59 protein-coding genes (2 of these 59 cut by a window edge) are annotated in these 55,123 nt (G+C 70.3%); 36 read left to right on the forward strand and 23 right to left on the reverse strand.

Going from position 1 to position 55,123, the window contains the following annotated elements:
• The 3 genes in view from mpaD to mpaB are tightly spaced (each overlapping or abutting the next) and all read right to left on the reverse strand, a layout consistent with a single transcriptional unit that may run on beyond the window.
• Positions 1-1,068 carry the 5' portion of a daptide-type RiPP biosynthesis aminotransferase gene (mpaD, locus tag SK571_RS11060; RefSeq protein WP_319983941.1) on the reverse strand. 156 nt of this gene lie to the left of the window's left edge, so 1,068 of the gene's 1,224 nt are visible here — the first part of the coding sequence; the start codon lies at positions 1,066-1,068; the stop codon falls past the left edge of the window.
• A complete protein-coding gene (mpaM, locus tag SK571_RS11065; protein WP_319983942.1) occupies positions 1,068-1,841 on the reverse strand; it encodes a daptide-type RiPP biosynthesis methyltransferase in 774 nt (257 codons plus the stop codon). The genes mpaD and mpaM overlap by 1 nt, the downstream gene beginning before the upstream one ends.
• The gene (gene mpaB / locus SK571_RS11070; RefSeq protein ID WP_319983943.1) at positions 1,838-2,815 is read right to left on the reverse strand and encodes a daptide biosynthesis RiPP recognition protein; all 978 of its coding nucleotides are present in this window, start codon (positions 2,813-2,815) and stop codon (positions 1,838-1,840) included. Before mpaB ends, mpaM begins: the two co-directional genes overlap by 4 nt.
• Before the next feature lie 289 nt (positions 2,816-3,104).
• On the opposite strand from mpaB, the gene SK571_RS11075 reads away from it, so the two are divergent.
• The 6 genes from SK571_RS11075 (at position 3,105) to SK571_RS11100 (ending at position 6,579) form a co-directional block, all read left to right on the forward strand.
• Entirely contained in the window at positions 3,105-3,269 is a 165-nt protein-coding gene (locus SK571_RS11075; protein WP_177320656.1) for a hypothetical protein, read from the forward strand.
• A 44-nt stretch (positions 3,270-3,313) separates the two neighbouring features.
• On the forward strand, positions 3,314-3,469 hold the full coding sequence (locus tag SK571_RS11080; RefSeq protein ID WP_319983944.1) for a hypothetical protein: 156 nt from the start codon (positions 3,314-3,316) through the stop codon (positions 3,467-3,469).
• Positions 3,470-3,534: 65 nt separating this feature from the next.
• Positions 3,535-3,729 (forward strand): hypothetical protein, encoded by a 195-nt coding sequence (locus tag SK571_RS11085; protein ID WP_319983945.1) that lies wholly within the window; start codon positions 3,535-3,537, stop codon positions 3,727-3,729.
• Between the two features lie 15 nt (positions 3,730-3,744).
• A complete protein-coding gene (gene lxmK / locus SK571_RS11090) occupies positions 3,745-4,782 on the forward strand; it encodes a class V lanthionine synthetase subunit LxmK (RefSeq protein ID WP_319983946.1) in 1,038 nt (345 codons plus the stop codon).
• On the forward strand, positions 4,775-5,593 hold the full coding sequence (locus tag SK571_RS11095) for a T3SS effector HopA1 family protein (RefSeq protein WP_319983947.1): 819 nt from the start codon (positions 4,775-4,777) through the stop codon (positions 5,591-5,593). Before lxmK ends, SK571_RS11095 begins: the two co-directional genes overlap by 8 nt.
• On the forward strand, positions 5,590-6,579 hold the full coding sequence (locus SK571_RS11100) for an LLM class flavin-dependent oxidoreductase (protein WP_319983948.1): 990 nt from the start codon (positions 5,590-5,592) through the stop codon (positions 6,577-6,579). The genes SK571_RS11095 and SK571_RS11100 overlap by 4 nt, the downstream gene beginning before the upstream one ends.
• Before the next feature lie 705 nt (positions 6,580-7,284).
• On the opposite strand, the gene SK571_RS11105 is transcribed toward SK571_RS11100, so the two are convergent.
• From SK571_RS11105 to SK571_RS11120, 4 genes are all read right to left on the reverse strand, one after another.
• Positions 7,285-8,142, reverse strand: a complete 858-nt coding sequence (locus SK571_RS11105; RefSeq protein WP_319983949.1) for a phosphatidylinositol-specific phospholipase C/glycerophosphodiester phosphodiesterase family protein — start codon at positions 8,140-8,142, stop codon at positions 7,285-7,287.
• A gap of 321 nt (positions 8,143-8,463) precedes the next feature.
• Positions 8,464-8,907 carry an alpha/beta fold hydrolase gene (locus SK571_RS11110; RefSeq protein WP_406601963.1) on the reverse strand — a complete coding sequence of 148 codons (444 nt, stop codon included), beginning with the start codon at positions 8,905-8,907 and terminating at the stop codon, positions 8,464-8,466.
• 304 nt (positions 8,908-9,211) lie between these two features.
• Complete coding sequence (locus SK571_RS11115; protein WP_319983950.1) at positions 9,212-9,661, reverse strand: hypothetical protein; 450 nt, start codon at positions 9,659-9,661, stop codon at positions 9,212-9,214.
• Positions 9,658-12,189 carry a multicopper oxidase domain-containing protein gene (locus SK571_RS11120; RefSeq protein ID WP_319983951.1) on the reverse strand — a complete coding sequence of 844 codons (2,532 nt, stop codon included), beginning with the start codon at positions 12,187-12,189 and terminating at the stop codon, positions 9,658-9,660. The genes SK571_RS11115 and SK571_RS11120 overlap by 4 nt, the downstream gene beginning before the upstream one ends.
• A gap of 254 nt (positions 12,190-12,443) precedes the next feature.
• Here SK571_RS11120 and SK571_RS11125 point away from each other — a divergent pair, with 254 nt between their 5' ends.
• The gene (locus tag SK571_RS11125; RefSeq protein ID WP_319984029.1) at positions 12,444-13,613 is read left to right on the forward strand and encodes an MFS transporter; all 1,170 of its coding nucleotides are present in this window, start codon (positions 12,444-12,446) and stop codon (positions 13,611-13,613) included.
• 254 nt (positions 13,614-13,867) lie between these two features.
• Positions 13,868-14,203: a cupin domain-containing protein gene (locus tag SK571_RS11130; protein WP_319983952.1), complete on the forward strand. Its 336-nt coding sequence runs from the start codon at positions 13,868-13,870 to the stop codon at positions 14,201-14,203.
• A 205-nt stretch (positions 14,204-14,408) separates the two neighbouring features.
• Here SK571_RS11130 and SK571_RS11135 read toward each other — a convergent pair whose 3' ends face one another.
• Positions 14,409-14,537, reverse strand: a complete 129-nt coding sequence (locus SK571_RS11135) for a hypothetical protein (protein ID WP_319983953.1) — start codon at positions 14,535-14,537, stop codon at positions 14,409-14,411.
• Positions 14,538-14,611: 74 nt separating this feature from the next.
• Between SK571_RS11135 and SK571_RS11140 the strand changes: the two genes are divergently transcribed.
• From SK571_RS11140 to SK571_RS11175, 8 genes are all read left to right on the forward strand, one after another.
• Positions 14,612-15,100, forward strand: coding sequence for a sensor histidine kinase (locus tag SK571_RS11140; protein ID WP_319983954.1), 489 nt, complete (start codon positions 14,612-14,614; stop codon positions 15,098-15,100).
• A gap of 104 nt (positions 15,101-15,204) precedes the next feature.
• Entirely contained in the window at positions 15,205-18,927 is a 3,723-nt protein-coding gene (locus SK571_RS11145) for a nitrate reductase subunit alpha (RefSeq protein ID WP_319983955.1), read from the forward strand.
• 1 nt (position 18,928) lies between these two features.
• A complete protein-coding gene (gene narH / locus SK571_RS11150) occupies positions 18,929-20,551 on the forward strand; it encodes a nitrate reductase subunit beta (RefSeq protein ID WP_319983956.1) in 1,623 nt (540 codons plus the stop codon).
• Entirely contained in the window at positions 20,548-21,273 is a 726-nt protein-coding gene (gene narJ / locus SK571_RS11155; protein WP_319983957.1) for a nitrate reductase molybdenum cofactor assembly chaperone, read from the forward strand. The genes narH and narJ overlap by 4 nt, the downstream gene beginning before the upstream one ends.
• Positions 21,270-22,010, forward strand: coding sequence for a respiratory nitrate reductase subunit gamma (gene narI, locus SK571_RS11160; protein WP_319983958.1), 741 nt, complete (start codon positions 21,270-21,272; stop codon positions 22,008-22,010). The genes narJ and narI overlap by 4 nt, the downstream gene beginning before the upstream one ends.
• Before the next feature lie 30 nt (positions 22,011-22,040).
• Positions 22,041-22,505: a CBS domain-containing protein gene (locus SK571_RS11165; protein WP_319983959.1), complete on the forward strand. Its 465-nt coding sequence runs from the start codon at positions 22,041-22,043 to the stop codon at positions 22,503-22,505.
• Positions 22,506-23,424: 919 nt separating this feature from the next.
• The gene (locus SK571_RS11170) at positions 23,425-23,589 is read left to right on the forward strand and encodes a hypothetical protein (RefSeq protein ID WP_319983960.1); all 165 of its coding nucleotides are present in this window, start codon (positions 23,425-23,427) and stop codon (positions 23,587-23,589) included.
• 182 nt (positions 23,590-23,771) lie between these two features.
• Entirely contained in the window at positions 23,772-25,379 is a 1,608-nt protein-coding gene (locus tag SK571_RS11175; protein WP_319983961.1) for a PucR family transcriptional regulator, read from the forward strand.
• Here SK571_RS11175 and SK571_RS11180 read toward each other — a convergent pair.
• The gene (locus tag SK571_RS11180) at positions 25,300-26,193 is read right to left on the reverse strand and encodes a LysR family transcriptional regulator (RefSeq protein ID WP_319983962.1); all 894 of its coding nucleotides are present in this window, start codon (positions 26,191-26,193) and stop codon (positions 25,300-25,302) included. The genes SK571_RS11175 and SK571_RS11180 overlap by 80 nt on opposite strands.
• 69 nt (positions 26,194-26,262) lie before the next feature.
• Here SK571_RS11180 and SK571_RS11185 point away from each other — a divergent pair, with 69 nt between their 5' ends.
• The gene (locus tag SK571_RS11185; protein ID WP_319983963.1) at positions 26,263-26,853 is read left to right on the forward strand and encodes a short chain dehydrogenase; all 591 of its coding nucleotides are present in this window, start codon (positions 26,263-26,265) and stop codon (positions 26,851-26,853) included.
• Here SK571_RS11185 and SK571_RS11190 read toward each other — a convergent pair.
• Entirely contained in the window at positions 26,841-27,422 is a 582-nt protein-coding gene (locus SK571_RS11190; protein WP_319983964.1) for a TetR/AcrR family transcriptional regulator, read from the reverse strand. The two genes, SK571_RS11185 and SK571_RS11190, sit on opposite strands and share 13 nt — an antisense overlap.
• 103 nt (positions 27,423-27,525) lie before the next feature.
• Here SK571_RS11190 and SK571_RS11195 point away from each other — a divergent pair, with 103 nt between their 5' ends.
• The 4 genes from SK571_RS11195 to SK571_RS11210 all read left to right on the forward strand — a co-directional run bounded on the left by SK571_RS11195 (position 27,526) and on the right by SK571_RS11210 (position 30,012).
• Positions 27,526-29,049, forward strand: coding sequence for an MDR family MFS transporter (locus tag SK571_RS11195; RefSeq protein ID WP_319984030.1), 1,524 nt, complete (start codon positions 27,526-27,528; stop codon positions 29,047-29,049).
• A 13-nt stretch (positions 29,050-29,062) separates the two neighbouring features.
• Entirely contained in the window at positions 29,063-29,548 is a 486-nt protein-coding gene (locus tag SK571_RS11200) for a universal stress protein (RefSeq protein WP_319983965.1), read from the forward strand.
• Positions 29,549-29,627: 79 nt separating this feature from the next.
• Positions 29,628-29,870: a glycosyl hydrolase family 95 catalytic domain-containing protein gene (locus SK571_RS46350; protein ID WP_406601967.1), complete on the forward strand. Its 243-nt coding sequence runs from the start codon at positions 29,628-29,630 to the stop codon at positions 29,868-29,870.
• Entirely contained in the window at positions 29,764-30,012 is a 249-nt protein-coding gene (locus SK571_RS11210; protein ID WP_319983967.1) for a hypothetical protein, read from the forward strand. The genes SK571_RS46350 and SK571_RS11210 overlap by 107 nt, the downstream gene beginning before the upstream one ends.
• Positions 30,013-30,172: 160 nt before the next feature.
• Here SK571_RS11210 and SK571_RS11215 read toward each other — a convergent pair whose 3' ends face one another.
• On the reverse strand, positions 30,173-31,177 hold the full coding sequence (locus tag SK571_RS11215) for a LacI family DNA-binding transcriptional regulator (RefSeq protein WP_319983968.1): 1,005 nt from the start codon (positions 31,175-31,177) through the stop codon (positions 30,173-30,175).
• 99 nt (positions 31,178-31,276) lie between these two features.
• Here SK571_RS11215 and SK571_RS11220 point away from each other — a divergent pair, with 99 nt between their 5' ends.
• The 5 genes from SK571_RS11220 (at position 31,277) to SK571_RS11240 (ending at position 35,716) form a co-directional block, all read left to right on the forward strand.
• Positions 31,277-33,133: a discoidin domain-containing protein gene (locus SK571_RS11220; RefSeq protein WP_319983969.1), complete on the forward strand. Its 1,857-nt coding sequence runs from the start codon at positions 31,277-31,279 to the stop codon at positions 33,131-33,133.
• A gap of 41 nt (positions 33,134-33,174) precedes the next feature.
• The gene (locus SK571_RS11225; RefSeq protein WP_319983970.1) at positions 33,175-34,989 is read left to right on the forward strand and encodes a ricin-type beta-trefoil lectin domain protein; all 1,815 of its coding nucleotides are present in this window, start codon (positions 33,175-33,177) and stop codon (positions 34,987-34,989) included.
• A 79-nt stretch (positions 34,990-35,068) separates the two neighbouring features.
• On the forward strand, positions 35,069-35,194 hold the full coding sequence (locus SK571_RS11230) for a hypothetical protein (protein ID WP_319983971.1): 126 nt from the start codon (positions 35,069-35,071) through the stop codon (positions 35,192-35,194).
• A 43-nt stretch (positions 35,195-35,237) separates the two neighbouring features.
• Positions 35,238-35,555 (forward strand): hypothetical protein, encoded by a 318-nt coding sequence (locus SK571_RS11235; RefSeq protein WP_319983972.1) that lies wholly within the window; start codon positions 35,238-35,240, stop codon positions 35,553-35,555.
• Positions 35,552-35,716: a hypothetical protein gene (locus SK571_RS11240; protein WP_319983973.1), complete on the forward strand. Its 165-nt coding sequence runs from the start codon at positions 35,552-35,554 to the stop codon at positions 35,714-35,716. Before SK571_RS11235 ends, SK571_RS11240 begins: the two co-directional genes overlap by 4 nt.
• A gap of 8 nt (positions 35,717-35,724) precedes the next feature.
• On the opposite strand, the gene SK571_RS11245 is transcribed toward SK571_RS11240, so the two are convergent.
• On the reverse strand, positions 35,725-36,000 hold the full coding sequence (locus tag SK571_RS11245) for a hypothetical protein (RefSeq protein ID WP_319983974.1): 276 nt from the start codon (positions 35,998-36,000) through the stop codon (positions 35,725-35,727).
• A gap of 111 nt (positions 36,001-36,111) precedes the next feature.
• Positions 36,112-36,531: a DUF6292 family protein gene (locus SK571_RS11250; protein ID WP_319983975.1), complete on the reverse strand. Its 420-nt coding sequence runs from the start codon at positions 36,529-36,531 to the stop codon at positions 36,112-36,114.
• 193 nt (positions 36,532-36,724) lie between these two features.
• Here SK571_RS11250 and SK571_RS11255 point away from each other — a divergent pair, with 193 nt between their 5' ends.
• Entirely contained in the window at positions 36,725-37,126 is a 402-nt protein-coding gene (locus SK571_RS11255; RefSeq protein ID WP_319983976.1) for a hypothetical protein, read from the forward strand.
• Positions 37,123-38,055, forward strand: a complete 933-nt coding sequence (locus SK571_RS11260; protein WP_319983977.1) for a hypothetical protein — start codon at positions 37,123-37,125, stop codon at positions 38,053-38,055. Before SK571_RS11255 ends, SK571_RS11260 begins: the two co-directional genes overlap by 4 nt.
• On the opposite strand, the gene SK571_RS11265 is transcribed toward SK571_RS11260, so the two are convergent.
• A complete protein-coding gene (locus tag SK571_RS11265) occupies positions 38,040-41,066 on the reverse strand; it encodes a CHAT domain-containing protein (RefSeq protein ID WP_319983978.1) in 3,027 nt (1,008 codons plus the stop codon). The genes SK571_RS11260 and SK571_RS11265 overlap by 16 nt on opposite strands.
• A 53-nt stretch (positions 41,067-41,119) precedes the next feature.
• Between SK571_RS11265 and SK571_RS11270 the strand changes: the two genes are divergently transcribed.
• Positions 41,120-42,814 (forward strand): hypothetical protein, encoded by a 1,695-nt coding sequence (locus SK571_RS11270; RefSeq protein ID WP_319983979.1) that lies wholly within the window; start codon positions 41,120-41,122, stop codon positions 42,812-42,814.
• Here SK571_RS11270 and SK571_RS11275 read toward each other — a convergent pair.
• Together SK571_RS11275 and SK571_RS11280 are read right to left on the reverse strand one after the other, a co-directional pair.
• Positions 42,780-44,168 (reverse strand): hypothetical protein, encoded by a 1,389-nt coding sequence (locus SK571_RS11275; protein WP_319983980.1) that lies wholly within the window; start codon positions 44,166-44,168, stop codon positions 42,780-42,782. The two genes, SK571_RS11270 and SK571_RS11275, sit on opposite strands and share 35 nt — an antisense overlap.
• 12 nt (positions 44,169-44,180) lie before the next feature.
• Positions 44,181-45,296 (reverse strand): TDT family transporter, encoded by a 1,116-nt coding sequence (locus tag SK571_RS11280; RefSeq protein ID WP_406601964.1) that lies wholly within the window; start codon positions 45,294-45,296, stop codon positions 44,181-44,183.
• On the opposite strand from SK571_RS11280, the gene SK571_RS11285 reads away from it, so the two are divergent.
• Both SK571_RS11285 and SK571_RS11290 read left to right on the forward strand, forming a co-directional pair.
• Positions 45,274-46,203, forward strand: a complete 930-nt coding sequence (locus SK571_RS11285; RefSeq protein WP_319983982.1) for a LysR family transcriptional regulator — start codon at positions 45,274-45,276, stop codon at positions 46,201-46,203. The two genes, SK571_RS11280 and SK571_RS11285, sit on opposite strands and share 23 nt — an antisense overlap.
• Positions 46,187-46,570, forward strand: a complete 384-nt coding sequence (locus SK571_RS11290) for an HNH endonuclease (RefSeq protein WP_319983983.1) — start codon at positions 46,187-46,189, stop codon at positions 46,568-46,570. The genes SK571_RS11285 and SK571_RS11290 overlap by 17 nt, the downstream gene beginning before the upstream one ends.
• Here SK571_RS11290 and SK571_RS11295 read toward each other — a convergent pair.
• From SK571_RS11295 to SK571_RS11305, 3 genes are all read right to left on the reverse strand, one after another.
• Positions 46,533-47,447 carry a DUF6891 domain-containing protein gene (locus tag SK571_RS11295; RefSeq protein ID WP_319983984.1) on the reverse strand — a complete coding sequence of 305 codons (915 nt, stop codon included), beginning with the start codon at positions 47,445-47,447 and terminating at the stop codon, positions 46,533-46,535. The genes SK571_RS11290 and SK571_RS11295 overlap by 38 nt on opposite strands.
• Before the next feature lie 140 nt (positions 47,448-47,587).
• Positions 47,588-48,034 (reverse strand): hypothetical protein, encoded by a 447-nt coding sequence (locus SK571_RS11300; protein ID WP_319983985.1) that lies wholly within the window; start codon positions 48,032-48,034, stop codon positions 47,588-47,590.
• A gap of 77 nt (positions 48,035-48,111) precedes the next feature.
• A complete protein-coding gene (locus SK571_RS11305; protein WP_319983986.1) occupies positions 48,112-49,044 on the reverse strand; it encodes a COG4315 family predicted lipoprotein in 933 nt (310 codons plus the stop codon).
• 139 nt (positions 49,045-49,183) lie between these two features.
• On the opposite strand from SK571_RS11305, the gene SK571_RS11310 reads away from it, so the two are divergent.
• The 4 genes from SK571_RS11310 to SK571_RS11325 are packed head-to-tail and all read left to right on the forward strand — an operon-like array spanning position 49,184 to position 51,436.
• Positions 49,184-50,581: a protein adenylyltransferase SelO gene (locus SK571_RS11310; RefSeq protein WP_319983987.1), complete on the forward strand. Its 1,398-nt coding sequence runs from the start codon at positions 49,184-49,186 to the stop codon at positions 50,579-50,581.
• Positions 50,581-50,976, forward strand: coding sequence for a tRNA (N6-threonylcarbamoyladenosine(37)-N6)-methyltransferase TrmO (gene tsaA / locus SK571_RS11315; RefSeq protein ID WP_319983988.1), 396 nt, complete (start codon positions 50,581-50,583; stop codon positions 50,974-50,976). Before SK571_RS11310 ends, tsaA begins: the two co-directional genes overlap by 1 nt.
• A gap of 45 nt (positions 50,977-51,021) precedes the next feature.
• Positions 51,022-51,189 (forward strand): hypothetical protein, encoded by a 168-nt coding sequence (locus SK571_RS11320; RefSeq protein ID WP_319983989.1) that lies wholly within the window; start codon positions 51,022-51,024, stop codon positions 51,187-51,189.
• Between the two features lie 34 nt (positions 51,190-51,223).
• On the forward strand, positions 51,224-51,436 hold the full coding sequence (locus tag SK571_RS11325) for a DUF3040 domain-containing protein (protein ID WP_319983990.1): 213 nt from the start codon (positions 51,224-51,226) through the stop codon (positions 51,434-51,436).
• A 123-nt stretch (positions 51,437-51,559) separates the two neighbouring features.
• Here SK571_RS11325 and SK571_RS11330 read toward each other — a convergent pair whose 3' ends face one another.
• The 3 genes from SK571_RS11330 to SK571_RS11340 are packed head-to-tail and all read right to left on the reverse strand — an operon-like array spanning position 51,560 to position 53,117.
• Positions 51,560-52,114 carry a hemerythrin domain-containing protein gene (locus tag SK571_RS11330; protein WP_319983991.1) on the reverse strand — a complete coding sequence of 185 codons (555 nt, stop codon included), beginning with the start codon at positions 52,112-52,114 and terminating at the stop codon, positions 51,560-51,562.
• Between the two features lie 12 nt (positions 52,115-52,126).
• Positions 52,127-52,813 (reverse strand): hypothetical protein, encoded by a 687-nt coding sequence (locus SK571_RS11335; RefSeq protein WP_319983992.1) that lies wholly within the window; start codon positions 52,811-52,813, stop codon positions 52,127-52,129.
• Entirely contained in the window at positions 52,791-53,117 is a 327-nt protein-coding gene (locus SK571_RS11340; protein WP_319983993.1) for a plasmid stabilization protein, read from the reverse strand. Before SK571_RS11340 ends, SK571_RS11335 begins: the two co-directional genes overlap by 23 nt.
• Positions 53,118-53,198: 81 nt before the next feature.
• On the opposite strand from SK571_RS11340, the gene SK571_RS11345 reads away from it, so the two are divergent.
• Complete coding sequence (locus SK571_RS11345; protein ID WP_319983994.1) at positions 53,199-54,383, forward strand: cytochrome P450; 1,185 nt, start codon at positions 53,199-53,201, stop codon at positions 54,381-54,383.
• A 30-nt stretch (positions 54,384-54,413) separates the two neighbouring features.
• On the opposite strand, the gene SK571_RS11350 is transcribed toward SK571_RS11345, so the two are convergent.
• On the reverse strand, positions 54,414-55,123 hold the 3' portion of the coding sequence (locus tag SK571_RS11350) for an RNA-guided endonuclease InsQ/TnpB family protein (RefSeq protein WP_319983995.1). Its footprint extends 484 nt past the window's final position; 710 of the gene's 1,194 nt are visible here — the last part of the coding sequence; its start codon lies beyond the right edge, outside the window; its stop codon occupies positions 54,414-54,416.

The raw sequence follows: 55,123 nt of genomic DNA on the forward strand, positions 1-55,123 counted from the left end.
CACCTGCTGCGCCACCCCGGGTACAAGCTCCAGCGCCCGGAAACACCCGGCCCCCCGATGTCCGGTCACCAGCGGGTGCTGTGCCAGCCGCTCCAGTGCTCCGTCGAGCCGCAGGCTGTTCGCCAGCCCCAGCTCGACGGCGTTCAGCCGCTGCATCTCCCCCATGGTCGCCACGATCGCCGCGCAACTGCCGGGCGTTCCGGCTTGCGTTTCCCCGTGCACGAGCATCGAGTCCGCCGACTCGAACACCTCGCACACCTCGTGTGACACCACCAGCGCCGAAGCAGCGCATGTGCCGTTCGTCAGGCCTTTGGACGTCACAAGAACATCCGGTTGCACAGCCCAGGACGACGACGCGAAGAACGAACCGCATCGACCGAATCCCGTCGCGACCTCATCCGCGACCAGCAGAAAGCCGTGCTCTGCCCGCAAAGCGGGCAACGAGGCCAGCAACTCGGCGGGAACGGGGTACGCGCCGGACCCGAGCACCGGCTCCAACACCACCGCGGCGATCCGATGACCTTCACGCGCGAACAACGCCGTCAGCTCGGCCGCCGACCCGACGTGCCGCACGTGCCGTTGGTCGACCGAGTAGGCGTCCTGTCCGAGCCGCTCGCCGGTCAGCCCGAAGCTGCCGTAGGTGAGTCCGTGGTAACTGCCCTTCAACCCCACGACGACGCGACGCTGACCTTCGCCGCGCAGCGCCTGGTGGTGCCGCACGAGCTTCATCATCACGTCGTTCGCCGCGCCGCCGGAGGTGGAGAACAGCACCCGGCCGAATTGTTCCGGTCCGCACACCCGCAACAACGTCTCAGCCGCTCGCACAGCCGGTGCGTGGCCGCCGCGGAACAGCGTCAGGTACGACGAGTCGAGCAGCGAGCGATGCACCGCATCGGCTATCACGGGGTTGCCGTAGCCGAGGTTGACGTTCCACAACCCGCTGGTCGCACACAAGGCCGAAGTGCCGTCGGCGAACCGCACCCGCACACCTCGCGCCGACACGGCCTGCCGGTCGGCGCGCCCGTAGGCGCTCGGCACGGCCAGCGACTCCCACACCGGGTACCTCATCAGCGCCTCCCGCAGACGAGCTGGACCTGCACCTGTTCGCCGGCCGGACCACTTCGCCGTTCCAGCACCTCGAAACCCGCGGCGCCGAGCTCGCGGACCAGCTCGTCGGACCCGACCATGTTGATCTCACTGAGGTACATCGCGCGATCGGCCGTCACACCGTCCACAACGGACTCGTGCAGCACACTCGTCGTCCGAACGCCCCGGCGTCCGTCGAAGCGCTGGAACAACGACGTCACACCGCCCGGGCCGACCAGCACGCTCGTCCGCTCCACCGGCCGCGCGGCGCGCAACCGGTCGGCGAGGTCGAGCACGCTCACGTAGAAGAGGCCGTCGGCGGCGAGGTGTGCGCGCACTCGTTCGAACACCGCGGCGCGTTGGCGCGCGTCCAGCAGGCACACGGAAGTAGCGGCGAGCACCACCAGCCCGAACGTCTCGTCCAGCTCGAACGAGGTCATGTCGGCCTCGACCAGCCGTGCACCGGACACGTCCGGCAGGCGGTCCGACAGCAACCGCAGCAACGCGGCGGAGTTGTCCAGCGCCACCACGCGGTGCCCGCGCGCGAGCAGCGGCAACGTCACCCGTCCCGACCCGCAGGCCAGCTCCAGCACCGGACCACCAACGCGCTGCGCCAGCCGCAGCACATCACCGATCTCCGCACGGTCGATCTGCGCGATGTCGTCGTACACCCCGGCTCCGGCGCTGTAGAGCGGCACCGGCTCCAGCCCGTACAACGCGGCGAGCGCGCCCGCCGTGCCCGGCGGCCTGATCACGCGGCCTGCTCGAAGTGCCGGGCGACGACGCCGAGCGCGTCCGCCGCGACCGCGCCGTCCAGGTGCAGGTGTTCGCGCGCCAACGCCAGCGCCTCGTCGCCGGATCCGCTGACCATCAGCAGCTCGGTGAACCGCGCCGCGTCCGCGCCCAGCCGGAACAACCGCCCGGTGGCGGTGTCGCAGAGCAGGTGCTCGGAGTCGTTCCACAGCAGCAGCGGCGCGTCGACCGGTTCGTCGAACGCGGGCAGGGTGCCGACGAGGCGCCCGCCGAACCCGGAGACCCGGTAGCCGGCACTGCCCTGCGCCCGAAGCCCGCGCAGCACGTCCAGCGAGCGCAGGTACCGCGACAGCCAAGGACGTCCGACACGGGAAGCGTCCACAACGGACTCGTCGACGACCCCGTTCAGGCACACGTCTCCGGCACCGTGAACAGCTGCCGTCTCCAGTTCGTCCACGGTGGAGGAAACGGTACCGAGCACCGAGCCACCGGGCGACGTGCGCACCTCGCCGGACGCGCAGATGTGCAGGCGCAGCAACGCCGGTGCACCGCACAGATGCGTCGAGCCGAGCGCGCACTGGTCAGCGAGGAACACCGACGGGTTCAGAAGCTGCTCGACGAACTCGCCCCGCGACCGCGCCAGGTCCGCGTCCTCCAGGAACGCCCGGTAGTCCTCCTGGCCGGTCATCCGCACGATCGTCGGACCGGCGACGGCCAGGAACGGCGTCGACAGGTAGTCCTGCGTGTAGACGTAGAGGCCGTCGCCGACGAAGAGCTCGTCGCCGGGCTCACTGATGCCGCCCTCGAACTGTTCGGGCGTGAACACCACGTCATCCGGGCAGTCGCCCAGGCCGCGGGCGAAGTCCGCGTGCTCGGCCGACTCCGCGAAGACCACGCGGCCCCCGGTGGTGTTGATCTGACTGTTCCCGCTGGTCAGCCGAACCAGCGCAGCGAGAAGCTGCTCGTTGATGCTCACAAGATCCCCCAGATCTCCGCAACGTGTGAGTCCATGCTCAGCACACCCCGCCGAAAAAGCTATCCAACGGCGGTATCGATTTCACGTACCGCGCTGGTTGTACGCGTACTACGAAAGTCGCAGAATGCCGGTGACTCAGCCCACAAATAGTTTGATTCGATTGAAAAAACCGAACCAGTGGCGCTTAGAGTGGCGACCAGCGGGACGGCATCGACCGTTCTCGCTTCTGACTGGGGAGTCAAGAGACAAGTTCCCCTTCGCGCCGAGCGGCGGAAGGAGGTGAATCACTGTGCAGAACACGCTGCAGGAGCTCGACCTGTCCTTCCAGGAACTGGAGGTTCTGGAAGGACTCGGCAACTGCGCCGGCGTCGACCAGAAGACGTGCGACGTCCTCACCGGCACCGGCGTCAGCATGAGCGTCGCGGGCATCACGCTCACGATCGTTCTCACCTGATCGGGTCAACTGACCAGCACTGACAGGAAAGGAGGTGTACACGCATGGCCAAGCTCGACCTGTCCTTCGACGAGCTCTCCCCGATCGACCTGTCGGTCGCGGAGCTCGACCGGATCGCCACCCCCGACGCCGGTGACTTCATCACCGGTGTTTCGGCGGGTGCGGCCGTGAGCACGATCTTCATCAGTCTGTTGACGTGATGTGCACGACGCCCCTGGCGCGCGGGGGCGTCACCTATTCGGGCAGGAGCGATATGCTCTTCCGCATGTCCACAGAAAAAAACATCTCCGCCAACACGAAGTACCAGGGCGCACTCGTCGCCTTCATGGCACTGGCCGTGCTCGGCGGCGTACAGGAAACGCCATGGCTGCGCATCGCACTTCTTGTTGTCGCGATCGCGGGTCTCGCACTGTTCTCCGGACTGCTGCTGCGGGACTGGAAGCGGGCGCAGAAGAACTGATTCCACCTGGGGGAAATGGTGCACGAGATCGACTCCCTGCTGGACCGGCTCGGTCTCGGCACCTTCGACTGGCCGGCGGCGACCACCGTCATCGGCCGGAACGACAACTGGCTCGGCACGACCACGACCGGTGAGCGCGTGTTCGTGAAGCGGATCGTCGGCACGACAGCGGAGATCACCTCCGGTCTGCGCCGCACAGCCACGTTCTACCGGATCGGCGGCCCCGTGCTCACCCCCGCGTTGCTCGGTCAGGACGAGGAAGCGGCCGTGCAGGCGTTCCGCGGTCTCGACGGCGTGCGGACCGGGGAGAAAGCCGCACTCGACCGCACGTTCGGCATCGACCTCGGCGAGCAGGCGGGTGAGGCGCTCGCAGCCGTGCACGGTCTGGACCCGGCGCCGCTGGCCGAGACCGAGCGGGCGCTGCCGGAGCAACCGCACGAGGACGTCTTCGGCGGCATCAGCGCCGAGCTCTACACCGAGTCCAGCCAGGCCCAGCTCCAGGCGTGGCAGCTCGTCCAGCAGGACCCGGTGATCGTGAAGTCGCTGGCGCCGCTGGAAGATCGCAGTTCGGACGTGGTGCGCACACCGACTCACGGAGATCTGCGGCTGGACCAGTTCCTGATCGCGGACGGCGGCCTGCACCTGGCGGACTGGGAGACGTTCCGGCTCGCGGATCCCGCCCGCGACGTCGGCAGTTTCGTCGGCGAGTTCCTCTACCACGCGATCTTCCGCCATCTCACCGAGCGCACCCGCGCCTCGGCCCGCCGGGTACCGGTGCCGAACATCGTGCTCACCGAGCGCTGGAAGCCGTACCGAGAGGTTCGGCCGGTGGTGGAGGCGTTCTGGCAGGCCTATCACCGCGCCCGCCCTTGCCCGGACGTGGCGGAGCGGGCGGTGGTGTTCGTGGCGTGGCACCTGCTCGACCGGATGTTCATCGACGCGCTGGCCCGGCCGCGGCTCGACGGGGTCGGCCACACGCTGTTCCGCGTCGCACGCACGATCCTCTCCGCACCGCAACGTTTCCACGCCGTATTGGGGTTCGCTCATGCGTGACCGGCTCGCCACCGCGCTGGCGACGCTGACGGTCGATCTCACCGTCGCCGTCGACGATCTGGCCGACGGTCTGTACGCGCAGCTGCACACCGGGCACACCCGCGACCGGTTCTCGCCGAAGCGCGACCGGCAGCTGGAGGCCCTTCTCGCAGCTGCCGTGCCGCACGAGACGACCACGGTCACAGGTGTCCTCAAGGGACGGTCTGAGGGCCGTGTTCTCGTGGAGTTGGACGACGTGCTGGTCTGGTTCCCCGAGGACGCCGTCGAAGGCGAGCATGTCCGGGTTCCAGCCGTGCGGCCCGCGTTGTCGCCGGGATTCCTGTACGTGACGAGCTCGCGGCCTGCGGAGTTCACCGATGCGCTGCAACGGGTGTACGTCCACGTCACGAACGCCGACGACGCGCCTGATGTCTGGCACGCGGTGTTGACGGCGCTGGAACGGGCGAAAGTCACCTACCACGCGAAGATCCTGTCGCGCCGGGAGGAGTATCCGCGCCGGGACGCGCTGGTGGTGTACCTGCCAGGCCTCGGTGCCGATCTCGTGGCCTCCGCGGTCCTGGGCCTGCCGGGCATCGGCGTCGAGACCTCGGTGTTCGCCGACGAGCTCGCACCCGGCGTGGCGGTCGCCGAGGAACCCGACGACACGCGGCTCGGCATGTCCGGGCTCAGCTTCGGCCAGCACCGTTCTCGCGTCCTCGCCCAGGCCCTGCTGCGCGCCGGCGGCGAGCCGCGCGAGCTCGTGGTGGCCCGTGAGTTCGAGCTGGCGGGCATCGACCCGGCGAACCCGGCGCGCAACCTGGTGGCACCGTGAAGTTCTCGGTGCACGTCCCGTTCATGCCGGTGCGACCGGACCAGATCGGCCCGGTCGCGGCTCTGGTGCAGCGGGCGAACACCCGCCTGTGGCTCGGTCAGGCGCTCGCGATCGAACCGCATCAGGTCTTCGCCTACGCCGCCGGACTCGGCCACCGCATCCCGGTCGGCACGAGCGTCACGCTGATGCCGCTGCGACACCCGTACGAGGCGGCGCTGCAAGCCCGATCACTGGCCATGCTGACGGGTCAGCCGGCCGTCGCGGGCTACGGCCCCGGCCCGGTCGACTTCCAGCGGGCCACGGGCGGCAGGTACCGCAGCCCGCTCACCGCCACCCGCGAGTACCTGACTACCGTGCGCGGCCTGCTCGACGGCGAGACGATCCATCTGAACGGTGAGTACTTCCGGCTGGAGGGAACGCTCCCGCCGTTCCCGCACGAACACGTCGAGGTCGGCGTCGGCGTGCTGCGTCCGGCGATGGCCCGGCTGGCGGGCGAGGTGGCCGACGTGGCGATCACCTGGCTGTGCCCGCCCGCCTACATCCGGGACGTGCTGAAACCGGAGCTGGGCGGCCGGACCAGGGTGGTGTCGGTGGTGCACGTAGCGCAGCGCAAACCGGGCCGCGACCTGGACCGGGTGGCGTTCTCGGTGTGCGGGCGGCATCTCCAGGCGCCGCACTACGTCTCGATGCTGAACCAGGCGGGCGTCGCCGTGGATCCGACCGATCCCGAGTCGGGCGCGCGGAGACTCGTCGAGGAAGGCCTCTTCCTCACCGGCACGCTCCCCGAGATCGTGGCCGGTCTGCGCGAGTACCACGCTGCCGGAGTCGACGAGGTGGTGCTCAACCTCAGCGGGGTCGGTGCCGTACACGGCGATGCGGTCGCTGTGCGCGAGCTCGAGTTCCTGCTCGGCGAACTGGGACTGGTGACACACGAACGCGCCGCGCGAGCAGCAGTGTCTGCAGCACGAACTCCGGTGATCCGGTAGCGGCGTCGACCTCGAGCATGCTCACCGTCGCCTGCCAGGTCCCCGGCACCGGCACGACTGCCGGCCGCCCTTCAGCTGCATGTAGCGACCGTGTCGACCAGGGGACGCGGACAAGGTCCCGCCCAGAAGTTCCAGGCCACGGTGGGCTCGTTTGTCGTACACGGCCATTCGGTGTGGGGCTGCGGCTACCAGCACTGCGGAGGCCAGGGCGTCCTCTGTCCTGACCACGAGCACCTTGTCGTAGGCGCGATGCGTGCGTTGGCCAGCTGCGCCCACCTCTGATCTTGGGCACCGCCATGTCCTGTCACACCCGTCAGCATGCAGGGCGACGCCCGATCATTTCGACAAGCTCAGTGCCGAACCAGGCGGCAGATCACCCGTTGTCGCCAGGACGCCCAGTGAGAGCTCCACAGATGTGGCGACACCGAGCTGTGCGGCCTGCGTGACATCGACAGCGTGCTCGGAGACCGCACTTTGGATGAGGAACGCCGAGCCGTCATCGGTCGGAAGCAGACGCCACCTGTGGCGAATGTCCGATGTCGCGCGCTCGAGCCTGAGCGGGCTCCAGTCACGAGGTGTGTGTGGCGCGTCCGGGGCAAGACCGCCCAGTTCCGACGTTTTTCATCCCGCCGGGGCGCGTTAGCCCCACTGCCAGCGTCGCAGTGGGCAGGGCTCCGCCGGAACGGTGGCAGCCCCGTCCACGGTTCAGCCCCTGCGGCGCTCAGCCGGGTCGTACGCGAGAAGGAACTCCCGCAACCCCGCGAGGTCATCGGTGTTGATGTGGTCGACGTCGGCCGCGAGCAGCTCACGCCACACCGCGTTCCGAGCTTCACCCGCTACGTCCGGGGTGGCCCAGAACCGCACCCGGTAGCCGGCGGTGTGTGCCTGCGACACGATGCGGTGGAGCTTCTCCCGCTCGGCGACGGGCATGGCGCCGACTCCCTGCCAGGTGAAGTTCTTCGTCCAGTTGTCGCTGACGAGCGGCATGAACGTGGCGGGGGCACCACTGCCGAGATCGCTCAGCCGCCCGTCGTACCCGGCCCGCCGGATCCGCTGGGCGAGCATGTCCTCACGCGGCCGGTTCCCGCTGATGACCACCTCGACCGCGCCACGTCGTTCGTGACCGTTGACCCACTGGGTGAGCATGGGACGGAACTCGCGCAGCGCCTCGTCCACGGCCTTGTAGGTCGCCGGACCGTCGCTCTTGATGTCGACGAGCAGCTGGAAGGAACCGCGCCAGTGCGGGTAGACGCGGCCCCCGTTCGCACGCACGATCTGGGCGAGCGGTTGGAGGTAGAGACTGCGCAGCGTGCGGCCCGGCCGTGTGCCGGCCAGGTCGTGCGCCACGCGAAGTTCGCCGTCGACCAGCCACACGTCGGCCTCCACCGACGTGAACCCGCGGTCGCGGGCGTCGGCCAGCGGGCGGTCGTGCTCGTAGTCGTTGTGCGCGTGCGCACGTTCGAGCGGCTGCACTCGGCCTGGCGCGGCAACAGCACCCGGCAGCGGGCTCGCCACGACGGTCACGAGCAGTGCCAGCACAACGGACAACGTCGATCGCTTCATCGAATTCCCTTCTCTGCGTCCACACGCGAACCCGCGCCGGCGCGAGTGGTGTGCACGCACAGTGTCTAGCCGCCGCTGATGGAAAGAGTGCTTCTTCCGGGCGAACACCACTCGACGCGGCGGCAACCAGCTCGCACGCGCGTCAGAGATGAGGACCGGGACCAGTCAAGCGACCTCACGCCAGAACGGCACGCTGATCGCCGCCCGTTGTCCGCTGACCGAGGTGGCTGCGGCCATAGGGCTTTCCGAGTCCTCCGCTCGAACCGCGCTCGGAAAGATCCTCCTCGTGCCGCAGGCGGGCGAATTCACTCAAAGGTTTGCTCAGGCGAGGAACTTCCGCAGGTGGGTCAGGAGGACGTCGGGGCGCTCCTCTGGGATGAAGTGGCCGCAGTCGGGAATCTCGGTGCCTGTGACGTCATCGGCGTACCGGCGCCAGATGTCCGGGGTGGGCAGCTGCGCGGGCAGTCCGACCGAACCCCACAGGACCAGGTGGGGCATGGTCAGGCGACGGCCCGCCGCGGCGTCCTCGTCGTCGAGGGCGAGGTCGGTCTCCAGGGCGCGGTAGTCGTCGAAGCTGGCACGCAGCGCGCCGGGGCGGGAGAACGCGCGCACGTAGGCGTCGACGGCGTCGGGAGCCAACCCGTGGCGGTTGTGTGTCCAGCGTTCGAAGAAGTGCTCCAAGTAGGCGCGGATGTTGTTGCCCACCAACAGTTCGGGCAGGTCGGGCTGCAGGTGGAACAGCCAGTGCCAGTAGCCTGCGGCCATGGACGCGTCGAGGCGAACATCTCCCGCGTGGGGACGACGTCGGGCACGGCGAGCCTGTCAACCTGGCCGGGGTGGTCCAGGGCCCAGCGGTTGCGACGGCCGACCTTCGTGCGCGTGACGTAGCCGCCTTCGATCAGGTCCGTGAGGATGAGTTGAACCGCACGGCTGGTGATGCCGACCTGCCCGGCGATCACCGGCAGCGTTTGGTCGGGATCGGAGGCAAGGCACAGCAACACGTGCGCGTGGTTGCTCAGGAACGTCCACGCCCCCAGCGGCGCGATCCGGTGCGAGGACCGGCCGGGCCTCAGCCGGCGGTGCCCTCCACCAGCCCGGTCGCGAGCAGCACGACTCCGGCCGAACCGATCAGCGCTGTGATGGAGGCGGCCCTGGCGGCGTGGGGTCGTTGTCCGGCCTGGGCCACGCCGTGGACGGCCGTGGCTGCCATGACCACGACGAACAGGAGCAGCTTCGCCGCGAGCACCCGGCCGTAGCCGGGGTGCAGGAGCGAGGCCCAGGTGACACCGTGGCGGCCGGCCAGCAGGATGCCGGTGGTGATCTGGACGGGCAGGAACACGGTCGCGGTGATGACCGCGAACCGCTTGCCCACCGCTCGCAGCACGTCGGCTCGATCGGTCGCGGTGAGTGCCCGGCGCGCGGGTGGGAGGACGACGAGGGTGATGGTCAGCTGCCCGCCCACCCAGATGATGGCGCCGAGCACGTGGAGGAACCGGACGACGGTCCAGATGTCGATCACTGGTGCTCCGTGACGGTGAAGAGGCCGTGGGCGCCGTTCTCGGCGTGGCGCATGTCGTGGTCGACGAAGGGGTAGCGGCCGGGCTCGGGGAAGGTGAGTTCGACGAAACCGCCCTGGGCCGGTGCCAGGTCCAGGACCTGGGCGCCGCCGGCGGTGTCCGCCGGGCGGAGCGGCCAGGCGCCTTCCCGGTAGACGGTGTCGAACTGGGCGCCGACGACGTGGAAGGCCGTGGTGTCGCCGGGACCGGCGTTGACGAGCCAGATCCGGACGCGCTCGCCGGTGCGGGCGGTGAGCGGGGCGTGGTCGTACTGGGCGGCCATGCCGTTGAACATCCACCCGTCGGGTCGTCCGTCGCGGATCTTGCCGGCCTGGGCGTCGCTGCCGGGTGCTCCGAGGTAGAGCTGGGAACTGATGAGGAGGTACTCGCGGTCCACGGCCGGCAGGCCGGGTGGGTCGATGATCACCGCTCCGTACATGCCGTTGGCGATGTGCTGGGACATCGGCATGGTGCTGCAGTGGTAGAGCCAGGCCCCGGCGCGGTGCGCGGTGAACCGGTAGACCAGGCGTTCGCCGGGAGCGAGAGTGCGCATCGGCCCGTCGGGGGCGAGGGCTCCGGCGTGGAAGTCGATGCCGTGGCCCATCGTGGTGTCGTTGATCAAGGTGATCTCGAACTGGTCACCGACCCTGCCGCGCAGAGCGGGACCAGGTGCGGTTCCGGCGAAGGTCCAGCGTCGCTCACGTCGTCCGGGAGCCACCTCCAGGTCCTGCTCGGTGGCGCGCAGCTCGACGCGATGCGTTGTGCCCGCTGCCGGAGCCAGCGTGGCGTCACGTGACTTCCATCCGGACGAGGGACTGGCTCCGGGATCGAGCGCCGCGGTGTCGTCGCGGCTGTCCGGTTCGGCCGGGGTGTGCTGATGGCTGCCGTCGAGCCGGATGGTCATGGCCATGCCGGCGGCCCGGTGTCCGGCCACCGTGCACCAGGCACGCCGGTCACCGCTGACCTGTCCGACGTCCAGCAGCGCGGTCTCACCCCTGGCGAGCAGCGGTGTGCGCTCTCCGCTGTCCAGGCGCAGATCGTGCGGCATCGCCTCCTGATTGGTCACGCGCAACACCAGACGGGTTCCGGACGGAACGCTCACCGTGTCCGGTCGCACCCGCATCCCGCTCAGCGTCACGTCGACGGTGCGCGCTTCGCCTGGGACGGCGGCCGTGTTGCTTTGCCCGCTGGTGGCCAGCGCGACGGCGACCACGACAACGACCAGCCCCGCCAGGACACCGGTGGTGGTGCCCCGAGGTTGCGCCTGGCCGGGTTCGGAGTTGAGCACACCGTTCCGTGCCGCCGGGACCGCTACCCGCAAGGCCAGGACGAGGAAGGCCGCGACGCTGACGGCCGCGAGAGCCCAGCCGATCTGGTGCACGGGGGCCGGTCGGCCGAAGACGATCAAAGGGATCGCGACGTTGGTCGCGACTGCCCTCGTCCGCCAGCCGCGGGAAAGGATCTCGGCGATCGCCTTGTGCTCCGCCGGACCACGTCCCAGCACGACCGGCAGCAACCAGGTCAACGCGCCCACGAGCACCTGTGCGGTGAAGCCCACCGCCAGGACGGGCAACACGGTGCCGATCACCTCGGGCAGATCCTCCACCGTCCCGGCGAACAGCAGCTGGACGGCGTCGAACAGCACCGCGACGCCCAGCCATCCCGTGCCGGCCGCGAGCATCCACGCCGCTGGCCCACGCGGCCGGCTCCACAGTGGAATGATCGCGACGACGATTCCCGCCGCGTAGCAGAGCAAACCGGCTGCGGTCACCCACACGTTCGCGGTGAGCACGCCGCCGGTGGCGACGACCAGTCCCCCCGCCAGCACCGGCAGGGAACGACGGGCGGCCGTGATGGTGCCCTGGTGGATCCGGGAGCCCGTTGTGGTCGGCCACAGGGTGAACAGCGTGCCCAGCACCGACAACCCGATCCAGCCCAGCAAGGTGAGGTGCACGTGCGCGGCCCACAGCCGGGCGTACCAGTGGGCGGCGCCGGCGGCCAGACCGGCACCTGACGCCGCCCCGGCGACCAGTGCGGCGCTCGCGGCGCCGTAGAAGCCAGTGAGGTAGCCGAAACGTCCTGGCAGAGCGGTCTTCCTCAGCCGCAGCAGGTGGATGGTGTGCACGGCGGCGATCACGGCCACCGCCGTCCCTCCGACGCCGGCGAGCACCGCCACGTCGGTCGTGACTCCCACGAGCGCGAAGACAACGGACAGGTTCAGTGCCGTCAGTCCGAACGCGAGCCTCCGCGGCGACGGCCCCGGCACTCGGCACAACGTCACGACGAAGTGCTCCGACCAGATGACTATCGCGTTGGTGACCGCTCCGAGCAGCAGGGCGTGCAGCGCCACCCAGGCCGGCACGTGGAACGCGTCGTGCAGGGCCAGGAGCATCACGGCCAGCGCCAGCCAGGCGAGCACGACGACGTTCGCCCACACGAACACGCGCCCCCGCACCCCGCGTCCGCGCGGTGGCGTGCTGTTTTCCTTCACACGTCCAGGGAACTCGCTGATCGTCGCGTCCAGTAGGGACGTTGGTCCTGTCGGGAACCGGGCCCTCTCCCCTGCCAGGCCGACCGCGAGTCGCTGACGATGAATCCGAGCCCTGCTGACCGGTGGGCCGCACACGACCGCGCGAATGACGAGCTGAGACGCCGATGACTTCACGACACCAGATCGCCGACAGAACAGCTGCCACCGACCAGCAGAGCTCGCCGCCGTCCACCACAGCCGGACGACGGACGTTGATGCTGAGCCTGACCACGGCCGGGTTCGCGATCAACTTCTGGGCGTGGGCGCTGCTGAGCCCGCTCGGGCCCCTGTTCAAGGACTCGCTGGGGCCGAGCGCGTTCGAGCAGGCCCTGCTGGTCGCCGTCCCGGTGGTGGTCGGCTCACTCGGGCGCATCCCGGTGGGCGCCCTGACCGACCGCTTCGGCGGCCGCGTGATGTTCCCGGCGATCTCGCTGATCACGATCGTGCCGGTGCTGTTCCTCGGCCTGGCCGGGCACGGCTCGCTGACCGCGCTGCTGGTCGGCGGGTTCTTCCTGGGCCTGGGCGGCACGGCGTTCGCCGTCGGGGTGCCGTTCGTCAACGCCTGGTTCCCGCCCGAGCGGCGCGGGCTGGCGATCGGGATCTTCGGCGCGGGCATGGGTGGCACCGCGATCAGTGCTCTGACCACCGTTCGCCTGGTCGACTCCGGCGGGGTGGCGACGCCGTTCATCGTCACAGCGGTGGTGCTGGCGGTCTACGCGGTCGTCGCGGCGCTGCTGTTGCGTGACGCTCCAGGACGGACGGTGCCCACCGAGTCGCTGACGCGCCGCCTCCTGGACACCGCTCGGCTGCCGGTGACCAGGCACGCATCACTGCTGTACGCGGTGGCGTTCGGCGGGTACGTCGCGTTCTCGGTCTACCTGCCCGCCTACCTGAAGACCGCGTACGGACTCACCCAGTCCGACGCGGCGAACCGGATGGCCGGGTTCGTGCTGCTCGCGGTGCTGATGCGCCCGGTCGGCGGCTGGTTGTCCGATCGGATCGGGCCGGTGCGGGTGCTGACGGCGGCGCTGGGCGTCGTGACCGCCGGGGCCGCGGTGCAGGCGTTCACTCCGCCCCTGATGCCGCTGGGCACGATCGCGTTCCTGTCGATGGCGGCCGCGCTCGGTGCGGGCAGTGGCGCGGTGTTCGCTTTGGTCGCACTGCTGGCGCCGGGGACGAAGGTCGGCTCGGTGACCGGCGTGGTCGGTGCCGCGGGCGGCCTGGGCGGGTTCGTCCCGCCGCTGGTCATGGGCGCCCTCTACGGCGCGTTCGACTCCTATGCGCTCGGTCTGGCGGCACTGGCGGTGGTCGCTGCGGGCACGCTCGCCTTCACCCTCACCGTCGTGCGGCGCTCGCTGCACGACGCGGTACCGGCGAGGTCGTGACATGTGTGAGCCCTGCGGCTGTCAGGTCCTGCCCGCGATCGCGGAACCGACCGGGGAACACGATCACGTCGTCAACCTGATCAGCCGCGTACGCGCCGCACACGCCGCCGATGACCTCGCCACGACGGCGCGTCTGGCCATCCAGATCTCGGCGGTGCTCGGCCCTCACACCGTCGTGCGCCCTGTCGATCAACCGCAGCCGCGACGACCGGCTCGGCAGCCGAGCGCCCAAGGCGCGGATGGGAGCGTGTGCGGTGACCGATCACCCCGCTGTGTCCTCGGTCGGTGATCTCGGCCCGGAGTTGCTCGCCCAGGCCCGCGAGCACGCGTCCCGTCGTGCGGCGCGCACTCTGGTGTCCGGGTCCTCGCAACGCGTCACGCTCATCGCGTTGACCGAGGGAGCCGAACTCGCCGAGCACGACTCGCCGCCGGCCGCGACTCTCCACGTGATCACGGGAAAGGTGCGACTTCACACCCACGACGACGAGTGGGTCCTGGAAAACGGCCAACTCGCGGTCATCCCACCGCAGCGACACGGGTTGACCGCACTCGCGGATGCCGTCGTCCTGCTCACCGTCGCCCTCCGTTGACCAGTGGTCAGGCGGAGGGGCTGACCGAAGAGCGCATGCGTCGTCCGGTGACCTCCTCCACCTGAATGCGGACGAAGTGGTCGCGCCGTCCGTTCGCCCACTGCTGCAGCCACGTTCCGGAGATCTCCGTCGAGCTCGTCGGCTTGGAAGGCGACGACGGAGTTTCCTGTCACGGCGGCTAGCTTCGCCCCACCGGCCACCCGGATCACTGGCCGACCCACCTCGGCGCGGGAACGACCGCTCCGCTCGTCGCACCCGGCGGAATCCCGACCGGGGTGCTGGTCGTCGCGAACAGCCCCGGCCGCCGCGGCTTCGACCACCGGGACCTGAACATGCTCGCCTCGTTCGCTTCCCAGGCCGCGCTGGCCCAGCGGCTCGCCGCGCACCGCGCCGACGCCGACGCCGAGTGTGCGCCGCAGGCTCACCGACGTCATCCACGACGCCACCGATCCCCTCGGCTTCACCCCGGCCCTGCGTTTCGACGGCCCGCTGGACGCCCTCGTTCCCGACGACATCGCCGCGGACCTGATCGCCCTGGTCCGCGAAGCCCTGTCCAACACCGCCCGCAGCGGTCTGGCCAACCTCCGCACCCGCGCCGAGAAGCACAACGGAACGCTCACGATCGACAGCTCAGCGGGTCGCGGCACCACTCTCATGCGGACCGCACCACTGCCGGAGCCGGACCAGGACGACAACGCCCGGCAGGCGCCGCGCCTGCCGGCAGTGTCCAACGACCCTGACCTGGCAGGGCGTCAGGCCGTGGCCGACCGGTTCTCGACCCGGTCACCGCTCGTCGGTCGCCCCGTGACCTCGATGTCGCCCCGTGCAAGAGGCCAGCGGGCCTCAGGGACAAAGGCCTGCGGGATGCGGGACGTTCGACTGCTGAGTGGACAGTGATTTCCCATGATTCTTGGTGGTGCCTGACCGGTCCCCGCCTTCGTGGTTCTGGTGTCCGGATTGGCTGACGTCCAGCCGGATCCACTCGAAGGAGCTGCGTGCCCGTGTCCCCCCTTCCTGACCCCGCAGGGCTTGGGAACGACCACGTTCCCGGCCACGGTGCGCTGCTCGGCGTCCGGCGTTTCCTGACCAAGGAGACGGTCGGCGACCACGGACGGACCCTGCACCAGATCGACTCTGGTGCCTGGGAATCGTTCTACCGCGACCGGTGGAGCTACGACCGCGTCGTACGGTCCACCCACGGCGTGAACTGCACCGGTTCGTGTTCCTGGAACGTCTTCGTCAAGGACGACCTGATCACCTGGGAACACCAGGCGACCGACTACCCGACCACGGGTCCGGACAGTCCGGACTACGAACCGCGGGGATGCCCTCGCGGCGCGTCGTTCTCCTGGTACGAGTACTCGCCCTCCCGCGTGCGGCACCCCTACGTGCGCGGCTCGCTGATCACGATGTTCCGTGCCGGTCTCGCGCGGTTCGGCGACCCGGTCGCGGCGTGGGCCGACATCGTCGAGGATCCCCGCAAGGCGGCTGTCTACAAAGGACAGCGTGGTCGCGGCGGTTTCGTACGCGCCTCCCAGGACGAGGTGACCACCATGGTCGCCGCCGCGCACGTGTACACCACCAAGACCTACGGACCCGACCGCGTCGTCGGGTTCTCCCCGATCCCGGCGATGTCGATGGCGTCCTTCGCGGCGGGCACCCGCTACCACGCGCTGCTGGGCGGCACGTTGCTGTCGTTCTACGACTGGTACGCCGACCTGCCGATCGCCTCGCCCCAGGTGTGGGGCGACCAGACCGACGTCCCCGAGGCCGCGGACTGGTGGAACGCCACCTACCTGGTCATGTGGGGCTCGAACATCCCGGTCACCCGCACCCCGGACGCGCACTTCCTCGCCGAGGCCCGCTACCGCGGCACCAAGGTCGTCGCCGTCAGCCCCGACTACGCCGACAACGTCAAGTTCGCCGACGACTGGCTGGCCCCGCACCCCGGCACCGACGGGGCGCTGGCGATGGCCATGGGGCACGTGGTGCTCACCGAGTTCTTCGCGAACCGGCAGGTGCCCTACTTCACCGACTACGTGCGGTCCTACACGGACCTGCCGTTCCTGGTCACCCTGCGGGAGCGGGAGCCGGGCGTGTACGTCGCCGACCGGTTCCTCACCGCCGCCGACCTCGGCGACGACGACCCCGGCGCGCAGCACAAGACGGTGCTGCTCGACGACGCGTCCGGCGAACCGGTGGTGCCCGGCGGCTCACTCGGGTTCCGCTACGGCCCCGAGGGTGAGGGCCGGTGGAACCTCGACCTCGGCGGCGTCGTGCCCGCGCTCGGCGTGCTCGACCACGCCGGCGGGCAGGTCGCGGTCGACCTCGCGCGGTTCGACGTCGGCGAGACCGAGGGCGGGGCCACCATGCGCCGCGGAGTCCCCGTCACGCGCGTCGGCGACCAGCTCGTCACCGGCGTCTTCGACCTCGTCATGGCCCAGTACGGCGTGCGGCGCAGTGGCCCGGACGGCGATCTGCCCGGCGAGTGGCCCACCGGTTACGACGACGCGGAATCCCCGCACACGCCGGCCTGGCAGGAGCGGATCACCGGCGTGCCCGCGGTGCTGGCGGCCAAGATCGGCCGCGAGTTCGCCCGCAACGCCGAACGCAGCCGCGGTCGCTCCCTGATCGCGCTCGGTGCCGGCGCGAACCAGTGGTTCCACTCGGACATGACCTACCGCGCGTTCATCGCACTGGTCACCCTCACCGGCTGCCAGGGCGTCAACGGCGGTGGCTGGGCGCACTACGTCGGTCAGGAGAAGGCCCGGCCGATCACCGGGCAGCAGCACATGAGCTTCGCCTTCGACTGGCAGCGGCCGATGCGCCACCAGGCGAGCACACCGTTCTGGTACCTGCACACCGACCAGTGGCGCTACGAGAAGGTGCCCGCCGACGAGCTGGCGTCCCCGCTGGGGCAGGGCCTGCTGGCGGGCATGACCTTCGCCGACACCGTCGCGGCCGCCCAGCGGATGGGCTGGTCACCGGGCCACCCGGCGTTCGACCGCAACCCGCTCGACCTCACCGACGAGGCCGCGGCCGCAGGTGTGAGCACGGCCGAGCACATCGTCGCCGAACTGCGCGCCGGGCGTCTCAAGGCCGTCGCGGACGACCCCGACAACCCCGCGAACTTCCCGCGCTGCTTGACGTTGTGGCGGGCCAACCTGCTCGGTTCGTCCGGCAAGGGCAACGAGTTCTTCATGAAGCACCTGCTCGGCGTCGACTCCCTCGCTTCGGCAGAGGAGTGCGGGCCGGACGAGCGGCCCCGGGACGTGGCGTGGCGGGACGAGGCGCCGGTCGGGAAGCTCGACCTGCTCACCGCGATCGACTTCCGGATGACCAACACCGGCCTGCACGCCGACGTCGTGCTGCCCGCGGCCACCTGGTACGAGAAGCACGACATCTCCACCACCGACATGCATCCCTTCGTGCACGCGTTCTCCCCCGCGGTCGACCCGCCGGCCGAGGTGAACACCGACTACGACGCCTTCCTCGCGATCGCCGACAAGGTCAGCGAACTGGCGGTCACCCACCTCGGGACTCGCCGCGACGTGCTTGCCGCGCCGCTGCAGCACGACACTCCCGATGAGCTGGTGACACCGCACGGCCGGGTGCGGGACTGGAAGCGCGGCGAGTGCGAGCCGGTGCCGGGCGTGACCATGCCGAAGCTGGTCGAGATCGAACGCGACTACACCCTCATCGGCGCGAAGATGCGCGCCGTCGGCCCGCTGCTGGACAAGCTCGGCACCACGACGAAGGGCATCACGGTCGACGTCACCGCCGAGCTCGAGTACCTGCGCCACCAGAACGGCGTCGTGGCCGACGGCCCGTTCGCGGGCAGGCCCTCACTGTCCACAGCGGACCGGATGTGCGAGGCGATCCTCGCCCTGTCCGGCACGACGAACGGCCGTGTGGCGCACGAAGGCTTCCTTCAGCTGGAGAAGCGCACCGGGCAGCGGTTCACCGACCTGGTCGAGGGCCATGAGACCGACCACGTCACCTACGCGGCCACGCAGGAGGCGCCGCAGCCGGTGATCACCAGTCCGGAGTGGTCCGGCTCGGAGACGGGCGGGCGCAGGTACTCGCCGTTCACCATCAACGTCGAACGCCTCAAGCCCTGGCACACCCTCACCGGCAGGCAGCACTTCTTCGTCGAGCACGACTGGGTCGCCGAGCTCGGCGAGCACCTGCCCGGCTACCGGCCGCCACTGAACATGGCGCGGCACTTCGGCAAACCCGGCGACGTGGCCGACGGCGGTGTGACGGTCCGGTTCCTCACCCCGCACGCGAAGTGGTCGATCCACTCGATGTACCACGACAACGAGCTGATGCTCGCGCTCTCGCGCGGTGGGCCGGTGATCTGGATGAGCGTGGAGGACGCCGCGAAGATCGGTGTCGCCGACAACGACTGGGTCGAAGCCGTCAACCGCAACGGCGTGATCGTGGCCCGCGCGGTGGTGAGCCACCGGATGCCCGAGGGCACGGTATTCCAGTACCACTCGCCGGAACGCACCGTGAACGTGCCCAAGACCGAGAAAACCGGCCGCGGCAAGGGAAAGCGCGGCGGCTACCACAACTCGATGACCCGGCTGCTCGTCAAGCCGACGCACCTCGCGGGCGGCCATGCCCAGATGACCTACGCCTTCAACTACTACGGCCCCATCGGCAGCCAGCGCGACGAGATCACCGTCATCCGCCGCCGCACCCAGGAAGTGGAGTACTGACATGCGGATCCGCGCCCAGGTGGCCATGGTGATGAACCTCGACAAGTGCATCGGCTGCCACACCTGTTCGGTGACCTGCAAGCAGACCTGGACCAACCGCGAGGGCACCGAGTACGTCTGGTTCAACAACGTCGAGACCAAGCCCGGCATCGGCTACCCCAAGCACTACGAGGACCAGGAGCGCTGGAAGGGCGGCTGGAAGCTCGATGCCAAGGGGCGCCTGGTGTTGCGCTCCGGCGGCCGGGTCAAGCGGCTGTCCCGGATCTTCGCCAACCCCGACCTGCCGACGCTCGAGGACTACTACGAGCCGGCGACGTTCGACCTGGACGTCCTCGTGTCCGCCCCCGCCGGGCTAACCGACACCCCGGTCAAGCAGCCCCGATCCGCCCTCACCGGCGAACCGATCAGCCTCGAGTGGGGCGCCAACTGGGAGGACGGTCTCGGCGGTGCCCACGAGCGCGCCGCCACCGACCCGAACATCACCGCGATGGCGCCCGAGGCGGCGGCCCGGGTGAAGTTCGAGTTCGAGAAGACCTTCATGTTCCACCTGCCGCGCATCTGCGAGCACTGCCTCAACCCCGCCTGTGTCTCGGCGTGCCCGTCGGGCGCGATGTACAAGCGTGAGGAGGACGGCATCGTCCTGGTCGACCAGGACCGCTGCCGCGGCTGGCGCATGTGCGTGACCGCCTGCCCCTACAAGAAGGTCTACGTCAACCACGCCACCGGCAAGGCGGAGAAGTGCACCTTCTGCTTCCCGCGCATCGAAGCCGGGCAGCCCACCATCTGCTCGGAGACCTGCGTCGGACGGCTGCGCTACCTGGGCCTGGTCTTCTACGACGAGGACGCCGTGCTCGCCGCCGCATCGGTGCAGGACGAGCGGGATCTGCTCGCGGCACAAAGGAAAGTGTTCCTGGACCCGCACGCCCCCGAGACCGTGCGCCTGGCCACCGAGGCCGGGCTGCCGCAGGAGTGGGTGCTCGCCGCTCAGGCGTCGCCGGTGTGGCGGCTGATCAGCGACTACCAGATCGCACTCCCCCTGCACCCGGAGTACCGCACCCTGCCGATGGTCTGGTACGTCCCGCCGCTCTCCCCGGTGCTGGACGCGGTCGGCGCCGCGGGCCGCGACGACACCGATGCCGACGACGTCTTCCACACCATCCGCGACCTGCGGATCCCCGTGGAGTACCTCGCCGAGCTGTTCACCGCGGGGGACGCCGACGCGGTGGCCGGTGTGCTGATGAAGCTCGCCGCGATGCGTTCCTACATGCGGGCCAGGACCCTCGACGGCACCGTCGCCGAGGAGCTGTGCGAGGCGGTGGGCATGTCGGGCACGGAGATCGAGGCCATGTACCGGCTGCTCGCGATCGCCAAGTACGACGAGCGTTACGTCATCCCCGCCGCCTACGCCAAGGACGCCGCCGCGCTGGAAGCACAAGCAGCATCCACTTCGGACTGCTCGCTGGACTGCGCCGGTGGTCCCGGAATGACGGAACCCGCCGCAGCCGAAGGGTTCCACCTCGTGGCCGACGGCGACCAGATCCGTTCAGGACGGAGAAGCCTGTCCACCCGCCGCAGCGACGGCAGGCTCGGCCTGTCCATCGACCCGGCCGGGGAGCGGTCATGACCGAGCAGTCCACAGTGGCCGGAACCGACAGATCCCGGCTGTTCGGCCTCGCCTCGACACTGCTCACCTACCCGGACGCCGCCCTCCTGGCCGCGGGGGACGAGTTGCGAGCCGCCGTCGGCGAGATCGAGCACGACGACGTGCGGACGCGACTCGAGGCATTCCTCGACTGGTTCCTGACCACCGACGTGATCGAGGTCGAGACCCACTACGTGCACACCTTCGACCTGCGCCGCCGCTCCGGCCTGTACCTCACCTACTACCTGCACGGCGACACCCGCAAACGCGGGATCGCCCTGCTCACCCTCAAACAGCGCTACCGAGCCCACGGGTTGCGCCTGGCCCAGGGCGAACTGCCCGACCTGCTGCCGGTGGTGCTCGAGTTCGCCGCCATCACGGGCCCCGGCGACGGCGAGGCACCGCTGCGCCAGCACCGCCGCGGTGTGGAGCTGCTGCGCGCCGCCCTGGAGGAGAACGGGTCGCCCTACCGGCACCTGCTCGATGCGGTCGTCACCGCGCTGCCACCGCTGACCGAGAACGACCGGGACGCGATCCGGGCTCTTGCCGAGGACGGCCCGCCCGTGGAGTCCGTCGGCCTGGCGCCCTACGGCACCGATGTCGACTCGATCGGATTCGGCCCGACCCTCGGCGCTGACGCCGCCACCGATCTCAGCGCCGAACCGTGCGCGCACGCCCACCCTTCGATGGAGAGAGCCCGATGAACACGCTCGTCTGGATCGTCATCCCCTACGCGTGCCTGGCGGTGTTCCTCATCGGCCACGTGTGGCGATGGCGACGCGATCAGTTCGGCTGGACCACCCACACCAGCCAACTCCTCGAAAGCCGCATCCTGCGACTGGGCTCGCCGCTGTTCCACCTCGGTGCGTTCGGCGTCATCGCCGGCCACGCCATGGGACTGCTCGTACCCGCCTGGCTGACGGAGAAGATCGGCGTCTCCGAACACGTCTACCACGCGACCGCGGTGTGGGGCGGCACCATCACCGGCGTTGTGCTCGTCGTCGGTCTGTCCCTGCTCATCGCCCGCCGCTTCGTCAACGGCCGCGTCCGCCGCGTCACCACGACGATGGACAAGGTTCTCTACGTGGGACTCGCGGCGATGGTGGTGCTCGGCATGACGGCCACCGTCGGGACCAACCTGCTCGGCGAGGGCTACGACTACCGCGAGACGATCGCCGTCTGGTTCCGCGGCATCTTCTGGTTCTCCCCCGAGACGCACCTGATGACCGAAGCTCCGCTGGTCTACCAACTGCACGCGATCGGGGGCTTCCTGTTCCTCGCGCTCTGGCCCTTCACCAGGCTTGTGCACGTGTGGTCGGCACCGATCGCGTACCTGTGGCGACCCTACGTCGTCTACCGCACCCGCCGCGGGTCACCAACCCCTGCTGTGCCGGCACCGGCCGCAGTGCGAGACCGCGGTCTGCACGACCTCCGGCGCTGACCCCGACCACTTCCGTTGGACGGCCTCACCATGCATGCTCTCACCTTGCAGCACGTCCCGCCGGAGCTGATCGGCAGAACAGCCGGCGACGTACTGGTGCGACAACCGAAGACCTTGCCGGTCGACATCACCGTCGACCAGGCCCGCGCCTGCTTCACCGACGACCACGTCCACCTCCTCCTGCTCACCGAGTCCGGGCGTCTGGTCGGCACGCTCCTGCGAACCGACCTGGGCGACAACCTCGACGGCACCGACCTCGCGTTGCTCCACTCCCGCATGGTGGACCGCACGACTGCGCCGACCACGCCCGCCGAACAATCCCTCACGCTCCTTCGGAGGAGCGGGCAGCGTCGGCTTGCCGTGATCGACGACAACGGCACCCTGCTCGGCATGCTCTGCCTCAAACGCAGCCTGACCGGATTCTGCAGCGACGCCGACGTCGCCGCGCGGGCCGCCGAAAGGGCTGTCCGAACGAACGGCGCCGCGCGTGGTTGAGTGATCAGCCGACCGAGCCGGGTTCCCGCACGACGACGGTCGTGGCCACGTCCCTGCGCACCAGCCGGTCCCGACGGCTGGGTTCTTGCTGAAGTCAGACATCCGCACGGACTTCTTGACACAGCAGAAGGGCGCCGGACGGAGAGTCCGGCGCCCTTCTGCTGCTGTTGCTCTTACGACCTCCTTCCCCAGCGGAAGTAGGAAAGCGGCCCAGGCACCGCCTGGCCTGCTCGACATCCACACGAACATGCTTGGGTCATCCCCGGCCATCGAGGCACTTGTGGTCACCGGCAGCCCGCTCTCAGCTCCTCGGTGCGGTGTAGATCTCGTCGGGGAAGACGCTCACCGCTGTCGTCGATCGGGCCCCGCCGCGCAGCTTCCGCCTGTCTTCCCACGTCTCCAGTGAGCCCTCACCCAGCGGCGACACTCGACGCCGAACCACTCGCTGCGCCAAGAATCTCGAGTCAGCTGTCCCGAGAAGCCCTTCTTTCCGGCGTTGAGAGGTGCCAACGGCGCTCTCCACTTCAGCCGACAGCACCCTCCGGAAAGGGCGTGCCCGATGACACTGCTAGGTCGATCATCGCCTTCAGGATCGCCAGCGCCGAGGTGCTCCGGCCCGGTGCCGAGCAGACCGCGGAAGCCGAAGATCACCCGGCTCCGGCCCAACTGGCGACCGCAACGACGCAGGTCCTGTTCACCCCCTGCTCAAGCGGCAGCGCAGTTGCAGGTGCGGGAGTCCTGGCTGCGCCGACGAGCCGCACGTCGAGCAGTACCGTGCACGTTCCTGGGTAAACACCTGCGTTTTTCTCGGGACAACACAGATAAAATTGCACAATCGGCAGCGCCAGTGAACTCGACGAGCACAAAGGCACGTCCACACACACAAGAGACCTGGCTCATCGAGGACGAGGTGCCGCGCGTGCTGAGGCTGCAGCGGCTGGGGCACAAGCGCCGTTCCACGGACGAGCGGTACTCGCACGTGACCGAAGCCATGATCAGTCGAATGCTCGAACAACTCCAGCGCCGCTGGGAAGTGGACGGCGGGTGGTCCTGGATCATGGAAGGACCGGACGAAGCCTGGTGACCATCTGGGCATCGCGAGCGTTCGTCACTCGTGCTCCCGAACTGCTCCCAATCTGCGCGAACGCTTGGGCAGATGGAGCCGCTGAAGGACACCTGACCAGCCTGAACACGCTGGTGCGTCAGTAGACTTCAGTCGTTGAACACTCAATGGAATCCTCTGTAGACGGTTGGCAAGGTGGTGGTATGAGCCCGCGAACAGGCCTCACCCGCGTGCTGGACGACCTGGGCACCACGCTGATCGATCTCGTGCGTGGTGATCCGGGCCGTGCCACCGACATCGGCGGCGTGGTGATCCACGACCCGGACGACGACCAGGTGCTGCCGCCGTCCGCGCTGGTGCTGGGCGTCGGTGTGCGCGAACCCGCCCCGCTCCTGGCCCTGCTGGGTCAGGCCGGGGCGGCCGCGCTCGTCGTGCGCGGCCCGATCGTCCTCACCGCGGAGCTCTCCGAGGCCGTCGACGGCTCCGGCGTCACGCTGCTGGGCCTGGCGCCGGGTGCGTCGTGGACCCAGCTGGCCGCGATGCTGCGGTCGCTGCTGGCCGAGGGCGAGGTCGACCCGTCCGAGACGCTCGGCGGCCTGCCGGCCGGAGACCTGTTCGCGCTGGCCAACGCGGTGGCGTCGCTGATCAGCGCCCCGGTGACGATCGAGGACCGCAGCTCGCGGGTGCTCGCGTTCTCGGGGCGCCAGGACGAGGCCGACTCGTCGCGGGTCGAGACCATCCTGGGCAGGAAGGTGCCCGCGCGCTACACGCAGATGTTGGAGGCGCGCGGGGTGTTCCAGCAGCTCTACCGCAGCGACCAGCCCGTCTACATCGAGGGCCTGCGCGCCGACGACGGTTCGCTGTGCCTGCCCCGCCTCGCCGTGGCGGTGCGGGCGGGCGACGAGTTCCTCGGCTCGATCTGGGCCGCCGTCCGCGCGCCGCTGTCGCCGGACAGTTCCACCGCCTTCGGTGACGCGGCCAAGCTCGTGGCGTTGCACATGATGCGTCAGCGGGCGGGCGCCGACGTCGAACGGCGGCTGCGCGCGGACCTCGTCTCGACCGCGGTGGAGGGAGGCGCGGGCGCGGCGGAGGCGGTGCGGCGGCTGGGACTGGCAGACCAGGCGTGCGTGGTGCTGGCGTTGGCGCTCGCCCACTCGCACGGTGACGACCCGGCCGCGCACGCCCGGCTGCTGGCCGAACGGCAGCAGATCACCGACGCGCTCGCCATGCACCTGACGGCCGTGCATCCCCGTGCCGCGGCCGCGTTGATCGGTGACGTCGCCTACGCGATCCTGCCCGCGGAGTCGGACGACCGGGCCCTGCGGATCGCCACGGACTTCCGCAACCGCATCGGCAACCACGTGCTGGTGGGCGTCGGCGAGGTGTCCGACGGCCTGACGTTGTCGCGGTCGCGGGCCGGTGCCGACCTGGTGCTGCGGGTGTTGCGGGCCGGGCGCGCGTCCTGGTCGGTGGCACGGGTGTCCGATGTGCACAGCGAGGGGTTGTTGCTGGAGCTGTCGGACCTGATCGCCGAACGCGGTGACACGCTGACCGGGCCCGTCGCGCGGTTGATCGCGTACGACCGCAAGCACAGCGCGTGCCTGGTCGAGACGCTCGGCGCGTGGCTCGACGCCTTCGGTGACGTCGCCGCCGCGTCCGCCGCCGTTTTCGTGCACCCCAACACCTTCCGCTATCGGCTGCGGCGGCTGTCGGAGGTCGGGGAGATCGATCTCAGCGATCCGGACGCGCGGTTCGCGGCGATGCTGCAGCTCCGGCTGTGGCGGCCAGGTGGCGCCGCGCCAGGGCGATGAACTCCTCGGTCGACGGGTGCGCCGTCGCCGCCGGCCACGCCAGGTGCACGACGATCGGCTCGGCGTCGGTCAGCGGCAGGTAGGTCACGCCGGGGTGGGGGTGGTGGTGGCTGGTGCCGGCCGCCGTGACCCCGACCGTCGTGCCGGTCGCGATCGACGTGAGCCACTCGACCACGCCGGGGACGTCCACCGTGCGGGGGCGTGCTCCGGCCGGCCAGAGATCGGCACCGGTGGTCGCCGCCGTCTCGCACACCGCGACGCACTCGCCCGCGAGGTCGTCGAGCACCAGGGCGTCGCGGGCCGCGAGCGGGTGGTCGTCCGCCACCGCCGCGATCCGGGGTTCCTCGACGAGCGCCACGTGCCCCAGGCCGGTTCCGGCGGGTTCGGTGCGCAGGACCGCCACGTCCGCCTCACCGCGCCGCAGTGCCGCCTCCGGGTCGTCGGCCTGGCGGATGCGCACGAGGACGTCGGGGTGTTCGGCCCGCCACTCGCGCAGGAACGGGATCGTGAACCGGCCGAGCGCGGCCCAGGCGAAGGTCAGCCGGATCGGCTGCGGCTGGGCGGCTTCGGCCAGGGCCGAGTCCAGTGACGTGAGGATGCGGTGGCTGTGCTCCCACAGGCGCAGACCGGGCTCGGTCAGGGCGACGTGCCTGGTCGTGCGTTCGACCAGCCGCACGCCGAGGCGCCGTTCCAGCTGCTCGAGCGTGCGGGAGAGCGCGGGCTGCGTGACGTGCAGCGCCTGGGCGGCCGCGGTGATCGACCGGTGGTCGCCGATCGCGGCGAGTGCCCTCAGATGACGCAGCTCGACATTCATGACCACCGATCATAAGTGCTGCACGAACGGCATTTCTCACCTCGCGAGACCGCACCTAGCGTCGACGGCATGAGAATTCTGCTCGTTGGAGCGACCGGTCTGCTGGGCACCGCGGTGCACGAGGTGCTCGTCGAACGCAAGCACGACGTCGTGACCGTCGCACGCACCGGAGGCGACCTGCAGTACGACGTCACCGACCCGGCCCAGGTGGCCGATCTCTACCGGACCGTCGGCCAGGTCGACGCCGTCGCGTCGGCCGCCGGGCACGTGCCGTTCAAGCCGTTCGGTGAGCTGACGATCGCGGACTACCAGGCCGGGGTGACCGGGAAGGTGCTCTCCCAGGTCGCACTGGTCCGGGAGGGGCTCGCCCACGTGACGGAGTCGTTCACGCTGATCACGGGTGTGCTGGCGCGCGAACCGATCGTCACCGGTGCCGCCGCGGCGCTGGCCAACGGTGCGGTCGAGGCGTTCGTGCGCGCCGCCGCCATCGAGATCGCCCCGAAGCGCGTCAACGCCGTCAGCCCGACGGTCTTCACCGAGGCGCTCGACGTGTACGGCGACTACTTCCCCGGCATGAAGCCCGTGCCGCTGGCCGACGTGGCGCAGGCCTACGTGCGGTCGATCGAGGGACGGCAGACCGGGCAGGTCTACGTGCCCTGAACCTGGAGCCTGCCGAGGAGGCGGTCCACGAGGTCGGGCAGCTCCTGCGCCCCGGCGCCCTCCAGCCACAGCGCGATGCCCGTGCGGATCGTGGTGAGGAAGGTCGCCGCCATCAGCCGGGCGGCCTCCTCGTCCGGTTCGCGGAGGACGAGAACGGCGGCCAGGTCGCGTTCGAGCGCGACCTGGTCCCCTGCCTGACGTGCGAGCAGTGACGGGTGCCGGCGCAGCAGCCGGAGCTGGGCCATCCACTCGACGTCCGGCAGGGGCCGGACGCGGTAGAGCTCCGCCGTGGACGCGCGCAGCGCCTGCCAGGCGCCTTCACCGGCCGGACGCGCCTCGACCATGGCGACCAGCGCCCTGAGCCGCTCGCGGTCGGCGTCCAGCACGGCGTCTTCCTTGCTGGTGAAGTAGTTGGAGAACGTCCTGCGCGAGACCCCGGCCGCGTCCGCGATGTCCTCGACCGTCACCCCGTCCAGCCCGTGCTCCATCGCGAGCCTCAACGCCGCTCCGGCCAGCGACCGCCTGGTCACCGCCTTGTTGTGCTCCCGCCGCGTGGTGAGGGTCTCCATGCCGCTCAGCGTAGCGGGTGTAAGTTGCTCATTGCGCAAACTTGCACGACGCGCAAGAATTGCGGCGACGAAGGGGCGGGACGTGAAGATCGAAACTCGGGCGATGGGGCACCGCCAGGTGCTGGAGTCGCTGTCCGGACTGCTGCTCGCGCTGTTCGTGGCCATGGTCAGCTCCACGGTGGTGTCCACCGCGCTGCCGCGGATCATCGGCTCGCTGAACGGCACGCAGACGCAGTACACCTGGGTGGTCACGGCCACCCTGCTCACGGCGACGGCCACCACCCCGCTCTGGGGCAGGCTCGCCGACCTGTTCAACAAGAAGACGCTGGTCCAGGCCGCGATCGTGATCTTCGTGATCGGCTCGCTGCTCGCCGGCTTCGCCCAGGACACCGGTCAGCTCATCGCCGCCCGCGCGTTCCAGGGCCTCGGCGTCGGCGGCCTGCAGGCACTGGTGCAGGTCGTGATCGCCGCGATCATCCCGCCGCGCGAACGCGGACGCTACAACGGCTACCTCGGCGCGGTCATGGCCGTGGCGACGGTCGGCGGCCCGCTGCTCGGCGGCCTCATCGTCGACGTGTCGTGGCTCGGCTGGCGCTGGTGCTTCTGGGTCGCCGTGCCGATCGCCGCGCTGGCGTTCGTCGTGCTGCAGGCGACGCTGAAGCTGGAGACCGTGCGCCGCGAGAACGTGAAGATCGACTACCTGGGCGCCGGCCTGATCGCCGCGGGCGTGAGCGTCCTGCTGGTCTGGGTCTCGTTCGTCGGCAACTCGTTCGACTGGATCTCGTGGCAGACCGGCGCCATGGTCGGCGGCGGCCTCGTGCTGCTGGGCGCGGCGATCGCCGTCGAACTCCGGGTCGAGCAACCCGTCGTGCCGCTGCACATCGTCGTCCAGCGCACCCCGGCCCTGGCCATCATCGCGAGCCTCTCGGTGGGCATGGCGATGTTCGGCGGCGCGGTGTTCCTCGGCCAGTACTTCCAGATCGGCCGCGGCTACAGCCCGACCGAGGCCGGCCTGCTGACCATCCCGCTGATGGCGGGCGTGCTGCTGTCGTCCACGATCTCCGGCCGCCTGATCAGCCGTTCCGGCAAGATCAAGCCGTACATCGTCGCGGGCACGATCATCCTGGTGCTCGGCTTCCTCGGTCTCGGTTTCGTCGACCACGCCACCGCGCTGTGGATCGTCGGCGTCGCGATGGCCGTCGTGGGCATCGGCGTCGGCATGACGATGCAGAACCTCGTGCTGGCCGTGCAGAACAGCGTGCCGTTGAGCGAACTGGGCGCCGCTTCGGCGTCCGTCACGTTCTTCCGCTCGCTGGGCGGCACGATCGGCGTGTCGGTGCTCGGCGCCGTCCTCGCCAACCGCGTGACGGCGGACCTCTCCGCCGCGCTGCACGTGCCGGCGGGCCAGTCGACGGGCAGCACCAGCGCGCTGAACCTCTCCGCCCTGCCGCCCCAGGTGCAGACGATCGTGCACACCGTCTACGGCGACGCGACGGCGCACATCTTCCTGATCTCCGCCGCGGTCGGCGTGGTCGGCATCATCGCGGCACTGCTGCTCAAGCCGATCACGTTGCGCACGACGATCGATCTCGAGAAGAAGGAAGCAGACTCAGCGGTCGCACGATAACCGAGGAGCAACCATGAGCGCCGGCCTGAACAACGTCTTCCAGTCCACAGTGGACTGCTTCGGTCCCGCTCCCCTGCCGTCGTCGCGGACCATCATGGTCGGGATCGACGGCACCGACACCGCCATGCGCGCGGCCGCCGCCGCGTTCGGCCTGGCCCGCCGCCAGGGAGCCCGCCTGGTCGTCACGTTCGTGGCGTGCCAGTCGTCCCTGGCGGCGCTGAGCCCGGCCGTCGCCTCGGTGTTCGAGCACGAGGCGACGGCCCGGCTGCACGCCGAACTGAGCGACCAGGTCCGGTCGTCCGCCGAGGAGCTCGACGTGCCGGTGACGTTCGCGAAGGCGTTCGGCGACCCGTACACGGTGCTGCGCGACTCGGCGGACCAGTGCCAGGCCGACATGGTGGTCGTCGGGGCGTCGCAGCAGGCCGGGCACCGGTTCGCCGGGTCGGTGGCGACGCGGCTGATCAGGTCCGGTCACTGGCCGGTTCTCGTGGTGCCCTGACCGCACACCTCAGATCACACGAAGCTCGCACCGCGTCGCGACCGACGTGCTGCGCCGCGACCAGGCGTACGGCCGCAAGATGTCGGGCCTGCGGGACCGGTTGTACCTGCCGGAGGTCAGCCCGAAGACCGGCATGCTGCAGGAGTGGATGTCGCCGGACGACCTCGGCGAGACCACCCACTGGCACCTGTCGCCGCTCGTCGGCTGCTTCCCCGGTGACCGCATCAACCGCGACGACTCCCCGGCCGACCGTCGCGTTGCGTGCCACCGGAACCACCGTGGTCGCCGAGGTGCTCGACAGCACAGCCCACGACGACGGTGAGGGCTTCAGCCACGAGCTCACGCTCTGGATTCCGTCAGGCAGCGGTTTCGAGGTTCACCACCGTTGTGGCCACTACAGCGGCGAGCAGAGGCTCATGGTCCTCGTCGACCCCGTCGTTCGCACTTGGGCCGTCGTGCACTAGGGCCTGTATCGAAGTCTGGTTCGATGAGAGTCGCGCTTGAGGTGGTTCCTGGTGGTGCGGCCGGATGGCCCGCATACCGGTGTTGTATGTGGGCCATCCGGCCGCACCACCAGGGGCCGCCTCGGGCCCGGCTATCGCGGATCAGACTTCGATACAGGCCCTAGACAGCGGCGGTGGAGTCCCTGACCACCAGCGTCGTCGCCAGCTCCAGGTGCAACGCCTCCGGCTGATGCCCGTCGAGCACGCGCATCAGCTGCGTGACGGCGATCCTTCCCATCTCCTGCAACGGTTGCCGCACTGTCGTGAGCGCCGGGTTCGTCGCCTCGGCCAGGTCGATGTCGTCGAACCCGGCCACCGACAGGTCTTCCGGCACGCGCAGCCCTCGTTCCCGCGCGGCCCGCAACGTGCCGACGGCGACCTTGTCGTTGAAGCAGACGATGGCGGTGGGGCGGGGTTGCAGGTCGAGCAGTTCGGCAGCGGCACTCGCGCCGTGCGCGACAGTGGGTTCGACGTGCCGCAGCCGCTCCGGTGTCAGCAGAACCCCCGCCTTGGCCAGCGCCGCTCGGTGGCCCGCCAGGCGCGCGTCGCCCGCCAGCCACTCCTCCGGTCCGGCGATCACGGCGATGTCGCGGTGGCCGAGGCCGATCAGGTGGTCCGCGACGGCCCGCGCCCCGGACGAGTGCGCGGCCGAGACCGCGGCGATGTCCGGCGGTGGCGGGGTGCGGGGGTCGACCACGACGAACGGGAAGCCCGACTCGGACAGGGCGACCAGTTCGTCCCCCTCCTCCGGCGGCAGGATGAGGATCGCGGCGTCGACGCCGGGTTCACGCGGCAACGCCTTGAGCGCGTCGCTGTGCTGGCCCGACTCCCCCGCGTCCAGCAGCATGCGCAGGCCGTGCAGCTTCAGCGTCTCGGCGATCGAGGAGACGATCAGGCCGAAGTAGTCGGTGAGCACGTACGGGCACCGGACGTAGACGGTCCTGAGCCTCGCGGGCGTCTCCTGCCGACGCCGTTCGACGGCCTGGAGCACCAGGTCACGGGTCCGCGGCGCCACGTTGACGTGATCGTTCAGCACGCGGGAGACGGTCGCGACCGACACGCCTGTCTCCGCCGCGATGTCACGCAGACTCGCGCGCTGTTTCACGTGTTCGATCTTGCGTTCCACCTGGTCAATGTACCGGAAATCCTCCAGACCATTGACCGTCACCACGACCGGGTGTTTCATCCTGGAAGCTGATGTTTCACAGTGATGATTGGGTGTTACATGAGACGAACGGCGATCGTGGCCCTGCTGGCCGGGCTCACCGCTGTACCGGCGGCGGAGGCGTCCAGCGCGCCTCAGGTGCGGGTGTGGGTGACCACGCCCGACCGCGCGGAGCTGATGCACGAACGGCCGCGCGTCACCTTCGGCACCGGCGAGTCGGCGCATCCGACGATCGTGGTCGACCCCGGTCGCCGCTACCAGGAGGTCGACGGCTTCGGCGCGTCCATCACGGACTCGTCCGCCGAACTGCTCGCGGGTCTCGCCCCGGCCGCCCGCGCCGAGACCATGCGCAAGCTCTTCGACCCGGTGAACGGCATCGGGGTCAGCTTCCTGCGCCAGCCCGTCGGTTCGTCCGACTTCACGGCCGCAGCCGAGCACTACACCTACGACGACGTGCCGGCCGGCCAGACCGACTTCCCGCTCAAGCACTTCAGCGTCCGCCACGACGAGGCGAAGATCCTTCCGTTGCTGCGCGAGGCGAAGCGCCTCAACCCGCGGCTGAAGGTCATGGCCACGCCGTGGAGCCCGCCTGCGTGGATGAAGGACAACGACTCGCTCGTCGGCGGCAGGCTCAAGGACGACCCGAAGATCTACGACGCCTACGCGCGATACCTGGTGAAGTTCGTGCAGGCGTACGCGAAGGCCGGTGTGCCGGTCGACTTCCTGTCCGTGCAGAACGAGCCGCAGAACCGCACGCCCGACGCCTACCCCGGCACGGACATGCCCGTCGCGGCGCAGATCAAGGTCATCGAGGCGCTCGGCCCGAAGCTCAGGCTCGCCAGCCCGCGCACCAAGATCCTGGGCTACGACCACAACTGGGCCACGCACCCCAACGACGGCACGGCGGAAGCCGACTACCCGTACCAGATCCTGAACAGCGGGGCCGCGAAGTGGCTCGCCGGCACCGCGTACCACTGCTACTACGGCGACCCGAGCGCGCAGACCGCGTTGCGCGAGGCCTTCCCGGACAAGGGGATCTGGTTCACCGAGTGCTCGGGTTCCAAGGGCGCCACCGACCCGCCCGCCAAGGTCTTCAGCGACACCCTGCGCTGGCACGCCCGCAACGTCGTCCTCGGCACCACCCGCAACTGGGCGCGGAGCGCGGTGAACTGGAACATCGCGCTCGACAGCACCGGCGGCCCGCACAACGGCGGCTGCGGCACCTGCACCGGCCTCGTCACCGTGCAGCCGGACGGGTCGGTCGTCACCGACGCCGAGTACTACACGATCGGCCACCTCTCGAAGTTCGTGAAGCCCGGCGCGCGACGCATCGCCAGCACGTCGTTCGGCACCACCGGCTGGAACGGCCAGATCATGGACGCCGCGTTCCGCAACCCGGACGGATCCACGGCCCTGGTGGTGCACAACCAGCACGACGACCCGCGTTCGTTCGCCGTCAACGCCGGTGACCGCACGTTCGAGTACACCCTGCCCGGCGGCGCGCTGGCGACGTTCACCTGGACCAGCCGGCTCCACAGCAGGCTCGACGCCGTGTCGCTGAAGGGCGCCACCGCTTCTCCCGACGGTGCGCTCGCGATCGACGACGACGCGTCGACCCGCTGGTCCAACGGCGCGGCCCAGGCTCCCGGCCAGTTCCTGCAGGTCGATCTGGGGCGTCGCAAGGACTTCCGCCGCGTGGCCGTGGACTCCGGCGGCAACCTCGGCGACTACGCCCGCGGCTGGGAGCTCTCGGTCAGCAACGACGGCACGGCCTGGCGATCGATCGCGTCCGGCGCGGGCGTGGGCCAGCTGACCACCGTCGACGTCCGCCGCACGAGCGCGCGGTACGTCCGCATCATCTCCACCGGTGCCGCGAGCAACTGGTGGAGCATCGCCGACTTCCGTTTGTACAACTGATCATCTGCTGTCGGGCGCCCAAACCCCTGCAAGGAGCGCTTATGTCAAAGGCGACACAACGCTGGCGCGGCATCGCGATCGCGGCGGTCGTGGTGACGGCGGGAAGCACACTGGTCTCCCCCGCCGCCACCGCGGCGACCAACGCGAGCGTGTGGCTGACCACCGCCGACAAGTCGAACGCACTGACCAGGAAGGCGGACGTGACGTTCGGGTCGGGTGGCACCGGGTCGACGATCACCGTGAACCCGAACTCCACCTACCAGTCGATGGTGGGATTCGGCGCGTCGTTCACGGACGCGGCGGCGTGGAACATCTTCAACTCGCCGCGCCGCAACGAGATCATGACCAGCCTGTTCGACAGGAACACCGGCATCGGCATGAGCTTCATCCGCCAGCCGATCGGCGCGACCGACTTCTCCCGCAGCTTCTACACCTACAACGACGGCGCGGCGGACCCGTCGCTGTCGCGGTTCTCGATCGACCACGACAGGCCGTACATCCTGCCGCTGCTCCAGCAGGCCAAGCAGATCAACCCTCAGCTCGCCGTGATGGCGACGCCGTGGAGCGCGCCGGCCTGGATGAAGAGCAACAACAACCTCATCCGGGGTTCGCTCAACGACAGCCGCATCGGGGTCTACGCCGACTACCTGGTCAAGTTCGCCCAGGCGTACAAGGCCGCGGGCATCCCGATCGACTACCTGAGCGTGCAGAACGAGCCGCTCTTCGAGCCGCCGGGCTATCCGGGCATGTACATGTCGCCGCAGCAGCAGGTCAACGTCATCAACACCCTGGTGCCGAAGCTGCGCGCCGCCGGTGAGCAGGCCCGCCTGCTGGGCTACGACCACAACTGGGACAACGTCGACTACGCGCAGACCGTCAACAACGGCGCGGGAAGCAACGTGATCGGGTCCGCGTGGCACTGCTACGGCGGTGACCCCAGCCGGCAGTCCGTCGTGAAGAACAACCAGCCCGGCAAGGACGTCTTCTTCACCGAGTGCTCCGGCACGAGGTCGGCCGACGACGCCGCGACGTTCCGCGACACGTTGCGCTGGCAGGGCATGAACCTGGCGATCGGCGCCACGCGCAACCACGCGCGGACCGTCGCCATCTGGAACATGGCGCTGGACCAGAACAACGGTCCGGTGATCGGCAGCTGCACCAACTGCACGGGCGTCGTCACGACCAACGGCGGCAACGTCACCTACAACGCCGAGTACTACGTCCTCGGCCACCTGTCGAAGTTCGTGCAGCCCGGTGCCGTCCGCATCGACTCGACCGGCTTCGGCGAGGGTGGCGTCCAGAACGTCGCCTTCCGCAACCCGAACGGCCAGATCGTGCTCGTCGCCCTGAACACGGGCGGTCAGCAGGACTTCCGCGTCTCCTACAACGGCCAGACGTTCGGCTACAACCTCCCGGCCGGCGCCATGGCGACGTTCACGTGGCCCGGCACGCTCGACCCCGGCCAGCCCGGCGGGCGGACCGGTGCCATCACGGGCCTGGGCGGCAAGTGCCTCGACGTCACCGACGGCTCGACCGCGAACGGCACCCTGCCGCAGATGTGGACCTGCTTCGGCGGCCCGAACCAGACGTGGACCCTGCAGCCGGACGGCACCGTGCGCGGCCTCGGCAAGTGCCTCGACGTGACCGGCAACGGGACGGCGGACGGTGTGCCGGTCCAGCTGTGGGACTGCTTCGGCGGCCCAAACCAGAGGTGGACGGCCTCCGGCGGCACGTTGGTGAACGTCGGCAGCAACAAGTGCCTGGACGTCATCGGCAACAACACGGCCGATGGCGCGAAGCTGCAGATCTGGTCCTGCACGGGCGGGGCCAACCAGAGGTGGACCGTGCCCGCGTAGGTGAGCGGTAGGCCGGTGTCCGCAGACTGCGGACACCGGTCCCGCGCTTGAGGCCGGGCGGCACGGGTAACCGCGAGACATGACCGATCCCGTCAACCCGGAAGCACCCCACTCGCCGGGCACCCCGAGCCTCGACGACCTGGAGACCGAGGAGCCCGAAGTCACGCAGGAGACGACCGAGGACAAGAGCGAGCCGCCGGACTGAGCGCGGCGGGCATGGCCGGCCGTCCAGTGGATACCCCCGGTCCATGAACAACGAGGAACTCCGGCGCTTCGTCCTCGATCGCCTGACCGAGGACGAACAGCGCCTGGCACGAGACGAGCTGCCGCTGCTCGACGAGGCCGAGGGCCGGGGCAGGCTGCGCATCACGCGCTCCGACGACGGCTCCGGCCTGCTCCTGCTGCCCGGTCCGATCCAGGCGGCGGAGGAACGGAACCCCGTGCCGTTCCCCGAAAAGCTCCCCCAGCTCCGCACCGAGGTCGAGAACAGCGACGACGAGGCGTTGCTGCGCCTGCTCGCCGAGGCCTACGACACCCACCACGACTGGCAGGAGGAATGGCGATGAGCACGCCGGAGCCCGACCGCGTGACCGCGGAGAGCGAACTGGAGGACGCCGACATCGGCGGCGAGCACACCCGGCCCACCTACGCCGACGAGAACCCCGGCGGCCCGCACCGGGGACGCGACGAGTCAGAGCCCCACGACGAGGGTGGCATGGACCAGTAGTAGTGGCTTCACGCGCGGGCTGGTACGACGGCCCGCCGGCCGGGCAGGAACCCGCGCGCCGCGGTCAGCAACGTCCGCGCCTCCATGAGCTCGCCGTACTCCAGGTGCTCATCGGCCGCGGCGACGTGTTCCAACGCCCGCGCGGGCACGTCCGGTGCGTTCATCACGGCTTGCGCCAAGCACTTCCGCGCCTGCTCCGCCTGATCGGCGAGATCCGCTCCGGCCGTGGTGCGCAGGAGGACGAGAGCGTCGCAGATGGCCCGGTCGAACGCGTTGGTGTTCATGTGCTCCGCCTTGCAGACAGTCGGGATCGGGGCGCGCCGACTGCTTGACGCGCCACCGGCTACCCGCGCTGTCCGGAGGCCAAACCACCGAACGGGAGCTTTCGAAACCGCCTACGACAGGACGTTGACTCGCTGCACCGGCACGAAGGCGGCGAAGTCGCGGTTGACCTGCTCCCGCACCTGTTCCTGGTGCAGCACGCGGTCGACCCAGGCAGCCACCGCAGCCGGCGCGGGTCGCAGGTCCCCGTCGAGCCGCGCCACGTCCACCAGCTCACCCAGCCGGTCCTCCACCGCCACCGACCAGCCGCTCTGCTCGTGCCACACCAGAGCCACGTAGTGATCGGGGAAGTCGTGCAGGCGTCCGTCCAGAGCCACGTACGCACTGGCCCGCGGCGTCATCTCGACGCACGAGCTGTCGCCGCGCAGTCCGAGCTCGGAGACGACCTCGCGGACGTAGCGCTGAACCTCCAGCGCCGCCGAGTCGTCGAAGTCGATGTCGAAGGGAAAGTCGAAGCCGAAGTCGATCGTCATGTCGCGGTCCATGCGAGCCGTGCCTCCGTCAGCCGTACACACCCAGTCATGCGCAGGTCGGATACCCACACGGGGTGTTGACCAAACGCTTCTCAGAACGTGCGTACGGTGAGGCGTCGGATCAGGGCCCGGCAGAGCCCCACCTCGCGGAAGTGGGCGCGTCCGGAGGGTGCGGTCTGCCAAGATCGTCGGCATGGATGCGGGACAAGCGCAGTTCGGGTACTTCCTGGACCCGCGGGCGCGGCCGGACGGGCGCACCGTGCTCGACGTCGGCGACGCGGAGGTGGCACCGGCCGCGGTCGCCGAGGCGCTCGTCGTGCTGTACCGCGCCGAACCGGACCTGGACCAGGTGACCATCGCCGTCTGCGGCCGGCCGATCGGGGCCTGCACACGCGCGTGGTTCGCACGGCGGTCCGGCGAGCCGCTGCACCGGCTGGGCGAGGCCGACCGGGCCGGGCAGCCCGGCGTCTCCACCCAGTTCGAGCTGCTTCGCTTCGCCTGCACCGAATGCGACCGGCGGGCGGTGCGCCTCACCTACGACGACCGGGATCTGCCCGGTTGTCCGGAGCACGGGGCGATGGAGTTGCGGGCATGAAGTTCGAACAGCTCGCCCGCCCGCTCAACGACGCCATGTCGGGCCGGTTCGTCCTGGTGAACTACCTGCCCACGGCGGCGGGCGCGGTCTGCGTGCTCGTGCTGGTGTGGGCGGGCGCTCCCGGTCCGCGGCTGGACTTCGGCGCGGCCTGGCGCACCGCGGGCAAGGTCGGCGTCGGTGAGGTGTTCGTCCTCGTTCTCGCGGTGACGCTGCTCTCCCTGCTCGTACAACCGTTGCAGCTCGCGCTCGTCCGGTTGCTGGAGGGTGCGTGGCCGCGCTTCACGGCGGGGCCGTTCCGCTGGTGGCAGCGGAAGCGGCGGGCCCGACTGGCCCGCTCGGCGGAGGTCTCGTCGGAGGAACCCGCCGAGGTGCAGCGTGCCGGGCAGTCCGCCGACCTGCTGCGTCGGCGGTTCCCGCACGCCGAGCACCTCGTGCGGCCGACCGCGCTCGGCAACGTGCTGACGGCGATGGAGGACCAGGCCGGTCGCCCGTACGGGCTCGACGCAGTGGTGGTGTGGCCCCGGCTGTACCCGGTGCTCGGCGAGCAGGTGCGCGCGGTGGTCGCGGATCGGCGCGACAGCATGGACCTCGCGGCCCGGCTGTCGGTCACGCTCGGCCTGACGGCGGTGGTCAGCACGGCACTGCTGCACCGGACGGGCTGGTGGTTGCTGCTGCCGCTAGGGCTGCTGGTCGCCGCCCGGCTCGCCTATCGCGGGTGCGTGCAGGCGGCGCAGGCGTACGGCGAGGCGGTCGAGGTGGCGTTCGACCTGCACCGGTTCGACCTGTACCAGGCGCTGCACCTGCCGTTGCCCGCCGACATCGAGGCGGAGAAGCAGGACAACCGGCGGCTGTCGGCGTTCTGGCGGCAGGGCAGGCCCGTGAGGTTCGAGTACCGGCACGAGGCACCGGAGGATCAGGGCCCCGAGTGAAACCACTGAGCCCACCGCATCGGGTCGTACGGGTCCTCTTCGCGCGCCGACAGAGTCGCCTCGTGCACCGCGACCGCCGTCCGCGCCGGATCCAGTCCCGCACCGCCGGCCAGCCGCGCGTACACCGCCGCCGTGAACTCCGCCGCGGACTGGTCCTCGACCGACCAGAGCGTGCCCACGACGTGCCGGAAACCCGCCGCCTGGAAGCCCGCCGCCACGTGCAGCGCCTCGTCGGGCAGGTCCACCGCGCCCACCCCGGTGCGGCACGCCGACAGGAACGCCAGGTGCGCGCCGCCCGGCACGGCGGCGATCGCGGCGAGGCCGAGCTTGCCGTCGTGCAGCACGATGCCGGACTCGGCCGGATCGACGAGACTCTGGGTGGCGTGGCAGGCGAAGTGCGCGATGTCGTGCTCCGCAAGAGCTGTCGTGACAGCCGCAAGTCTCGCTTCTGATCCTCTTAGGACAGTGGGAGCGGCGACCTGCCGGACCGCACGCACCTCGTCGTCCACACCGAGCAACGCAGGCAGCCCGTGAGCTTCCGGCACGGCCACCACGAGAACGCGACGACAGGGCCGTTCCAGGCCTTCGCGCGCGAACATCCGCAGGCTGCCCGCGTACGACGACACCACTCGGTCCAGCACCGATTCGCCACCGCGGGCGGTGGCCGCGTGCAACGGCAGCACCGACAGCAGCCTCGTCGGGCTCCACCAGATCCGGGACGGCAGCGGGCCGAGCGCGTCCAGCACGGGCGACACGACCGTCCGCCACAGCCAGTCGAGCGTCTCCCGCACCTGGCCGACCAGCGTGGCCTTCTCCGGCAACGGCAGCGACCGCGACTCCAGTCTCGCCTGGGCGCCCAGGAACACGTGGGCCCGCGCGGCGACCTCGGCGGAGGCCAGTTCTGGCAGCGGAACCGCGCGCACTCCTCCAGGACCGGCCAGCAGCGCGTCGCAGCGGTACCGGCTGACGTTGATCACGACGACGGTTCGTTCGCCGACGTCCAGCGACACCTCTCCCCCGCCCGACAGGAGCAGACGGCTCCGCTCGACCAGGTCGAGCGCGCGGTCCGGCCTGCCCGCCGACACCGCCCACGCCGCGGCGTCGTTGCCCAGCGACTGCCAGCTGCCCAGCAGTTCCCCCTCGGCGAGCTGGGGCAGCAGGTCGACCACGCCGCCGAAGCCGGCCAGTGCCGCCTCCGCGTCCCCGATCTCCGCCCCCAGGCGGCCCAGCCGCATCGCCGACCCGCTTCGTTCGGTCACCGGCGCCGGAGTGTGGTCCACGGCCGCGCGCAGGGCGGTCACGGCGTCGCCGCGATCCCGGGGATGGTGCGTGCGGGCGAACCTGTCCAGCAACGCCGAGGCCAGGCTCCCCAGCACCCACGCGCGTTCGGGTGCTCCCTCCGCGCACCGCTCCAGCGCTTCCCGTTGCACCCGGACGGCTTCGTTCAGCAACGCGGGATCGTTGCGGCGCTCGGCGTTCACGCGGAGGGCCTCGCCCAGGTTGCACAGCCGCACAGGGGTCGGTCCCGTCTCCACGGCCTCGCGCAGGAGCGTGACGGCCTCGTCCAGATCCCCGAGCCTGCCGCGCCGGACCAGCGCCACGGCCAGTCCCGACAACGCCTCACCCCGGTTCACCGCTCCTGTCAGCGCGGCCCGCTGCAGGGCCACCGCCTCGTCGGCGTTCTCCGGACCCTGGAACGCCAGCGCCGCCGCCAGGTTCGACAGCCACGACGACCGGTCCGGGTGGTCCTCCGGCGCGCGGGCCACGACCTCACGCAGGTGCCGCACCGCCTCCTCCACGTCGGCGCGGACGCGCAGGTGCTCGAACCGGCGCAGCAGAGCCAGTCCCAGCGTCGCCCGGTCCGTCAGGTCGTCGCCCAGGCCCTCCGCCTCGCGGGCGCACGCGACGGCGTCGTCGAGGTCCGCGACGTCGCCCCGTTCCTCGAACCGGGCGCCCAGGGCGCTGCTCAGCGCCGACAGCGCCCGCGCCCGCCACGGCCCCTCGACGTTCTCGGAACGCAGCATCTCGACCGTCTCGTCGGCGTGACCGGTCAGGCGCAGCACGTCCGCCAGAGCCACCACGTGCATGGGCCGATCGGGGTGGCCGGCGGTGATCTTGGCGACGATCGCCCGCCGCACGCCGAGCACCTTCTCCGGCGCACGGGACGGCAGCACGCCGACGTACCGCGTGAGCAGTTCCAGGCTCGGGTCAGGGCTCACCTCCATCGCCCTGGACAGCACCGCGTACGTCTCGCCGGCATCCGTCAGGGCCCTGCCCAGCGCGAGCAGGTAGCCGGGCAGGGCCGGGTCGTCGTCCGCGGTCCGGGACACCAGTGCGCGCAACGACTCCACGGCCTCGTCTGGCGGCGAGATCCTGGTCCGGGCATCCAGCACCGCACCGAACGCGTAGGTGCGGGCATCACGCAGCGGGTCGTCCTCGGGCGTCAGCGCGAGCACGCGGCGGGCGGCGGCGACCGCTTCCTCCAGCAGCCACAACTGGTCCGGCCGGGCGAGGAACTGCCGGTACACCAGCGCGACGAACGCGTCGAGCAACCGGGGATCGGGCCGCACCGCGATCCGGGCGCGCAGGTGGTCGACCGTCGAGTCCAGCACCTCCTGGTCACCGGACGCGTCGAACCGCGCGGCGACCTGGCGCGCCCACTCGGCGACGACCTGCACGGTGTCGAGCCCGGCGACCTCTCCCCCGGACCTCAGCCCGACGGTGATCTGGTCGGGGTGGTCGAACCCGGCGGCCTGCGCCAGGGAGCGGCTGTACAGGTAGTCGCCCTCGCACTTCCCCTTCGGCAACACCGTGTACCTGCACCAGTGCACCAGCGCCACGACCGCGACCGCCTCGCGGTCGAGCACCTCGTCTCCGCCGGGGCCGGTCCGCAGCGCGACCTGGACGACCGCCTGGGCCTCGTCGACCGCGGCGTCCTCCAGCAAGGGACCCGGATCACCGCCCGTGGTGAACTGCCAGAGCCGTTCCGCCAGACGCGCCAACGGTTCCACCGGCATCCCCCGATCGGCACTCCCGCACGCACGAGAACTGGTTACATGATCCCATGCCGGAGGAGCTGGAACGCTGGCGCGAGAGAGTCCGCGACGCCGGGCTCGGCTTCGCCGACGACCCGATCACGCTGGCGCTGACCCTGGCGTTGCCCGCCCTGTTCCCCTTCCGCGACAGGCGATCGGCCGAAGCGCTGCTCACCGCGCTGCCGGGTTTCGCCGCCCGGAGGTACGACGTCCACCGCACCGCCGAAGTGCTCACGCCGGTGGAGTCGGGCCACGAACTGGTGCGCGAAGCGTTGAACGCCTACGGGGAGGCAGACAGGGGCGCCGACGTGTTGGTCGACGCACTGCGCGCCGTCGCTCCGGCCGACCGTCCGCACGCACTGGAAGCGCTGTTCCGGCTTGCCGGTACGGGAGACGTCGCCGCGCAGGCCGCCGATCTGGCTCTGTCACAGGCCTTGTCGGACGCCCCGGACGACTACCTGCCCGCACTGGCGCGGGCGTCGGCGTCGGTCACCGACACCGCACGGCTCATCGCGTTGCTGCGACAGGCCTTCCCGGTCGTGAGCGACGAGACAGCCCTCGACACCTATCTCAGCCTGCCCCGGCACGACACACGGCTGGCTTCTGCCGCCGCCGAGGTCGCGCTGGACCTCTTCACCCGCCGGGGTGAGGCCACCGAACCCGATCCGGAGCGCGAGCCCTCCGCGCTGATCGACATCGAGCTCGCCGTCCGGATGCTCGACGGCCACCGGCCGGACGACGCCGCCGCGTTCGCCCAACGTGGCGCCGAGAACGCCGGTCCACCGGAGCTGCGAGTCAGAGCGCTGGTCGTGCTGTGCCGGGCGTCCGCGGCTCTCGGCCACCACTGGTACGCCCGGCAGAAGGCGGACGAGGCCGTGGCCATCGCTCGTGGCCTGGGCCACGAGATCCTCCTCTTCGACGCGCTGCAATGCGTCGTCACGAGCAACGACGCCGTGCAAAACCATGCCAGAGCCGCCGCCGTGTCGCTCGAAGTCCTCGAACTGTCCCGCGGACTCGAACCCAGCGACCAGGCCGCCGCACTGGGCCTCGCCTGCGCGGTGCACACCGGGGAGCCCGGCCGCGCGGCCGAGTTCGCCGCCGAGTCGGTCGCGCTGCTGCGCGACCTGGCCGACCGCGACCCCGCCCGGCACCTCCCGCGCTACGTCGCCGCCCTCGACGTCCACGCGACCGCGCTGGACCGGGCGGGCCAGGACGCGTTCGACGTCGGCCAGCAGGCCCTGCTGCTGATCCAGGACCTGCACCGGCAGGACCCGGACTCGTACGGCCCTCAGTACGCCCAGGTCGTGCTGAACTTCTCGAACCGCCTGGCCGCCCGCGGTGACCACGCCAACGCGCTGGAGGGCTACCTCACCGCGACCCGCGTGCTGTACGCGCTGGTGCAGCGGTTCCCGTCCGCCTACGCCGCCATGTGCGCCACCGCCACGGGGGCGCTGGCCCTCTGCTTCGCCGAGCTGCACCGCTGGAGCGAGGCCGAGAACGCGATCCGGGGGACGATCACGCTCCAGCGCGGCTGTGTCCGCGAGTCGCAGACGTGGGTGATTCCGGACCTGCTCGGCTCACTGCAGTTCCTGAAGCTCTGTCTCAGTCGCGCCAGGCAGTTCGCGGAACTTCCGGCTCTGGAGGCGGAGGAACAGGCGCTGCAACGGCTGCACGAGCGCTACCGGACGCTCAGCGAGTCAGCTGCTCCACCTCCGCCTGACTGAGCCGCAGATGCGGTTCGATGCCGGCGGGCTCCACTTCGGAGATCACCCACCCGGGTTCGTCCTGCCACCGCCCCAGCAGCTCGGACGGCACCCAGCCGGAGTCCTGCGAGGTCTCCTCGACGCTTCCGGTGAGGCGCAGCAACGCGACTCGGCCCTGCTCGCCGCGGATCTCGAAGAAGCGGGGCTCCGCCGAGGCGATCTTGCGCGTGACGCGCTGGAGGCCGGACCTCGTGAGCGGCAGGGTGATCAGCTTCCGCGGCTTGCCCGTGCGCAGCCAGTGACCTTCGCGCAGGAACATCTCCCACCGCTCGGAGCCGTCAGCGGGGACGCGGAGGAGCGAGTACGCGTTGTCGAGGTTCGTGACCCCGCGCAGCCGCCAGAAGACGGCGAAGTAGAAGTGTCCGCCGATGGGCTGGGCGGCGCGACGGGCGTTGCGGACGCGCAGGCGCGCGGCCAGGTCGTCCCGCTCGGAGCTGTCGAGCGGCACGGAGAACTCGTGCCGGCGCTTGAGCTTCGGCACGACGTCGTACGCCGAGTCGAGGTCGAGGACGTCGGTCAGCCGGTGGAAGACCGCGTACCCGGCGGTCTCCTCCGCCCGCGCCCGGTTACGCCAGCGCACGGTGAGGCGCGCCATCGTCTCGACGACGCTCGCCATGGACGTCCGCACGGCGGTCATGCGCGGTTCGCGGGTGGCCTGGTCGAGCAGTCTCGACGGTTGTGGCTCCGGCTCACCGGTGAAGGCCAGCTCACCGAGCTCGCCGTCCGGGTCGTCCACCACCTTGGTGACCGCGGCCACCGGCAGGCCGTCCACCAGGACGACGTGGTGGGAGCAGCCGCGGTCCCACTGCGCGTCGACCAGCCGCTTGACGTACGCCGCCTCGGTGAGGCTCAGCGCGATGTACTCCTCGTGCACGTCGTGGCCGAAGTCGATGCGGTGGAGCTTGTCGCTGGGCTCCCACGTCTCGTGCCCGGCGTACTCCTCCTCGACCTGGCCCTCCGGCCGGCGGATCAACCGGTCCACAGTGGTCAGATCGAGCACACCGAGGGCCTGCTTGAACGACGCGTAGTACTTGTAGTCGGTCAGCTCCGACTCGTGCGTCCGCGCGCGGATCGTCTTGGTCATCTCGACCAGGAACCCGTTGGCGTGGCCGACGTTCACGTCACGGGCCTGCCAGTCCGGTTCGGACGGAACGCGGCTCAGCAGATCCGACGGCTCCCAGCACAGGTCGTGCGTGAAGGCCTCCTCGACGTCACCGGTCAGCCGCACGACGGCGAGCGGAAGCCGTTGCCCCTCAACGTGAACGACGACGTAGCGGACGTTCGGATCTTCTTCGCTTGCGCTGTGGTCCCCCATATCCGGGACACTCTACCGCTGCAAGAGCGTGCGCACGGCCACCGTGGCCCACGCGGCCACCAACGCGCCGTACAACACCACGGCCACCCCGGAGAACATCGCCGACGGCACCCGGACCGCGAGCGCGCTCGTGCCGGTCACCAGCGTGCCGAGCGGGAACACGAAACTCCACCACGTCAAGGCGAACGGCAGCCCGCGCCGCGCGGTCCGCACGGTGACGGCCGCCGCGAGCGCGACCCACAGCAGGGCGAACCCCCACGTGATCGTGCCGTACAACACGCCGAACGCGGTCTGGCCCGGCACCACGTGCACGCCCGCGAGCAGGTTCGCCGCGGTGATCGACTGGCCCAGCGGCCCGAGCACGATCCACAGCGTCGGCACGGTCGAGGCGGCGCCCAGGCCGTGCTGCACCAGCCGCTGCCAGATCTGCGGCACGATCACCATCGTCGCGAACAGGCTGACACCGAACAACGCGTAACAGCCGAGCACCATCGCCTGCCGCGACGAGCCTTCCGGCAGGTGCTGCGCCAGCAGGGCACCGGAGGCGGCGGACACCATCGGCGGCACCACGGGCATCAGCCACCCGGCGAACGCGCGTTCGCCGCTGCCGATCATCCGCAGCGGCACCAGCACCGACGTCGCGAGCCCGAGCACCGTGCCGATCGTCCACAGTGTCCAGTCGACGGTCAGCGCGGCGGGCAGCCCGATCCAGTCCTTCCCGAGCAGCAGCGCTCCGGTGCCGACGGTCATCAGCGCCATCGGCGGCGCACCCCAGAACTGGGCCATCACGGGGTCGGCGAGCTGCGCGCGCACCGTCCTCCACGTCCAGCGCCGTAGAGCTGCGGCCACCAGGAACGCCAGGAGCGCGGCGTCCAGCGCCCACACGTACGTGGCGGCGGTGTGCAGGCCGGGCATCGAGGCACCGGCCGTGGCGACGATCCCCGTCCCCATCACGGACGCGAAGAGGTTCGGGCCGAAAGGCGCCGCTCGTCGCACCTCTGGGGCACGGTGTGGTCGAGGTGCGAGAGCGGTCACGACATGACAATCCTCGTGCCGGGCCTGCCTCGGTAGACACCAACAGCCGATGTGGACATAGGCTGCCCCTATGCCGCTCCCGCCCAGGGTCACCGACCTGACCAGCTTCGACCTCCTGCTGAGCGTCGCCGAGCTGGGCAGCATCGGCCGGGCGGCCAAGGCGCACGGCATGTCGCAGCCCAGTGCCAGCGAGCGGCTGAGGACCCTCGAGGCCCGCGTCGGCGTGACGTTGCTGGAACGCACCTCGCGCGGCGCGCGGCTCACCACGGCGGGTCAGCTCGTGGCCGGCTGGGCAGCGCAGGTGATCGTCCGCGCGGCGGACCTCGACGCCGGCATCACCAGCCTGCGCGCGGACCGGCAGAGCCACCTCAGGATCGCCGCGAGCCTCACCGTGGCCGAGTACCTGCTGCCCGCGTGGCTGATCGCGCTGCGGTCCGTCAGCCCGGACACCGCGACCGTGCTGTCGGCGGGCAACTCGGTGCACGTCGCCGAGCAGGTGCTGGCCGGGAAGGCCGACCTGGGGTTCATCGAGAGCACCGACGTGCCGGCGGGCCTGGCCAGCCGCGTCGTCGCCACGGACGAGCTCGTCCTCGTCGTCGCACCCGCCCATCCCTGGGCCAGGCGCCGCCGGGTCGCCGCCGCGAAGGCCGCCGCGACGCCGATGGTCAGCAGGGAGTCCGGTTCGGGCACCCGGCAGGCCTGGGAGCACGCGCTGGGGATCGCGGGCATCACCGAGTCCGCGGTGCCGCTGCTGGAGATGTCGTCGACCACGGCGATCAAGGCGGCCGCGATCGGGGGCATCGGCCCGGCCGTGCTCAGCCTCCACACCGTGGCCGCGGACATCGCCGCCCGCACGCTCGTCCGCGTCGAGGTCGGCGAGGTGGACCTGCACCGCGCGTTGAGGGCGGTCTGGCCGTCCGGCCGGACACCCCGGGGACCCGCCTCCGACCTGTTGACCATCGCGACGCGTACTCTCACCCACCGTGCCGACCGGCGGTAGCAAACAGGTTCGCGCCGCGCGCAAGCGCAAGAAGCGCATGGCCCGCGTCGTCCACGACCTCACGGACGCGCAGTGGGACGCCCTCAAGACGTCGTGGGGCGGTTGCGCGTACTGCGCGGCTCCGGCCGGTTCGCTGCAGAAGGACTGCGTGCAGGCCATCTCTCGCGGCGGCCGCTACACGCTGGGCAACGTCGTGCCCGCGTGCGGATCGTGCAACGCCAGCAAGTGCAACGCCGAGGTGACGGGCTGGCTGCGGCGCAAGAAGCTCGACGAGCGCACGTTCCTGGTGCGCCACTACGAGATCTCGGCCGAGCTGACCGCCCGCTTCGCTACCCCACCAGACGCCGTCGCCACTCCAGAGGCGTGACGGTGATGGACCGCCCGGGATCGCGGTCCCACCTCGTCTGAAGGCCTGCCGCCGCCAGCGCCGCCACGACCTCGTCACCGATGGCGGTGGTGGTCTCGGCCGATCCGTCGAACCCGCCGTACAGCAGCGTCAGACCGTGGCCGGCCGCGGCGGAATCCGTGCACTGGCTGTGGAAGTAGACGAAGCCACGCGCACCCGGCACGCTCTCGCCGCCGATCTCGGCCTGGCCGCAGGTGCGGCAGCAGGTGAAGTTCTCGCGGGCCGTGATGCCGGCCTGTTCCAGCGCGGCGAACGCGCGGGTGAGGCGTTCGGGATCGGTCTCACCCCGCCACGTGGCCTGTTCCGCGACCCGCTCCAGCCACAACCGGTCGACGAGCGCCGCCGCCTGCTCCCGCGACACGGGCCGGCTGTCCTCGGTGACGAGGTACTCCTCGGCGAGCTCCGTGAGCTGGGCGCGGGAGGAGTAACCACCGGCCAGCGCCTCGCGGACGCGGTCCTCCAGCTGCGCGCGGTCGGCGTCACCGAGGTCGAGCGGCGGCACCGCGGGCGCGGGCGGCAGGCCCAGCGACGACCACGGGAGACCGCTGTCCCACCCGACGTCCTGGCGTGCCCAGCCGGTGAGCGCCGCGACGGCGCCGTCGAGCCCGGCCGTCGCCGTGAAGTGCCGGTCGGGGCCACCGTCGCGGTGCTCGACCGTGTAGTCGCCACCGTTCTCGTGCCAGATCTGGGCGAAGACACCGGGCAGGTCGGGCACCCTCTGGAGGATCAGGAACCGGTCCCCCTCGCCACCGATGCGCCGCACCAGACCGGCCAGCGCCTCGGCGGACACGCGCACGTGCCGCTCCCCGGTCTCCGTCTCCACCACGATCTCGAGCATGCGGAGACTCTAATAGCGGGCATGGGTCGTGTGTCCTGCAAGCCTCGTCCGGCGACAGTGGCGGCCGAGGGCCCTGGCGGCGGCACCGCCTCCGGGTCGCTCGCCCGCGCCTCTCACCGAACGAACTCGCAGGACACGACCTAAGCGGAGTTGCGAACGGCGTTGTACCCCTTGTACAGCGCGTCCCACGCCTTCTTGCAGCGGGCGTTGAGCTGCCCGTCCTCGCTCACCCCACCGGCCGCGAACCAGGGCTCGCACGGCCCGATCTCGGCGAGCTGGCGACGCACGTCGGAGAGCGCGGCCTGGCCCGCGGGCGGCAGCTTGGCGGCCTGCTTCTCGACCTCGTCGATCACCCCTGTCACGTCGGGCATGACGTGGCTGCAGTTGTCGGCCGGGGCGACGGGTTCGCCGCGCAGGCGGGCGGCGCAGTCCGTGAGCAGGACGCCGATCGCGTCGAGCCTGGGCTGCAGGTCTGGCAGCGGTGAGCCGGTGGCCGAGGTCACGGCCGGGGTGATCCTGGGCAGGGACGACGTCCCGGCACCGCACCCGACCAGGAGGAAAGCCAGCGCAATGGCGGAGTAGCGCATGCCGAGCAGCGTAGCGAGACGAGAAGGCCGCCAGAGCCGGGGATGCTCTGGCGGCCTTGTCGTTCACCCGATCAGGTTCACGCGCGGATGTAGGACTTCACGCCGTCCGGGAAGCCGAGGGCGGCCGTGTCCACGACGTCCTCGCTCACGACGGCGGACTTGCCCTTGCAGCCCGGCTCGGACCAGATCTTCACCGCGCCGTCCGGGGAGAGCGACTTGAAGCCGCTGCGGAAGTCGGCGCACTTGGCCTCGACCTTGACGCGGGTCGCGAAGTTGTCGCCGCTGAAGTCGTCGAAGTTCTTGCCGGAGAAGAAGGTCACCGCGTTCGCGGGCTTGGTGCCGGGAGCCGGCGGAGCGGGCTGGGCGACAGGAGCCTCGGCGGGAGCGACGGCGCGCTTGCCTTCGGGGTTGATGACGAACCACTTGTCGCCGACGTTCTGGCCCTTGATGTCACCGGCCTTCTCGTCCTTGCTGAACAGGTAGACGGGGCGGCCGCCGATCGTCACCTGGGTCGCGCCGTCCTGGCGCTTGACGAAGCCGATGTTCTCCCGCTTGATGCCGGGGAAGAAGAGCCTGGTGCCCTTGGCGACCGTGACCGGCGGCCACGTCTTCGCGCAGTCACCGTTGCAGTTGGACACTCCGCCGTTCACCGGGTCGTCGCTGAACCAGTAGACCGAGAGTCCCTTCCCGTTGACGACGGCGGGCTCCAGACCGCCGGCGTTGGCGACGCGCAGCTCGACCCACTTCTGCTTGACCTCAGGGGATGCGGTGGCCGGAGCGCGGTCGCCGGTGTTCCGGTCGGCCTTGTTGGAGTTCGCTGATCCGCGCACGAGGTCCACACCGGACTGCGGGTCGGTCTCCGCCGACGCGTCCGGCGCGTTCTGCTCCTGGGCCTGTTCCTGGGAAGGGGCAGGGGAACCGGACTGCGCGGCACCCTGACCGCAGGCCGTCAGAGCGACGACACCGACCGCGAAAAGGGCAGCAACGAGCCCAACTTGCTTGCGACGCATTGTTTTTTCTCATTCCTGAGTGGACTGTCGTCAACCTGTTCACCCCCCATCACGTACAGCCCCTCCGAACGGTTCAGCCGGGTTCGAGGTGAGAGCGCGATCACAGTCACCGCGAAGCTCACCCGGTACCGTTGGAGGCGTGAACATCAGCCTGAGCAGCGACTTCGCGGACGCGGTGCCGGAGATGGCGGTCTCGTGGGAGGCCGCCGCCGTCTCCGAACCGGAACTCCTGGCACTCAACGAGCCACTCGCGAAGGAGCTCGGCCTCGACCCCGCCTGGCTGCGCGCTGACGGTCTGCCCTTTCTCGTGAGCGGCCGCGGAGTCGCCCAGGCCTACGCCGGTCACCAGTTCGGCGGCTACTCCCCCCGGCTCGGCGACGGGCGCGCGTTGCTCCTCGGCGAACTGACCGACACCGACGGCCGGCTGCGCGACCTGCACCTGAAGGGCTCCGGCCGCACCCCGTTCGCCCGCGGCGGCGACGGGCTGGCCGCTGTCGGACCGATGCTGCGGGAGTACGTCGTCAGCGAGGCCATGCACGCCCTGGGCGTCCCCACGACCCGAGCGCTGGCCGTCGTCTCCACCGGCCACGTCGTCCAGCGCGAGGAACCGCTGGCGGGCGCCGTCCTGGCCAGGGTCGCCGCCTCGCACCTGCGCGTGGGCAGCTTCCAGTACGCCCGCAACACCGGCGACCTGGACCTGCTGCGCCGCCTCGCCGACCACGCGATCGCCCGCCACCACCCCGGCAGCACCTACCTGGAGTTCTTCTCGCACGTGGTGGCAGCCCAGGCGTCCCTGGTCGCCCAGTGGATGCTCGTCGGCTTCATCCACGGCGTGATGAACACCGACAACATGACGATCTCCGGCGAGACCATCGACTACGGCCCGTGCGCGTTCATGGAGGCCTACGACCCGACGACGAAGTACAGCTCCATCGACCATCAGGGCCGCTACGCGTACGGCAACCAGCCGATCATCGCCGAGTGGAACCTCGCCCGTCTTGCCGAAGCCCTCCTGCCGCTGTTCGCCGATGACCAGGACGAGGCCGTCTCGCTCGCTCTCCCGGCGCTGCGGACGTTCGACGCGCACTTCGAGGAGGCCTGGATCGCCGGCATGCGGGCGAAGCTCGGCGTGTCCGGTGACGTCTTGCCCCTGCTCAAGGACCTGCTCGCGTTGATGCACGAGAACCACGTCGACTTCACGTCGTTCTTCCACCTGCTCGGCAAGGCCGCCCGGGGTGACGCGGAGCCGGCCCGCTCCCTGTTCCTGGACCTCGCGGCCATCGACGCGTGGCTCGCGCGCTGGCGGCAGCTCGGGCCGGACGGCGGGGCGATGGACCGGGTCAACCCCGTCTACGTGCCGCGCAACCACCTCGTGGAGGAGGCGCTGGCAGCCGGGGCGGACGGGGACATGGGTCCGTTCGACCGGTTGCTGAAAGCGGTTACCTCCCCGTTCGGCGAACGGCCCGGCCTGGAATACTTCGCGGCTCCTGCGCCGCAGGACTTCAGTGCCACCTACCGGACCTACTGCGGGACTTGATGAAGCTGCAGCCGATCGGCCACGTCGAATCGCCCCTCACCGACCGCTCCGCCGCGCCCAGGCAGGCGGACGAGGGCGCGCCGGAGGCCTTGCTCGTGTTCGCGCCCGAGTACGCACGGGCGATGCGGGAACTGCGACCGGGCCAGGAGGTCCTGGTCCTCACCTGGCTCGACCGCGCCGACAGGTCGGTGCTGGCCGTGCACCCCCGCAGCGACCCGGACCGGCCGGAGACAGGCGTGTTCTCCACGCGGTCGCCGGACCGGCCGAACCCCATCGGACTGCACCACGTCCGGATCACGGCGGTGGACGGCCTCGGCGTGCGGGTGGCGCACCTGGAAGCCGTCGACGGCACGCCGATCGTCGACGTCAAGCCGGTGCTGGGGAGGGAACGCTGACCTGCCGGGGAAGCGGGGGGTTTGACCGGCGGGTACCCCGTCGTCATGAGCCAACCAGTACCGCCGGCCGAGCCCGTGCCGACCACGCCGGGACCCGACCAGCCGCGCCCCACCGGACCCGACCAGCCCCAGCCACCCGGACCGGACCCCGATCCCCTTCGCCCGCCCGGACCGGACCCCGACCCGCTGCCGCCGGAACCCAGGCCGATCTAGTGGTTTGAACCGTGAAAAGCCGGGTACAGGTGTCGTGGCACTGCCGGACCTCACCCTGGAGCACACCATGCTCAGTCGAGAGGAACACCAGCGGCTCGTCGACATCGAGGACCGCCTCCGCGTCTCCGACCCGGACCTGGCCCGCGCGCTGAGCGAAGGCCCCCTCGCGCAGAGGAACCTGCGTCAGCGCGCGGTCGCCGTGCTGGCAGCGCTGTCGTTCAGGAAGCGTCAGGGATCACCTGGGTGACGGCCGCGCTGCCTGACCGCGCCTGACCGCGGCGGCAGGCAGGTCACCAGACGCACGGACGGGGCCGCGGCTCTGCACCGCGACCCCGCCATCGTGCCCATCCAGACCGTGCGCTGAAGACGCTCAGGAGGAAGCCGCCTTCTGCAGCTCCTTGCGCAGCTGCTCCTTGGACATGCTCGACACGTTGTCCAGCCCCAGGTTCTTGGCCTGCAGGAGCAGTTCCTCGCGCGTGGCCTGACCCGGCATCTCGCCGAGGTGGTCGGCGCGGCTGCGCGCGAACGCCTCACCGAGCTCGTACCGGCGTTCCGCGCTGAGTCGCTTGCGCATGCCCGGCAGAACGGTCTTCTCCTCTTCCTCCACGTGGTGGGTGATGGAGTCGACGACGTCCTGCAGCGCCTTCTCGTACTGCGGCGAGTCGTAGTCGGTGTCGAGGAGCTTGGCGAGCAGCTGCTCGGCCTCGGCGTGCTCCTCCTGGCTGTGCTCGACCTCGTCCTCCCCGCCCGCGTCCTTGGCGACCGGGTAGACCTCGCCCTCCTCGGCGCGGCTGTGGGCGACGAGCAGGCCGCAGAGCACCGGGGTGAGCAGCGGCCGTTTCTCCGGGTGGTTCTTCAGCTCGTCGAACAGGCGCTCCACCTCGCGGTGGTCCTGCATGATCAGGTCGACGACGTCGTACTGCATGGTGGTTCTCCTTCAGTTCGGGTGGTTCCTCGGATAGCGCGTGGAGATGGGCGCGATGCCGCGCCGTCCGATTCGGCCGAGCGCGACGCCGAAAGCAGTGATCACGGCGATGGCGACGACCACGGCGATGACGATCGACCAGGTCAGCGTGGTGCCGAGCAGACCGGAGGCCGCGCCGGCGATCACGCCGGCGACGAGTCCGTTGACGAGGTTCACGAGGCCGGCGACTCCCAGAGCGGTGCCGATCAGCCGTGGGCGCCTGGCGTTGCGCCAGCCGGTCTGGCCGGCGTCGACCTCGACGCCCAGGGTGTCGTCGTGCAGCTGGCGGACGAACACGTCCCTTGTGGACGGTTCGAGTTCGGCGTAGACGGCCCTGATGCGGTTGATCCCCAGGCCCGCCTGGACGTCCTCGATGGTCAGTTCCACCGTGCGGAACAGGGTGGCGAGCCCGATCAGGAACAGCGCGGTGAAGACGACCAGCAGCAACGTGAGCAGCACGGTCCGCGGGACCACCTGCGCGACGAACCCGAGAGCGATCATGGACGCGGAGATCGTCGTCAGCAGGTGGCCCGCTCGTCCGGTCGCGTCGGTGATCGTCGCCGTGCGGATCATCTGCAGCGTGTTGTGCTCCATCGTGAGGATCGTGAGCGCCGACGCCTTGTCCACTTCCTGCACGTCAGCGTCCGAGCGCGTGGGCAAGTTCCTTCTTCGTCATCGTGGAACGGCCCTTCACGTTCTTCTTCTTGGCCTCGTTGTAGAGCTGTTCCTTGGTGAGGCCCTTCGGGCGGTTGGTGCCCGAGCGCCGGCCGCCGCGCTTCTGCGGCGACATGTCCTCAGTGGACGACCTGCTCGCCGTCTTCGACTCACCGGCCTGGGCCCGGTTCTTGTTCACCGTCCGCGCCGCGATCTCCTTCGCGCGCTTCGGTGAGGCGCCTCGGTCCTCGGCGGAGTCCTTGATGTGCTCGTACTGGCGTTCCCGTTTCGCGTTCGATCCCGCGGGCATCACGACCTCCTGACTCGATGCTGGTCCGCGAATACCCCCGGTCAGGACGATTCACACCCGATCGACCGGGTAGCCAGGGGCATGGCGATCTCTTCCCGACTCGACACCGCGCGCGTGCTCGCGACGGTGCTGCTGCCCACCCTCGCCAAGGGCGTCATCGTCCGCAGGCCCGGCGTCATGGCGGCCGCTGAGAAGGTGCAGTCCGACACGAGGGCCATCGACGCGATGCGGAGGCTGCGCGACCGCTACGGCCCGGAACCGGTGCGCCTGCGCATCACCGGCCGCAGCGTCGCGGTGCTGGTCGACCCCACCGACGTCGGCAGGCTGCTCGCCGGGTCGCCGGAGCCGTTCGCACTGGCCACGAAGGAGAAGAAGGCCGCCCTGAAACACTTCCAGCCGCACGGGGTGCTCATCTCCGAGGGGCCGGAACGGGATCGGCTGCGCCGGCTCAACGAACGCGCGCTGCGACCGGAGAACGTGCCGGCTGAGGCGATCGTGCGCGACGAGGCCGATCTGCTCACCCGGCACGTGATGAGCACCGGCGAGCTGACGTGGGAGGCGTTCAACCAGGCGTGGTGGCGCATCGCGCGCAGGATCGTCCTCGGCAGCGGCGCCCGCGGCGACGACCAGCTCACCGACGACCTGAAGGCGCTGCGCCAGAACGCCAACTGGGCGTTCCTGCACCCGAAGCAGCGCGACCTGCGGGAACGCTTCCAGCGCCGGCTCGACGAACACCTGGCCCGGCGCGAGGAGGGCAGTCTGGCCGCGCAGCCCGGCGACCTGTCCGGTCACGTGCCGCACTGGCTGTTCGCGTTCGACGCGGCCGGAATCGTCACGCTGCGCGCGCTGGCCATCGGGGCGCGCGGCATGAACGGCATCCTGGAGTCCGCGCGGTTGTGGCCGACGACGCCGGTGATCCTGCGCGAGAGCACGATCGCCACCCGCTGGCACGGGACGTGGCTGCCGGAGAACACCGAGTTCGTCGTGTTCACGCCGTTCTTCCACCGCGACCCGGACCGGCTGCCGTTCGCCGACCGGTACGCCCCGGAGATCTGGGACGAGCCGCGCGACCCGGCGATCGTGCCGTTCAGCGCCGGACCCGGCGAGTGCCCCGGCCGCGACCTGGTGCTGACCACCGCCGCGACGATGCTGGACACACTCTCCGAGCACCTCGCGTTGCCCGCGCTGAGCGCTCCGCTGCCGGGCACGCTGAACCACTTCGGCATCCGCATGCCGGCCCAGCCGACGGGTACTCGCGTCTCTTGACTCCCTCTCCCTCGTGAACGAGGGGGATTCCTACGGCTCGCGCTGCAGGGTTTTCTGCTTCGTCGCCGACTGCCCGCCCGGAGGGTTCCGTTGAGGTCTTACACCGGCTCCACAGACCGACGCCGCCAGCCCGGCGGCCAGGATGTTGCGTGCCGCGTTCACGTCCCGGTCATGGGTCGCGCCGCAGCCACAGGTCCAGGTGCGCAGGTGCAGCGGCATGGTCGCCGCGAGCGCGCCGCAGACCGAGCACAGCTTGGACGACGGGAACCAGCGATCCACGACGATCACGTCCCGCCCGTACCAGTCTGCTTTGTACTGCAGCAGTTGCCGGAACTGCCGCCAGCCCGCGTCAATGATCGCGCGGGCCAGGCGGTGATTGCCGACCATGTTGGACACTGCGAGGTCCTCGATCACGAGCGTTTGGTTTTCACGCACGAGCCGAGTAGTGATCTTGTGCAGGAAGTCGGTACGCCGATCAGCGATCCGAGCGTGGACACGGGCGACCTTGACGCGGGCCTTGTCCCGGTTACCGCTGCCCTTTTGCTTGCGGCACAAGGCCCGCTGCGCCTTCGCGAGCGCCGTGCGGTCGCGGCGTTCGTGCCGGGGATTGCCGATCTTCTCCCCGGTCGAGAGGACCAGGAGGTGGTCGAGGCCGACGTCGATGCCCACCACCGAATCGGTAGCAGGCAGCTGTGTCACGCTCGGGTCTTCGGTCAGCACGGACACGAACCAGCGCCCGG

Source organism: Lentzea kristufekii, from assembly GCF_033949925.1.
Taxonomy (GTDB): domain Bacteria; phylum Actinomycetota; class Actinomycetes; order Mycobacteriales; family Pseudonocardiaceae; genus Lentzea; species Lentzea kristufekii.

Coding starts and splice junctions, on each gene's coding strand:
- SK571_RS11080 (WP_319983944.1), top strand. CDS start 3,314: ATGGCCAAGCTCGACCTGTCCTTCGACGAGCTCTCCCCGATCGACCTG.
- SK571_RS11085 (WP_319983945.1), top strand. CDS start 3,535: ATGTCCACAGAAAAAAACATCTCCGCCAACACGAAGTACCAGGGCGCA.
- lxmK (WP_319983946.1), top strand. CDS start 3,745: ATGGTGCACGAGATCGACTCCCTGCTGGACCGGCTCGGTCTCGGCACC.
- SK571_RS11095 (WP_319983947.1), top strand. CDS start 4,775: ATGCGTGACCGGCTCGCCACCGCGCTGGCGACGCTGACGGTCGATCTC.
- SK571_RS11105 (WP_319983949.1), bottom strand. CDS start 8,142: ATGAAGCGATCGACGTTGTCCGTTGTGCTGGCACTGCTCGTGACCGTC.
- SK571_RS11110 (WP_406601963.1), bottom strand. CDS start 8,907: ATGGCCGCAGGCTACTGGCACTGGCTGTTCCACCTGCAGCCCGACCTG.
- SK571_RS11125 (WP_319984029.1), top strand. CDS start 12,444: ATGCTGAGCCTGACCACGGCCGGGTTCGCGATCAACTTCTGGGCGTGG.
- SK571_RS11135 (WP_319983953.1), bottom strand. CDS start 14,537: ATGTTCAGGTCCCGGTGGTCGAAGCCGCGGCGGCCGGGGCTGTTCGCG.
- narH (WP_319983956.1), top strand. CDS start 18,929: ATGCGGATCCGCGCCCAGGTGGCCATGGTGATGAACCTCGACAAGTGC.
- narJ (WP_319983957.1), top strand. CDS start 20,548: ATGACCGAGCAGTCCACAGTGGCCGGAACCGACAGATCCCGGCTGTTC.
- narI (WP_319983958.1), top strand. CDS start 21,270: ATGAACACGCTCGTCTGGATCGTCATCCCCTACGCGTGCCTGGCGGTG.
- SK571_RS11165 (WP_319983959.1), top strand. CDS start 22,041: ATGCATGCTCTCACCTTGCAGCACGTCCCGCCGGAGCTGATCGGCAGA.
- SK571_RS11175 (WP_319983961.1), top strand. CDS start 23,772: ATGAGCCCGCGAACAGGCCTCACCCGCGTGCTGGACGACCTGGGCACC.
- SK571_RS11180 (WP_319983962.1), bottom strand. CDS start 26,193: ATGAATGTCGAGCTGCGTCATCTGAGGGCACTCGCCGCGATCGGCGAC.
- SK571_RS11185 (WP_319983963.1), top strand. CDS start 26,263: ATGAGAATTCTGCTCGTTGGAGCGACCGGTCTGCTGGGCACCGCGGTG.
- SK571_RS11190 (WP_319983964.1), bottom strand. CDS start 27,422: ATGGAGACCCTCACCACGCGGCGGGAGCACAACAAGGCGGTGACCAGG.
- SK571_RS11195 (WP_319984030.1), top strand. CDS start 27,526: ATGGGGCACCGCCAGGTGCTGGAGTCGCTGTCCGGACTGCTGCTCGCG.
- SK571_RS11200 (WP_319983965.1), top strand. CDS start 29,063: ATGAGCGCCGGCCTGAACAACGTCTTCCAGTCCACAGTGGACTGCTTC.
- SK571_RS46350 (WP_406601967.1), top strand. CDS start 29,628: ATGTCGGGCCTGCGGGACCGGTTGTACCTGCCGGAGGTCAGCCCGAAG.
- SK571_RS11220 (WP_319983969.1), top strand. CDS start 31,277: ATGAGACGAACGGCGATCGTGGCCCTGCTGGCCGGGCTCACCGCTGTA.
- SK571_RS11225 (WP_319983970.1), top strand. CDS start 33,175: ATGTCAAAGGCGACACAACGCTGGCGCGGCATCGCGATCGCGGCGGTC.
- SK571_RS11230 (WP_319983971.1), top strand. CDS start 35,069: ATGACCGATCCCGTCAACCCGGAAGCACCCCACTCGCCGGGCACCCCG.
- SK571_RS11235 (WP_319983972.1), top strand. CDS start 35,238: ATGAACAACGAGGAACTCCGGCGCTTCGTCCTCGATCGCCTGACCGAG.
- SK571_RS11240 (WP_319983973.1), top strand. CDS start 35,552: ATGAGCACGCCGGAGCCCGACCGCGTGACCGCGGAGAGCGAACTGGAG.
- SK571_RS11245 (WP_319983974.1), bottom strand. CDS start 36,000: ATGAACACCAACGCGTTCGACCGGGCCATCTGCGACGCTCTCGTCCTC.
- SK571_RS11250 (WP_319983975.1), bottom strand. CDS start 36,531: ATGACGATCGACTTCGGCTTCGACTTTCCCTTCGACATCGACTTCGAC.
- SK571_RS11255 (WP_319983976.1), top strand. CDS start 36,725: ATGGATGCGGGACAAGCGCAGTTCGGGTACTTCCTGGACCCGCGGGCG.
- SK571_RS11260 (WP_319983977.1), top strand. CDS start 37,123: ATGAAGTTCGAACAGCTCGCCCGCCCGCTCAACGACGCCATGTCGGGC.
- SK571_RS11270 (WP_319983979.1), top strand. CDS start 41,120: ATGCCGGAGGAGCTGGAACGCTGGCGCGAGAGAGTCCGCGACGCCGGG.
- SK571_RS11275 (WP_319983980.1), bottom strand. CDS start 44,168: ATGGGGGACCACAGCGCAAGCGAAGAAGATCCGAACGTCCGCTACGTC.
- SK571_RS11285 (WP_319983982.1), top strand. CDS start 45,274: ATGCCGCTCCCGCCCAGGGTCACCGACCTGACCAGCTTCGACCTCCTG.
- SK571_RS11295 (WP_319983984.1), bottom strand. CDS start 47,447: ATGCTCGAGATCGTGGTGGAGACGGAGACCGGGGAGCGGCACGTGCGC.
- SK571_RS11300 (WP_319983985.1), bottom strand. CDS start 48,034: ATGCGCTACTCCGCCATTGCGCTGGCTTTCCTCCTGGTCGGGTGCGGT.
- SK571_RS11305 (WP_319983986.1), bottom strand. CDS start 49,044: ATGCGTCGCAAGCAAGTTGGGCTCGTTGCTGCCCTTTTCGCGGTCGGT.
- tsaA (WP_319983988.1), top strand. CDS start 50,581: ATGAAGCTGCAGCCGATCGGCCACGTCGAATCGCCCCTCACCGACCGC.
- SK571_RS11320 (WP_319983989.1), top strand. CDS start 51,022: ATGAGCCAACCAGTACCGCCGGCCGAGCCCGTGCCGACCACGCCGGGA.
- SK571_RS11330 (WP_319983991.1), bottom strand. CDS start 52,114: ATGCAGTACGACGTCGTCGACCTGATCATGCAGGACCACCGCGAGGTG.
- SK571_RS11340 (WP_319983993.1), bottom strand. CDS start 53,117: ATGCCCGCGGGATCGAACGCGAAACGGGAACGCCAGTACGAGCACATC.
- SK571_RS11345 (WP_319983994.1), top strand. CDS start 53,199: ATGGCGATCTCTTCCCGACTCGACACCGCGCGCGTGCTCGCGACGGTG.